This window comes from Bradyrhizobium sp. Pa8 (assembly GCF_052588265.1).
Window position 1 is genome coordinate 3,095,275 of the sequence record NZ_CP176767.1, and the last position, 57,671, is coordinate 3,152,945.

The 57,671-nt window shown below is 63.4% G+C and carries 33 protein-coding genes (1 of these 33 running past the window's edge); 16 read left to right on the forward strand and 17 right to left on the reverse strand.

Going from position 1 to position 57,671, the window contains the following annotated elements; translation table 11 throughout:
• From ACKWRH_RS14000 to gspD, 7 genes are all read right to left on the reverse strand, one after another.
• A protein-coding gene (locus ACKWRH_RS14000) for an HlyD family type I secretion periplasmic adaptor subunit (protein ID WP_445221016.1) crosses the window boundary here: on the reverse strand, positions 1–166 show its beginning. It extends 1,256 nt beyond the left edge of the window; 166 of the gene's 1,422 nt are visible here — the first part of the coding sequence; it begins with the start codon at positions 164–166; its stop codon lies off the left edge, out of view.
• Entirely contained in the window at positions 153–2,237 is a 2,085-nt protein-coding gene (locus ACKWRH_RS14005) for a type I secretion system permease/ATPase (RefSeq protein ID WP_445222396.1), read from the reverse strand. Before ACKWRH_RS14005 ends, ACKWRH_RS14000 begins: the two co-directional genes overlap by 14 nt.
• 348 nt (positions 2,238–2,585) lie before the next feature.
• Complete coding sequence (locus tag ACKWRH_RS14010; protein WP_445221017.1) at positions 2,586–5,747, reverse strand: AIDA repeat-containing protein; 3,162 nt, start codon at positions 5,745–5,747, stop codon at positions 2,586–2,588.
• A gap of 453 nt (positions 5,748–6,200) precedes the next feature.
• Positions 6,201–7,586, reverse strand: coding sequence for a hypothetical protein (locus ACKWRH_RS14015; RefSeq protein ID WP_445221018.1), 1,386 nt, complete (start codon positions 7,584–7,586; stop codon positions 6,201–6,203).
• A gap of 247 nt (positions 7,587–7,833) precedes the next feature.
• Entirely contained in the window at positions 7,834–8,481 is a 648-nt protein-coding gene (locus ACKWRH_RS14020) for a transglutaminase-like cysteine peptidase (protein ID WP_445221019.1), read from the reverse strand.
• A 203-nt stretch (positions 8,482–8,684) separates the two neighbouring features.
• Positions 8,685–9,182 (reverse strand): tetratricopeptide repeat protein, encoded by a 498-nt coding sequence (locus ACKWRH_RS14025; protein ID WP_445221020.1) that lies wholly within the window; start codon positions 9,180–9,182, stop codon positions 8,685–8,687.
• A 31-nt stretch (positions 9,183–9,213) separates the two neighbouring features.
• Positions 9,214–11,565, reverse strand: a complete 2,352-nt coding sequence (gspD, locus tag ACKWRH_RS14030) for a type II secretion system secretin GspD (protein WP_445221021.1) — start codon at positions 11,563–11,565, stop codon at positions 9,214–9,216.
• Between the two features lie 320 nt (positions 11,566–11,885).
• On the opposite strand from gspD, the gene ACKWRH_RS14035 reads away from it, so the two are divergent.
• Genes ACKWRH_RS14035 through gspM form a run of 9 tightly spaced genes read left to right on the forward strand, consistent with a single transcriptional unit; the run spans position 11,886 to position 19,364 of the window.
• Positions 11,886–13,574, forward strand: coding sequence for a GspE/PulE family protein (locus ACKWRH_RS14035; RefSeq protein WP_445221022.1), 1,689 nt, complete (start codon positions 11,886–11,888; stop codon positions 13,572–13,574).
• Between the two features lie 4 nt (positions 13,575–13,578).
• On the forward strand, positions 13,579–14,796 hold the full coding sequence (locus ACKWRH_RS14040) for a type II secretion system F family protein (RefSeq protein ID WP_445221023.1): 1,218 nt from the start codon (positions 13,579–13,581) through the stop codon (positions 14,794–14,796).
• A gap of 16 nt (positions 14,797–14,812) precedes the next feature.
• Entirely contained in the window at positions 14,813–15,283 is a 471-nt protein-coding gene (gene gspG, locus ACKWRH_RS14045) for a type II secretion system major pseudopilin GspG (RefSeq protein WP_166351418.1), read from the forward strand.
• A 31-nt stretch (positions 15,284–15,314) separates the two neighbouring features.
• Positions 15,315–15,734: a pilus assembly FimT family protein gene (locus tag ACKWRH_RS14050; RefSeq protein ID WP_445221024.1), complete on the forward strand. Its 420-nt coding sequence runs from the start codon at positions 15,315–15,317 to the stop codon at positions 15,732–15,734.
• Positions 15,712–16,116 carry a PulJ/GspJ family protein gene (locus tag ACKWRH_RS14055; RefSeq protein WP_445221025.1) on the forward strand — a complete coding sequence of 135 codons (405 nt, stop codon included), beginning with the start codon at positions 15,712–15,714 and terminating at the stop codon, positions 16,114–16,116. The genes ACKWRH_RS14050 and ACKWRH_RS14055 overlap by 23 nt, the downstream gene beginning before the upstream one ends.
• Positions 16,116–16,799, forward strand: a complete 684-nt coding sequence (locus ACKWRH_RS14060; RefSeq protein WP_445221026.1) for a PulJ/GspJ family protein — start codon at positions 16,116–16,118, stop codon at positions 16,797–16,799. The genes ACKWRH_RS14055 and ACKWRH_RS14060 overlap by 1 nt, the downstream gene beginning before the upstream one ends.
• On the forward strand, positions 16,796–17,743 hold the full coding sequence (locus ACKWRH_RS14065; protein ID WP_445221027.1) for a general secretion pathway protein GspK: 948 nt from the start codon (positions 16,796–16,798) through the stop codon (positions 17,741–17,743). The genes ACKWRH_RS14060 and ACKWRH_RS14065 overlap by 4 nt, the downstream gene beginning before the upstream one ends.
• Positions 17,740–18,810, forward strand: a complete 1,071-nt coding sequence (locus ACKWRH_RS14070) for a PilN domain-containing protein (protein ID WP_445221028.1) — start codon at positions 17,740–17,742, stop codon at positions 18,808–18,810. The genes ACKWRH_RS14065 and ACKWRH_RS14070 overlap by 4 nt, the downstream gene beginning before the upstream one ends.
• Positions 18,807–19,364 (forward strand): type II secretion system protein GspM, encoded by a 558-nt coding sequence (gene gspM, locus ACKWRH_RS14075; RefSeq protein ID WP_445221029.1) that lies wholly within the window; start codon positions 18,807–18,809, stop codon positions 19,362–19,364. Before ACKWRH_RS14070 ends, gspM begins: the two co-directional genes overlap by 4 nt.
• A gap of 56 nt (positions 19,365–19,420) precedes the next feature.
• On the opposite strand, the gene ACKWRH_RS14080 is transcribed toward gspM, so the two are convergent.
• Together ACKWRH_RS14080 and ACKWRH_RS14085 are read right to left on the reverse strand one after the other, a co-directional pair.
• Positions 19,421–20,683 (reverse strand): O-antigen ligase family protein, encoded by a 1,263-nt coding sequence (locus ACKWRH_RS14080; RefSeq protein ID WP_445221030.1) that lies wholly within the window; start codon positions 20,681–20,683, stop codon positions 19,421–19,423.
• Between the two features lie 30 nt (positions 20,684–20,713).
• Positions 20,714–23,212: a tetratricopeptide repeat protein gene (locus ACKWRH_RS14085; protein WP_445221031.1), complete on the reverse strand. Its 2,499-nt coding sequence runs from the start codon at positions 23,210–23,212 to the stop codon at positions 20,714–20,716.
• Between the two features lie 249 nt (positions 23,213–23,461).
• On the opposite strand from ACKWRH_RS14085, the gene ACKWRH_RS14090 reads away from it, so the two are divergent.
• On the forward strand, positions 23,462–24,808 hold the full coding sequence (locus ACKWRH_RS14090; RefSeq protein ID WP_445221032.1) for a hypothetical protein: 1,347 nt from the start codon (positions 23,462–23,464) through the stop codon (positions 24,806–24,808).
• A gap of 46 nt (positions 24,809–24,854) precedes the next feature.
• Here the strand turns inward: ACKWRH_RS14090 and ACKWRH_RS14095 are convergent, their stop codons facing one another.
• The 4 genes from ACKWRH_RS14095 to asnB all read right to left on the reverse strand — a co-directional run bounded on the left by ACKWRH_RS14095 (position 24,855) and on the right by asnB (position 31,000).
• A complete protein-coding gene (locus tag ACKWRH_RS14095) occupies positions 24,855–26,093 on the reverse strand; it encodes an acyltransferase family protein (protein WP_445221033.1) in 1,239 nt (412 codons plus the stop codon).
• Between the two features lie 25 nt (positions 26,094–26,118).
• Positions 26,119–27,504: a glycosyltransferase WbuB gene (locus ACKWRH_RS14100; protein WP_445221034.1), complete on the reverse strand. Its 1,386-nt coding sequence runs from the start codon at positions 27,502–27,504 to the stop codon at positions 26,119–26,121.
• 534 nt (positions 27,505–28,038) lie between these two features.
• On the reverse strand, positions 28,039–29,205 hold the full coding sequence (locus tag ACKWRH_RS14105; RefSeq protein ID WP_445221035.1) for a glycosyltransferase: 1,167 nt from the start codon (positions 29,203–29,205) through the stop codon (positions 28,039–28,041).
• A 10-nt stretch (positions 29,206–29,215) separates the two neighbouring features.
• On the reverse strand, positions 29,216–31,000 hold the full coding sequence (gene asnB / locus ACKWRH_RS14110; protein WP_445221036.1) for an asparagine synthase (glutamine-hydrolyzing): 1,785 nt from the start codon (positions 30,998–31,000) through the stop codon (positions 29,216–29,218).
• A gap of 443 nt (positions 31,001–31,443) precedes the next feature.
• Here asnB and ACKWRH_RS14115 point away from each other — a divergent pair, with 443 nt between their 5' ends.
• Both ACKWRH_RS14115 and ACKWRH_RS14120 read left to right on the forward strand, forming a co-directional pair.
• Entirely contained in the window at positions 31,444–32,421 is a 978-nt protein-coding gene (locus tag ACKWRH_RS14115; RefSeq protein ID WP_445221037.1) for a hypothetical protein, read from the forward strand.
• The gene (locus tag ACKWRH_RS14120; RefSeq protein ID WP_445221038.1) at positions 32,421–33,854 is read left to right on the forward strand and encodes an MBOAT family O-acyltransferase; all 1,434 of its coding nucleotides are present in this window, start codon (positions 32,421–32,423) and stop codon (positions 33,852–33,854) included. Before ACKWRH_RS14115 ends, ACKWRH_RS14120 begins: the two co-directional genes overlap by 1 nt.
• Before the next feature lie 100 nt (positions 33,855–33,954).
• Here the strand turns inward: ACKWRH_RS14120 and ACKWRH_RS14125 are convergent, their stop codons facing one another.
• The 4 genes from ACKWRH_RS14125 to ACKWRH_RS14140 all read right to left on the reverse strand — a co-directional run bounded on the left by ACKWRH_RS14125 (position 33,955) and on the right by ACKWRH_RS14140 (position 40,020).
• Entirely contained in the window at positions 33,955–35,724 is a 1,770-nt protein-coding gene (locus ACKWRH_RS14125; RefSeq protein ID WP_445221039.1) for a carbamoyltransferase family protein, read from the reverse strand.
• Positions 35,725–35,884: 160 nt separating this feature from the next.
• Positions 35,885–38,080 (reverse strand): glycosyl hydrolase family 28-related protein, encoded by a 2,196-nt coding sequence (locus ACKWRH_RS14130; protein ID WP_445221040.1) that lies wholly within the window; start codon positions 38,078–38,080, stop codon positions 35,885–35,887.
• 45 nt (positions 38,081–38,125) lie between these two features.
• Positions 38,126–39,040 (reverse strand): glycosyltransferase family 2 protein, encoded by a 915-nt coding sequence (locus ACKWRH_RS14135; RefSeq protein WP_304493463.1) that lies wholly within the window; start codon positions 39,038–39,040, stop codon positions 38,126–38,128.
• Positions 39,041–39,090: 50 nt separating this feature from the next.
• On the reverse strand, positions 39,091–40,020 hold the full coding sequence (locus ACKWRH_RS14140) for a peptidylprolyl isomerase (RefSeq protein WP_445221041.1): 930 nt from the start codon (positions 40,018–40,020) through the stop codon (positions 39,091–39,093).
• A 536-nt stretch (positions 40,021–40,556) separates the two neighbouring features.
• Here ACKWRH_RS14140 and ACKWRH_RS14145 point away from each other — a divergent pair.
• The 4 genes from ACKWRH_RS14145 (at position 40,557) to ACKWRH_RS14160 (ending at position 57,631) form a co-directional block, all read left to right on the forward strand.
• A complete protein-coding gene (locus ACKWRH_RS14145) occupies positions 40,557–42,059 on the forward strand; it encodes a substrate-binding domain-containing protein (protein WP_445221042.1) in 1,503 nt (500 codons plus the stop codon).
• A 360-nt stretch (positions 42,060–42,419) separates the two neighbouring features.
• Complete coding sequence (locus ACKWRH_RS14150; RefSeq protein WP_445221043.1) at positions 42,420–43,127, forward strand: hypothetical protein; 708 nt, start codon at positions 42,420–42,422, stop codon at positions 43,125–43,127.
• A 333-nt stretch (positions 43,128–43,460) separates the two neighbouring features.
• On the forward strand, positions 43,461–57,131 hold the full coding sequence (locus tag ACKWRH_RS14155) for a filamentous haemagglutinin family protein (RefSeq protein WP_445221044.1): 13,671 nt from the start codon (positions 43,461–43,463) through the stop codon (positions 57,129–57,131).
• 287 nt (positions 57,132–57,418) lie between these two features.
• Positions 57,419–57,631, forward strand: a complete 213-nt coding sequence (locus tag ACKWRH_RS14160) for a hypothetical protein (protein ID WP_445221045.1) — start codon at positions 57,419–57,421, stop codon at positions 57,629–57,631.
• Positions 57,632–57,671: the final 40 nt, after the last annotated feature.

Genomic DNA, 57,671 nt, shown 5'->3' on the forward strand with positions numbered 1-57,671 from the left:
ACACCAGCGCGATCAGAAACACCACCGAGATCGACGCGGAGATGGCGCGGCCGATCGGCGAAGGCGGGGTCTCGACGATCTCGAGCGCCGCGGGGAGGAACGCCAGCTCGTCGCGCGTGCGCGTCGGGCTGCGCAGCGACGCCACCATTGCCTTAGCCGACTTCATGGATGCCTGCCTGGACACGGTGCAGCGTCGCGTAGCGGCCGCCGCTGCGGATCAGCTGGTCGTGCGAACCGTCCTCGACGATACGGCCACGCTCCACGGTGATGATGCGGTCCGCGGTGCGCACGGTCGACAGACGGTGGGCGATGATCAGCACGGTACGACCCGCCGTGATCTCGCGCATGTTGTGCTGAATGATGCGCTCGCTTTCATAGTCGAGCGCGCTCGTTGCTTCGTCGAAGATGAGAACGCGCGGATTGGTCGTCAGCGCGCGTGCGATCGCGATGCGCTGGCGCTGGCCGCCGGACAGCGTGCTGCCGCGCTCGCCGATGACGGTGTCGTAACCGTCCTGGAGTTCGAGGATGAAATCGTGTGCGCCGGCGAGCTTTGCCGCGGCGACGACGCGCTCCATCGGCAACGCAGGATCGGCCAGCGCAATGTTGTCGCGCACCGAGCGGTTGAACAGCATGTTCTCCTGGAGCACGACGCCGACCTGCCGGCGCAGCCAGGTCGGGTCGACCGCCGCAAGGTCATTGCCGTCGACCAGCACGCGGCCGCTCTCGGGGAGATAAAGCCGCTGGATCAGTTTTCCGAGTGTGCTCTTGCCGGAGCCGGAGGTGCCGACGATGCCGACGATCTGGCCGGCCGGAATCTTCAGGGTGATGTCGTTCAGAATCTGCGGTCCGTCGACGCGGTAGCGGAAGCCGACATGCTCGAAGGTGATGTCGCCACGGATGGCAGGCAACGCCGCGCGACCCGGGCGATGGGTCGGCTCGGGCACGGTGTTGAGGATGTCGCCGAGCCGCTCGACCGACAGCCGCGCCTGGTGGAAATCCTGCCAGAGCTGGGCGAGCCGCAGCACCGGTGCGGTGACCCGTCCCGACAGCATGTTGAAGGCGACGAGCTCGCCGACCGTAAGGTTACCGTCGATGACCAGCTTGGCGCCGAAATAGAGCAGGATCGCCATGTTGATCTTGCTGACGAACTGAACGGCCTGGCTTGCAACATTGCCGAGATTGACCACGCGAAAGCTCGAGGCGACGTAGCCGGCAAGCTGCTCTTCCCAGCGCTTCTGCATCTGCGGCTCGACCGCCATCGCCTTCAAGGTCTCGACGCCGGTGACGCTCTCGACAAGGAACGACTGGTTCTCCGCGCCGCGCTTGAACTTCTCGTCGAGACGATAGCGGAACAGCGGCGTGGCGCCGGCCGAGATCACGATGTAGAGCGGGAACGACGCCAGCACGATCGCGGTCAGCAGTGGCGAGTAGAACGCCATCAGGCCGAGGAAGACGAAGGTGAAGAACAGGTCGATCACCAGGGTCAGCGCCGAGCCGGTGATGAAGTTGCGCAGGTTCTCCAGCTCGCGCACCCGCGCGACCGTGTCGCCGACCCGCCGCGCCTGGAAATAGGACAGCGGCAGCGCCAGCAGGTGGTGGAACAGCCGCGCGCCGAGCTCGACGTCAATGCGGTTGGTCGTGTGCGAGAACAGATAGGTGCGCAGCGCGCCGAGCACGACCTCGAAGATCGAAATCGCGACGATACCGGCGACCAGCACATCGAGCGTGCCGAGGCTGCGATGCACCAGCACCTTGTCGATCACCACCTGGAAGAACAGCGGCGATACCAGCGCGAAGATCTGGAGGAAGAACGAGGCGAGCAGCACTTCGCCGAGCAGGCCGCGATAGCGATTGACCGCGCCCATGAACCAGGTGATGTCGAAGCGCCGTGACAGATCGGCGAGGCCGGCGCGCTTGGTCATCAGCACGATGCGGCCGTCCCAGAGCACCTCGAACTGCGCCTTGGTCAGCATCTGCGGCCGCGGCGAGCCCGGATATTGCACGATGGCCTTGCCGTCGCCGGCCTTGCCCAGGATCAGGAAGCCGCCGTCGCGCAAGGGGACGATGGCCGGCAGCGGCGTCTTGTCGAGCCGGTCCCAGCTCGTCTTCACCACGCGCGCCTTGATGTTGAACTGCCTGGTACAGCGCAGCATCTCGGTGGTGCCGATCACGGTGACGCCGAGCTGATGGCGGAGCTGCTCCGGCTCGGCAGGCACCCCGAGGAATTGGAGCATCATGACGAGCGCTGTCAGGCCAGGGTCGGCCGGCGGCTTCGGCACGGCCTGCACCGGCGGCTCCTTTGCGGCCGGATCGCGTGAAATGGTCTCGTTCGGGCTCATTGGAAGCAAATATCCGCGGTCATCGGGTCCGGACGATTTCACGGACGGGTGTCCCGCCGGTCGGCAGGGCGGCCGATAGCTAACGCGGCTATGTTACGGTTTGATAACTATGTCAGACCGCTCACATAACAGTGGAATTTGGCGTTCTGCGGCTGGATGCGGGACGGCGGGAGGCAAGTTCGCCTCCCGCCGCGATCGCATGACGCACGGGGCGAGGACCCCGGTGCGCAGATCGTGTTGGCCGGATCAGCTGTGGCTGGCCAGCGTGGGCTGCTGCTGCGTCGTGTCTGAAGACACGAGGCTGCTCTCGCCGGCGTCCGGAACGATGCTCGCCGACTGCTGCACCAGCAGCGACAGCGAGATCGCCGATCCGCCGTGGCCGTCGTCGGTGACGTTGAGCTCCGTGCCGGACTGAACGCCCGCGAACTGGTAGGCGTAGCTGCCCGAGTTCGTCGCGAGCGTCAGTGTCGTACCGTCGAAGGTGAACGACGAGACCGACGTGTTGAGCAGGTCGATCGTGTCGCCGAGTTCGAAGTTCGACACCGTGCCGGTCAGGCCGGAAGCGTTTTCGAGCGTCAACGTTGCAGCCGAGCCGGCGAAGTCGACGCCGTTCTGGACGCCTCCGGCGAAGACATGCTCGACCCCGCCCGCAAGGTGGGTGTTGTCGGCGGTGCCTGCGACGTCGAATTCGCCGCTGTTGAGCGTCGTGTTGGACGCCGTTCCGATCACGAACCCGACTCCGCCGTTGATCGTCGTGGACACGGCCGAGCCGCCGGCGTCGACATAGAGCAGACCGCCGCCGTTGACTGTCGTCGCCGTCACCGATCCGCCCGCGCCGATATACGAATTGCCGCCGTTCTCGATCACGGTGTTCACGGCGATGCCGCCATCCAGCACCTGCTGATTGCCGCTGAGGTTCGTGCCGGAGACGGTGGCGTGGTAGACGTCCTGGAAGCCGGCAGCCGCAACGACCGTGCCGGTCGCGCTGCCGCCGTGATAGACGTGCTGCGCGCCGCCGTTCTTGACCGTCACACCGGTCGCGACGCCGCCGCCCAGCGAACTGCCGCCACCGACCGAGCCGCCGGTTGCCGTGCCGTCGACATACTGGAAGCCGCCGTCGATCACGGTGTCGCTGGCCGACCCGCCGGCATCGATGTATTGGAAGCCGCCGGTTTTGACCAGCGTGCCGGCGCTGGTGCCGCCATCGCCGACATATTGGTAGCCGCCGCTATAGACCGTGGTGTCGATGGCCGTTCCGCCCGCCAGCACCTGCTGGTTGCCGCTGAGGCTGACGTTGGTGACGGTCGAGTTCGAGTAGACGTCCTGGTAGCCGCCGGCCTCGACGGTCGAATCGTTGGCGCTGCCGCCGAAGTAGACGTGCTGCTGGCCGCCCGCGTGAACGGTGGTGTCGTTCGCGGTGCCGTAGTCGTACTGCACGCCGCCGCTGAGGATGTCGGTATGCTCAGTGGTCGCGCCGTTGAGGACGTCGACGACGCCGCCACTGCCGATCGTGATCTGGCCGGAGACGTTGCCGCCGGTGACGACATCGAGATTGCCGTCGCCGAGCACGACATAGCCCTGCGAGGTCGTCGATGCGCCCGTGACCGAAACCGCGCCGGTCGAGACCAGCGTCGGCGCCGCGAAGACGGTCGAGGTGCCGGCGTTGCCGGCTGCATCGGTGGTCTTGGCGGTCAGGTTGTTGGCGCCTTCCACCAGCGTCACGCCGGCGAGGCTCCAGGAGCCGTCGGCGCCAGCCGTGGCGGTGCCGACCAGGGTCGCACCGTCATAGACCGAGACCAGAAGGCCGGCTTCGGTGGTGCCGCTCACCGTGAAGGTGGGCAGGTTGGCAGTGTCGAGCGTCACGCCGGTGACGCCGACGGCCGGGGCAACCGTGTCGACGGTCACGTTGATCGCGGAGGCGGCATCGCTCACGGCGCCGGTCGTATCGGTGACCTTCGCAGTGACGGCATGGGCCGCGTTGCCGAGCACGCCGGTCTGGATGTCGATGTAGCCGCGCGCGATGTCGGCGAGCGAGAGCGTGACTGCCGAGCCGATCGCGGTCTGACCGTCGAACAGCTGCACGACGTCGCCGGCGAAGTTGCTGCCGGTTGCGATGCGGACCGTCAGGTTGGTGTCGTTCGTGCTGGCGCCGTTGGCGAGCGCGCCGCTGTTGGGCGAGACGTCATCGGTGACCGACACGATGGTCGGCGCGGTCGGGGCGTTCGACAGGTTGAAGACCTGTGCGGTGATGCCGTAGGAGGAATTGTCACCAAGCGTCTGGCTGAAGTCCTGCCAGCTGATGACGAAGCCGCCATTGGCGAGCGCCGAGACGGTCGGATAGTACTGATAGCTGTTGGTCTGCGAGTTGACGATGTACTCGCCGCCGATCTTGTTGCCGGCCGTATCATAGACCTGCGCCTTGATGCCGGAGCCGCTGCCGTCCGCCGTTCCTTCGTCCGACCAGGTCACGACGAAGCCGCCGCCGGTCAGTGCGGTGATGCTCGAAAAGCCCTGGTTGCCGCCGGTCTGGGTGTTGACCTGGAATTCCGAGCCGACCTTGCTGCCGCCAGCCGTGAAGACCTGCGCGCGAATTTCGCCGCTGGTGTCCTCGAAGCTGATCACGAAATTGCCGTTGGCAAGACCGGTCACGCCGGCAACCATGCGGCTGTTGTAGTAGGCGGTGTCGACGGTGAATTCGGAGCCGACCTTGGTCGCGCCGCTCGCACCCGGGTGGAACACCTGGCCGCGGACTTCCCAATTGCCGGTGCGGAAATCGTTCCAGGTGACGACGAAGTCGCCGTTGCCGAGCGTTGCGATCGAGGCGCGCTCCTGATCGAAGTTGGCGCTGGCGGAGTTGACGAGGAATTCGGAGCCGACCTTGGCGCCGCTCGCATCATAGACCTGGGCCTTGATGTCGGGCGCGACGCTGCCCTGGTTGGTCCATGCGACGACGAAGCCGCCATTGGGCAGGCCGGTGATGGCCGGGGTATTCTGGTTGTTGGCGGTGACGGAGTTGATCAGGAATTCGCCGCCGACCGGGGCGCCGTTCGCGCCGTAGATCTGGGCCTTGATGTCGCCGCTCGTGGAGTTCTGGTCCTGCCAGGAAACGACGAAGCCGCCGTTGCTGAGGCCGGTTACGACCGGGGAGGCCTGCGAGCCGTTGGTCTGGGTGTTGACCAGGAATTCGCCGCCGACCTTGCTGCCGTCGGCCGCATAGAGCTGGGCATGGACGGCGGAGCCACTGGTGTCGCCGAGCGTGCTGCTGCCGCTGGTGGAGCCGGCGAGGCCGTCCTGCCAGGTGACGACGAAGCCGCCATTGGTGAGGCCGGTAATGGAGGGATACCACTGGCTGCCAGCCGTCTGGCTATTGACCTGAAATTCGGTACCTATTTTTACGACGGTGGTCATAACATACCTCAAGTGATGCTAAAGGAGCGCTGAAGGGCTGAATTCCGCGCTGCTGCCGCCTGTTGCGGAGGCCCGCGCCGAACCTGCACGGGCTCTAAACGATCTATTTATGATATTTTATGATACATTTTTGTGCGGTATGCGGCATTTTGTCCGTAATAACGTTATATCAATGATATGAAGTGGTTCCGCAGGCGCAGCCGAGGCGAGTGCTCCAAATGATATGCAATCTGGCGCCGGGTATGCCTCCCGCATAGGCCCGTGCGATCGGAGCCGCCGTCGCACGGATGAATGTGCTCACGCGCTGCCCCTCGATGGCACGCGACCTGCTGCGTCCGAGACTTGATGAGCGAAGAGTGGCGAGGCTTGCGCCGATGGCCTTGGCCGGAGCAGGGCTCGACAGCCGAGGAAGCTGTACCGGGACTTGTCCCGGTACAGCAATGTCGTCTCAGGTCAGCTCTGGGCGTGAACGAGCGAGGTGCTCTCGGGATCGGAGCTTTGCTGCGTGATCGCGCCTTCGCCAGCATCCGGCACCAGGCTCGCCGAGAACTGCGAGAGCAGCGACAACGACACGGACGTGCCGCCATGGCCGTCGGAGGCGACGTTCAACGCGGTGCCGGCCTCGACGCCTGCGAACTGATAGGCGAGGGAGCCGTTGCCGGTGATCAGCGTGAGCGTCGCGCCATCGAATTCGTACGAGGTCACGGCAAGGTTGCGGAAGTCGATGACGTCGCCGACCTCGAAATTCGAGATCGTGCCGGTCAGGCCGGAGGCGTCCTCGAGATAGAGCGTCGAAGCCGTGCCTGCGAAATCGACGCCGTTCTGGACGCCGCCGGCGTAGACATATTCAGCGCCGCCGGCGAGATGCGTGTTGCTGGCGCTGCCGACCACATCGAACTCGCCGCTGTTGACGGTCGCGCCCGAGGCCGTTCCCGCCACGAACACGAGGCCGCCGTTGACCGTCGTGGAGGCCGCCGAACCGCCAACGTCCACATATTGCAGGCCGCCGGCGTTGACGGTCGTTCCCGTCGCCGAAGCGCCGGAGCCGACATATTCGCTGCCGCCGGACAGAACCACCGTGTCGGTCGAACTGCCGGTGCCGAGAACCTGAAGGCCGCCGCTGACCTGGCTGCCCTGCACGCTGCCGCTGTTGACCTGCTGGAAGCCGCCAGCCTGCACGGTCGTCGTGATCGCGGTGCCGTCCAGCACGACGTGCTGAATGCCGCCGCTGTTGACGGTAGTGTTGTTGGTCGTTCCGGCGACTTCCTGGACGCCGCCGCCGAACACGACGGTGTCGTTGCCGGTGCCGAGCACGAATTGATAGCCGCCGTTGTTGATCACGGTGCCGTTGGCGGTGCCGTCCTCGCCGACATATTGCAGGCCGCCCGACGAGACGATCGTGCCGTTGGTGGTGCCGCCGGCTGCCACGAACTCGTTGCCGCCGTTGACGATGACGGTCGCATAGGTCGCGCCGCCGACATGCACCTGCTGGAAGCCGGCCAGCGTCGTTCCCATGACGGTGGCGTTCATGACGTCCTGGTAGCTGCCGGCGCTGACCATGACGTTGCTGGCAATGCCGCCATAGACGTGCTGGGTGCCGCCGTTGGAGATGACGACGCCGTTGGCAAAGCCGTAAACGTACTGCGTCCCGCCAGCGATAGTCGAGTTGGTGGCGATACCACCGGCCTCGATCATGATGACGGTGCCGGGACCGACCGCGGTCGCGCCGGACACGACGCCGCCGCTGGCGACGTCGAGCGTGCCCGAGACGACGATGTAGGTCGTGGTGGTGGGGGCGGAAATCGTTGTCGTGCCGCCAAATACAACTTGAGTGGTCATTGATGCCTCAAATGAGCGCTAATGGGGATGGTCGCGATGATGATACAACTCGGAATGAGAATCATTCCGTCGATAATGATATATTTTGTATCATAACGCGCGGATAATGTTATAGTGATGTTCAGGACAAGAAGGTGCGGCGAAACGCCGGACGGCTTGCGAAGTCATGCGGACTGTCGCGCATGACCGGCGACCGCGCGGCGCGCCGTGGCCGAGAGGCCGGTCTTCAGGATCGCTCTACGGGGAATTAACGCTCGACGGTCAGGGCCGGCGGCCTGGGCTGCTCGGCGCCAAAGGCCACCCAGACATTCGGGTCGACGGCGCTTTGCCGCGACAGATAGCGATATTTGGTCTCGTACCAGAACAGGATTTCCGGAGTCTGGTTGTCGAGGATCATCTCGCCGCGGTCGGAGCGAACGGTGAGTACGGCGTGACGCCCCTTGGCCGGACCGGGCTCCTCGACCGTGGTGATCAGGAGCGATCCCTGCGGCCAGCCCAGCCTGGCGAGCATCTTGCGCTTGAGCAGGACGATGTCCTCGCAATCGCCGCGATCGAGCGGAAGCGTCCAGCGTTCGGCCTTGCCGTAAAGCGCGTCATCGCTGGTCCAGGCGACGCGATCATTGACGTATTTGTTGGTCTCGTAGAGCTGCTGAAGCAGTTCGGGCGTGAGCACGACGTCCCGGGCCTGGTCGGCGCCGGGCCGGCACTCCTCGGCATTCTCGGCGCAGAACTGTTGCCAGCCGGATGGGGCCTTGGTCGCGGCGCCGATCGCAGCAAACAGGGTGGGGCGGGCCAGGAAAGCGTGGGCCGGCAGCGCCATCGACAGATAGGTCGCGGCGAGGCCGGCGGCCGCCAGCGTCGTCAGTCTCTGCCTTGCGTTGCGACTTCCCGCCATGTCGTCCCCCGACGCTCCCTGTGCAGGGGACGTTGGCAGAGACAGCTCGCGATCGGGCTAAGCTATTGCTTCAAATTGTACCAATCTGCGCGATCTCGGCGGGGACGTCGGCGGTGATGGTGTGATTTTCGTTAAGGCTGGCGTTACGCAGTCACATCATCGACATGAGGGCATTCCCCTGCAGCTTCCGGCCCTCGCCTCAATCAGAACGGCGACTCCTCAGGCCAGCGCAGCGCGTGCCATTGGCCGGCCGCGATCTGGCCGCGGCTCATCTTCGAGGCGACCGCATTGCGCAGCTTTGCAAAATTCTCGCGCGTTTTCCTCGGTGCGTGCGCAGCCGCGAGGTTAAGCCATTTGTAGGCGGCGACGTCGTCCTGCGGCACGCCCTGGCCCTTGTCGTAGGCGAGGCCCAGCAGATATTGCGATGTGGTGTCGCCTTGCTCGGCCGCCAGCCTGTACCAGTAGCCGGCGGCGTCATAGGCCTGCGGCAGGCCTTGGCCCGTCGCGTACATGAAGCCGACCATCCCTTGCGCGCGGGCATTGCCGCGCTCGGCCTCCGGCAACAGCAGACGGGCAGCGGTATTGTAGTTGCCGCGGTTGAAGGCGCCGGTTCCGGCGCCGAGGGAATCTGCGTGGGCAACGCTTGTCGAGGCAAGTCCCAGCACGATGGCGGCAATCAAGAGTCTGCTGGACCTGATCATGTGAACCACTCCTCGGGCAATTTGTACTGGCTCAGCGGTAGGTCGTCGGCGCGGGCTTCGGCCCGATCGCGTTGATCGTGCCGCGCAGCTTGGTGCGCAGCTCCTCGGCGACGAAATGAGCATCGGCGCCGTCGCGGATGATCTGCGGCCGGATGAAGATGATCAGCTCGGTGCGCTTGACCTGCTTGTCCGTCTGCCCGAACACGGCTTCGCCGAGGCCGGGAATCTGGTCGAGGCCCGGAATGCCCGCGCGGGTCTTGGTCTGGGTGTCGCTGATCAGGCCCGCCAGCAGGACCGTCTGTCCGCTGGCGACCGCGACCGAGCTGCGCACCTTGCGGGTCGACACCGTCGGCGTCAGCGAGTTGGTCGACGTCGAGGACGAACCCGACGACGAGTTGCTGACGGGATTGGAGATCTCCTGCTCGACGTCGAGCCTGACATTGCCGTTGGCATTGATCCGCGGCACCACGCGCAGGATGATGCCGGTGCTGCGATAGTCGGTCGTGTTGGCGACGGTGTTGTTGCCGGTCAGCACGGTTGCGCTTCCGGTCTGGATCGGGATCTCGTCGCCGACCTGGAGGGTCGCCACCTGGTTGTCGATCACGACCACGGACGGGTTCGACAGCACCTTGACGTCGGTGACCGCATGCAGCGCGTTGAGCACGGCGCGCGGCGTCTGCGCCGAGCCGACCAGGAAGTTGAAGCCGGGGATGGCGCGCTGGAGCACGACATCGGCTGCCGCCGCGGCGACCGACGTTGCGCCGTTAAAGCCCACCGAGCCGGTGTTGGGCTTCAGGCCGACATCGCGGCTCATGATGTAGGACTGGATGCCGTACTGGAGATCGTCGGTCAGCGTCACCTCGGCGATGGTGGCGTCGATGGCGACCTGGAGCTGCGGCTGGTCGATCTCCCTGATGGTCTGCTCGATGATCCGGTACTGTTCCTGGCTCGCATAGATCAATAGCGTGTTGTTGACACTGTCGGCAGTGATGCGGACACCGTCGAGAACGTTGCCGGGACCTGCGCCGCCGCGGCCTGAATTCTGTCCTGTGGCGGAGTTGTCGAACAGGCTGCCGCCGCCTTGCGAAGCGGATGATGAACCGTAGGCGGCCTGATTGCCGGTGGACGCGTCGGCAACGCCCGAGCTTGCCGCGCGTCCGCCTGAATTCGAGCCAAAGCCGCTGCTCGACTGATTGGGCGAGGCCGACAGGCGGCTGAGCGCAGAGCCGCCGCTCGAGCTCGAGGCGAGGCCGGATCCTGGCGCGACCTGTCCGCCCGGGCTGTCGAGCGGAGAGGCGGACGAGCCGGATGAACTGCTCGAACCGAAGACGTCGTTGAGCACCCGCGCGATCTGCCGGGCGTCGCCGAACTTCACGCGGTAGACGTGGACCGCGGAGCGGCCTGTATTGGTGGTGTCGAGGCGGCGGATCCAGGTCTCGACACGGTTCAAGAGCTCCGGCTTCCGCGTCACCGCGAGCACCGCGTTCATCCGGGCGATCGACTGGAATTTGATCACGTTCTGCGTCATGCCGCCTTCGCCGGAATCGACGATTTTTTCGAGCTCGGCGATGATCGGTCCCGGATTGCTGTTCTGCACCGGGAAGATGCCGACCGACTGTCCCTTCAAAAAGTCCGCATCGAAGCTCAGCACGAGATCGACCGCGTTGCGGCGCTCGCTGCCGGAGCCCTGGATCAGGATCAGGTTGCGGGTGGTGTCGGCGCGGATCATGCCCTGCTTGGTGGCAAAACTGTCGACCAGCTTGATGACGGTCTGCGCCGAGACATATTGCAGCGGCACGATCGTTATGCCGTAGCCCGGTGTCATCCGATCGGAGGCGTCCGCACCGCCGACGCCGACCGCGTCGCCCTGCGGCATCAGCCGGTAGCCGGTATCGTCGCGCACCAGCGCGACGCCGCCGATCCGCAGCGCGTTTTCGAGCGCGAAGACGACGTCGGATTTGGGGATCGGGCGCCCCGAGGAGAGGCTGATATTGCCCTGGACGCGCGGATCGATGACGTAGCCGACGCCGAGGATGTCGCCGAGCACGATCTTGGCGACGGATGCGACCGGCGAATTGTCGAAATTGAGCTCGAACCGGTCGGTGCTGACCGCCGCTTGCTGCGAGGAGGTGGCGGTTGGCGCATCGTCGTTGGCAACAGCAGCGTAGATCGCGGTCTTGGCGCGGGGGCCGGTCGAGAGTTCGCGCTGCGGCAACTGGTTCGGATAGCGCGGCAACAGGTCAACCGAGCGGACCTTGTCGAAGACATCCGGATCCTTGGTGTCGGCATCGGCGATGCCGCTCACCGTGTTGCACGACCCGAGCAATACGCAGATGGCAGCGCATTGGACAACCAAGCCGATCCGGAATGCTGCTCGGCTCACTGGACTGCCTCACTCACGCGCCGCCCGCTGTTGTTCCCGTCGAGGCGGGGCGGGCCGAATGCGGCTTGCTTAACCCTCTCGTATGACAGTCGTGTGTTACGAACTCTGTTAGCCTTGCGCCCGTCGTGCGCGAGTTTGTTGTGAGAATGTGATGCGACGGGAAATTGCGCAGAGACATCAAGGACGTTCTGTTCGGTCATGTTGTCACTGGCCGGGGACGATCTTGCGGTCGATCATGCCGTCACATTTCCAATCGGAGAACTAAGGTAAACGGCCCGCTCGCCGCTCTGCGGCCGTCAGAGTGACTACGGTAGACGTCCATGGCCTCCCCGAATGCGCACGAGTTCGTAGCTCGTTTCAGCCAGAAGGTTGGCCTGAAGCCGGACGCGGACAAGCTCGGCAGGCCGAATGGGGCGGCCCGCCCTGCCGAAGGTGGTCTGCGTAAGCTGTGGGAAATGAGTGAATTGTCGGCGAGCGAATTCGCCGACGAGGTGTCGCTGTTCTTCGAGCTTCCGCGAGTCACGCTTCAGGAGATGATGGCGACGGAATCCCGCGCGCAGCAGTTTTCGCGCCGGTTCCTGCGCGAAATGGCGGTGTTCCCGTGTCAGCCCGCTGGCGGATCGCCGGTGCTTGTGCTGGCCGACCCCACGGACCGGGCCTCCATACAGGCGGCAGCAATCGTGCTTGGCACGGCGCCGACCATCAAGGTTGCCTCGTTCGAGGACATCGCCACCGTGCTCGACCAGCGTCTCGGCGAGGAGGAGAGCGCGAGCGCCGAGACCGCCGTCAATGCCACGGCGCAGGATGACGACATCGACAATCTGCGCGACCTTGCCAGCGGCGCGCCGGTCGTTCGCGCCGTCAACGACATGTTCGAGACCGCCGTCGAACTGCGCGCCAGCGATATCCATATCGAGCCCGGCCGCACCTCGCTGGTGATACGAATGCGCGTCGACGGGTTGTTACGCAATGTCGCGACACCGAACGGCGTGCCCCCGGCTGCGGTGATCTCGCGCATCAAGATCCTGGCGGGACTGAACATCGCCGAGCGCCGGTTGCCGCAGGACGGCGGCGCGCGGGTGCGGGCGGCGCGCTCGGAGATCGACGTGCGCGTCGCGATCATGCCGACGCAGCATGGCGAGTCCGCCGTCATCCGCCTGCTGCCGCGGGACCGCGCTCTGCTGTCGATCGACAAGCTCGGCTTCCTGCCCGGCGACCAGGGCAAATTGCGGCGCATGCTGGCACTGCCGCACGGCATGATCATCGTCACCGGCCCTACCGGCAGCGGCAAGACCACGACGCTCGCGACGGTGCTGTCGCTGCTCAACGAGCCGACCCGAAAAATACTGACCATCGAGGATCCCGTCGAATACGAGATCCCCGGCATCTCCCAGTCGCAGGCCAAACCCTCGATCGGCCTGACCTTCGCCACCGCGCTGCGCTCCTTCGTGCGCCAGGACCCCGACGTCATCATGGTCGGCGAAGTCCGCGACTCCGAGACTGCTCATGTCGCGATCCACGCTGCGCTCACCGGCCATCTCGTGCTGACCACGCTGCACACCGAGACGGCGGCGGCCGCCGTGCCGCGCCTGCTCGATCTCGGCGTCGAGGCGTTCCTGCTGCGCTCGACCTTGCGCGCGGTGATCGCGCAGCGCCTGGTCCGGCAGCTCTGTGACCGCTGCAAGAGCAGCCGGCCGCTGACCCACGCCGACGTCGAGGCCGATCCGCGCTACACGGCGGTCGGTCTCTCCGTCGGCGATGTCATCTTCGAACCCGTCGGCTGCGAGCGCTGCGGCAATGTCGGCTATCGCGGCCGTATCGGCGTGTTCGAGGTGCTCGAGATGAACGAGGAAGTCCGCGCGCTGGTCGAGGAGCAGTCAGACTGGGAATCCATCGACAAGGTCGCCATCCGCAACGGCATGACGACCATGATCGAGGATGGCCTCGCCAAATGCCTGTCGGGCATGACCTCGGCGGCGGAGATCCTGCGCGTGACCACCGTGCGGTGACGAGATGCCGAACTTTCGCTATCGCGCGCTGACGCAGAAGGGAGAGGTGGTCTCCGGCTCGATCACGGCGGCCAACCTCGCCGAAGTGTCCCAGCGCATCGAATATCTGGGCCTGGTCGCGATCGATGCCGGGCCCGAGGAGGAAGCCAAGGGCTGGTCGCTCTCACTGGCGTCGTTGACGCTGTCGAAGCCGGGGCCCGCGGATGTCACGATCTTCACGCGCGACCTTGCTCTGCTCCTGAAGGCCGGTGCCCGGCTGAATGATGCGCTCGAACTGCTCGCAGGCGACATGGACGTCAGCCGGCTTCGTCCGGTCGTCAATACCATCAAGACCGCGATCCTGTCCGGCGAGAGCTTTGCCGAAGCGCTTGCGCGCGAGCCGACGCTGTTTCCGCCCATGTATGTCGCCCTGGTCAGGGTCGGCGAGATGTCGGGCACGCTGGACCACATTCTGGAGACGATCGGGACCGAGCGCACGCGCGCGGAGGCTCTGCGCCGCAAGGTGACCGGCGCCCTGCAATATCCTGCCTTCGTGCTGCTCGCGGCCGGTGGCGTATTGATCTTCTTCGTCACCTTCGTGCTGCCGCAGTTTTCGGCGGTGTTGCGCGACTTCAACGCCAAGACCGATCCCGTCATCGAGGTGTGCCTGACGCTGTCGGACATCCTGCGCGGTCACGGCTTCGAGGTCGGCGCCGTGGTTGCGATCGCCGTCATCGGCGGCTGGCTGGCGTGGCGCAGGCCATCGGTCCGCGCCAGCATCGTGACGCAGATCGCGCGGCTGCCTGTGATCTCGACGGTGGTCGAATTCCATCGCGCCGCGCTGTTCTCGCGCAATCTCGGCATCTTGCTCGGCAGCGGCGTGACGCTGACGGCGACGCTTCGCATCCTGATCGACATCATGACTGCGACCGGCAACGTGCAGGCCTGGGCGGCGATGGCCGACCGCGTGCGCCATGGCGGCAGGCTCGCCGAGGCGCTGGCTGCTTCGGCCGTGCTGCCGCCCGTCGCGGTGCGGATGCTTCGGCTCGGCGAAGAGACCGGACAGTTGCCGACGCTGTCGGGCCGGGTCGCGGAGTTCTACGAGGAAAAGCTGCAGCGGCAGCTCGATCGCGTCGTGGCCATCATCGGGCCTGCCGCGATCATCCTCATCAGCGTCGTGGTCGGGGGCCTGATCGTGTCGGTCATGACGGCGCTGCTGTCAGTGACGCAAGTTGTCGGTTGAGAAGGGGAGGGTTCGCATGATCCGCGTTTCCAAGAAGGGGCTGTTTCCTCCGCCGAGGCGCCGCCGCCGGCGTCGCGGTGAGGAAGGCTTTACGTTGGTGGAGATGCTGGTCGTCATCACCATCATAGGCATGATCATGGCGTTGGTCGGCCCGCGGGTGCTGAACTATCTCAGCGAGTCCCGCGTCAAGGCGGCCAAGATCCAGATCCAGAGTTTCAGCAGCGCGCTCGACCTGTTCTACCTCGACGCCGGCCGCTTCCCGACCAGCTCGGAAGGACTGGGCGCGCTCGCGCATGCCGTGAGCGGCGTGGCGTCCTGGAATGGTCCTTATTTGAAGGGCGGCAACGTTCCCAACGACCCATGGGGCAATCCTTATGTCTACAAGCAGCCGGCGGAACGCGCGCCCTACGAAATTCGCTCGCTCGGCTCCGACGGGCAGGAGGGCGGAACGGGAACCTCGACCGATCTCGTCTCCGGAGCGAACTGATACGGGCGAGGCCGGCTTCACGCTGCTCGAAATGGTCTGCGTACTGGCCATCGTCGCGATGCTCGCGGCCGTGCTGCTGCCGCGCTTTCCGTCGCAGACCTCGCGGCCGCGGCTTGAGGCTTATGCGATCGAGGTTGCGGCCCTGCTCAAGGCCGACCGCAACGCCGCGCTGTCGCGCTACGGCGCCGTCAGCGCCGTTGTGGACGCGCGGGCACGTACCGTGAGGTCGGGGTCGGGCCCCTGGATCATCCAGGTGCCGCAGGACGTGGTGTTCGACGCGCTGCTGCCGCAACGATGCAACGGCCGGCCGGCGTTCTCGACCATCAGCTTCTTTGCCAGCGGCATGTCATGCGGCGGCGCGATCCGCCTGACACGCCTCGGCAATGCCGTCGAGGTGCGTGTGAACTGGCTGACGGGAGGCGTGGACATTGTCGCGCAAGACGTCCTCTAGTCGCCGGCGCGAAGCCGGCTTCACCATGATCGAGGCCGTCGTGGCGCTCGCGCTGGTGACGATCGTGCTCGCTGCGATCGGAACGCTGGTCGCGACCAATTCGCGCGGCGCCTGGAAGCTCGAGCAGCATGCCGCCCTCGTCAATGCGGCGCGTGTGGTGGTGTCCACCTTGCCGCGCGCCGGAGCACCGATGCTTGATGATCTGCGCGGACGGGTCGCCGGCCACCGCTGGCAGATGCGCATGACGCCATTCCTCGACGATGTGCCCGTCGTGCCGGAGTCGCGGTTCGTTCCGCAGCGCGTCGAATTGCGCGTGCAGGCGCCCGCCGGGGCGATGGTGTCGTTCGAAACGATCCGCTTGCAGAGCAGGGGCGGGAGCTGATGACCGACGCCCGGCAATGGCGCGCCGAAGACGGCTTCACGCTGTTCGAAGCCCTGGTTGCGCTGGCACTGATGGGTCTGATCATGGGCGCGCTGGCCTCGGTCACCGGGCAATGGCTGCCGAGCTGGAATCGCGGGATCATCCGCGCCCAGCGCAACGAGCAGGTCGCGGTCGCTCTCGACCGGCTCACGGCCGATCTGGCGGCGGCCGACTACGTGACGCGGTCGGACAATCTGTCGTTGTTTCGCGGCGGGGAGCAGGCCGTGATGTTCGTCCGCTCCGTGCTCGGCCCGAATGGTCGGCCGGGGCTGGAGATCGTGCGGATCTCCGAGATCAACGACAGAAACGGTCCGGCACTGGTGCGCATGCGCGCGCCCTTCGTGCTGCTGAAGGCGGGAGATCCCAGGGCAGACCAGATTCCGTTCGTCGATCCCGTCGTGCTGCTGCGGCTGCCATATCGCATCAGCTTCGCCTATGCCGGCCTTGACGGCAAATGGGGCAGCCGCTGGCTCAACTCCGGCGAACTGCCGATGTCGGTCCGCTTCGACATCAGAGATGTCGAGCGCGGAACCGTGATTTCGAGCGCCGCGCGGATCCATGTCGAGACCGGCGCGCCGCGGCCGGATCCGTCGACCGAGCAGGAGGCGACGCAGACGCAACCCAGTAACGGGCCGACGCAATGACCAGTTCGGCCGCTCGACTGAGACGCAAGCTTGCAGCGCAGGACGGGTTCATCGTCGTCGCCACCTTGTGGCTGCTCGCGGGACTGGCCGCGCTTGCGACCGTCGCTTCGGTCTACATCGCACAATCGGCCAATGCGCTCTCGGCGCTGGACGCGGCGACCCAATGGGAGATGCTGGGTTCGGCGGGTGTCGAGCTCGCCGCCTACCAATTGTCGGCGCCTGCGACGATGCGGCGTCCGACCCATGGCGGCTTCGGCTTTCGCCTGTCCGATGCCTCCGTACGCGTCGAGTACATGTCGGAATCTGCACGGATCAATCTCAACATGGCGCCGCGTGCGATGATAGCGGGACTGTTCAGGGCGCTCGGCGCACCGGCAGAAGCAGCCGACGAATATGCCGCGCGTGTCGTCGCCTGGCGGCGCGCGCCGAGACCGGACGGGCGGGATACGGAGCCGGCGGCCTATGCTGCGGCGGACCTCGCTTACGTGCCGCGGCAAGCGCCGTTCAGCAGCGCCGATGAGCTGTGGCTGGTGCTCGGCCTGCCGGTCGCGCTGGTCGAGCATGCGATGCCTTTCGTCACGGTCTATAGCGGCATGGCTGAAATCAACGTGCTCGATGCCGCGCCGGAAGTGATCGCCGCATTGCCGGACATGACGACGGCAAGGCTCGACGCCTTCCTCAATCAGCGCGCGGACCTGCCGCCCGACAATCCAGAGTTCGTTATCGGCGCGCTCGGCGGGCGGCAGCCGGGCGCCACGATATCGGCGAGCGACGCCTATCGGGTGCGCATACGGATCACGCTACGGGACGGCCGGCAACGAACGCCCGAGGCGGTGATCCGGATTCCGGGACCGGGCGAGAAGGAGGCCTTCCGCGTGCTGGCATGGACCGACGAGGTTGATCCGGATCGAGGAGGGCGGCCAAGGCCGCGGGAGAGCAGATGAGTATTCCCAGTCAAATCGCAGTCGCGCTGTCGCTGTGGATCGACAGCATTGCGTGCACGGTGAGCGCGCGGCTCGAACGAACGCGCGGTGCGCGGCAGATCACGATCAGCGAGGACGAGGAGGGCGCTCTGACGCTGCGCCTCGCCTCGACGACGCGCAAGGATGCAGATCTACCGCCCGGTCGCATCGACATCGTCGACGGCGTGATCAGCGAACCGCTGTCGGACGAATGGTCCGCGGCAATGAAGGGTGCGATGGTCGACCTTGCACTTCAGCCATCGCGCTTCGTATTCCGTCCGCTGGAGTTGCCGGGACGTGCAGTCGAGTTTCTCGACGGAATCATTCGTGCCCAGATCGATCGGCTGACACCCTGGAGCCCGGCGGAAGCGGTGTTTCACTGGACGCCGCCGCAGGCGATCGCCGATGACCATGTCGAGTTGACGGTGGTGGCGACGGCGCGCGCGGCGGTGACGTCGTTGTCGCAAGCTCTCCTCGATGCAGGGGCTGCCGCTGTCGAGATATCGACGGCGGCGCCCGGGATGGAGCGGGTCGCTGTCCACAATCAGCGCCTCGGCGGGCAAACCGGCTCGAGCCGCCTCCGCTTTGCGCTGATCGCAGTCCTCGCGACGACCGGCGTGCTCGCGATGCTGTCGGTCGGGCTCGGTGGGATCGCCACTGATTCCTACGATGCCGAGCTGCAGCAGACCCAGCGTAGGATCGCCGAGCGCCGCGCGCTCGCGCGCGGCGGGCAGGGCGGTCCGGGCAGCTCGCCCCTCGAAATTCTGGCGCGCCGCAAGCAGACGATGCCGTCGGCCGTGATGGTGCTGGAAGAGCTGTCCGGCCTCTTGCCCGACCACACCTACGCGACCGAGCTGAGGATAGAGGGCGACAAGCTCCAGATCACGGGTCTCACCAGCGATGCCCCGTCGCTGATCCAGATCCTGGAGCAGTCGCCGCATTTCGCCAGCGCAGGATTCTTCGCACCGACGACGCGCGCCGCCAACGAGCCCGGCGAGCGCTTCCACATCGAGACCAGGATCAAGCCGCAATTCGGGTCGGGCACATGATCAGCATGCAGAAATTCGAAGGATATTTCACGCGCTTCCCGGTCGCCGCGGTCGCGGCCTATGTGGCGCTGGTGGTGTTGTTCGCGTTCACGACGGTGCAGACCGTGATCGAGATCCTGGGTAGCCGCGACGCTGCGGCGTCGGCCGCGGAGATCCTTCAGACGCTCGAGGCCCGGCGTGCTACGCCGCCGCCCGCCGTCCGGGCCGACATCAGCGTTCCCACGGGCTCGGCGTTCCTCGAAGGACAGACGGCCTCGGTCGCAAGCGCCGTGCTGCTCCAGCGGGTGCTCGCGGCGACCAAGCGGGTGAACGGCAACACACTGTCGTCGCAGGTGGATGTCCAGGGACCGCTCGCCAAATCCGGCTTCGTCTCGGCGACGTTCAACATCGAGCTCGCTTCCGCATCTCTTCAGCCGCTCCTCTATGACCTGGAGGCCGGCATGCCCTTTCTGTTCGTCGATGGTCTGGTCGTGCAGACCGGCTCGGGCAGCGCCGACAACAGCAAGTTGCGCCTGGTCCTCGGTATCTCGGCGCAGCGACAGAACGCGAAGTGAACGAAGCGACTTCGGGTGGAGGCGAAATCAGCTCTCGATCGTTGCGCGGTGGGCGCTCACGCGGTTGCTGCGCGACCGGATGCCGGCTTCATTTCAGGTTTGAACAGCAGCAACAGGAGCGAAACACCGAACGCGTCGCCGAGACTGAACAATTGCGGTTGGAAGAAGGCCCCAAACGCCAGCGCGACCAGTCCGCCCAAGCGGGCACAGGCAAAGCGGCGTTGCTGCCGATCCATCCCCGTTGATCGTACCGCCTCGGCGCCTGCAGCGGCAATGACGCAACCGACAAAGAGGATTATCAGTCCGCCCCCGACGATTCCGAATTCCACCAGCGTCTTCAAGTAGCCGTTGTGTCCGGCCTCGAAGGCTGACGCGCGCTTGAATCCGATGCCGAGCGGATGATCCATGATCGTCGCCAGGGCCGCGGACCAGTATTCATCCCTTCCTGTGAATCCTGAAGACAGATCTCGACTGGAATCATCGAGCGCGAGAAAGGTGGCAATCTGCGGCCAAAGGAATATGCACAACAGCAACGCAACGATCGCTGCGGCAACCTTCCACGGGCGCAGGGAATTGAAGGTCAAGTCATGCACGACAAGCGCGGAAATGCAGCCGATCATGGCGTACCGCGAGCTGACGAGGGCGGCCATCGAGAAACACAGGATCCTGATGACGATGCCCGTTCTCCCCGCGTGAAACTGCGACAGAATGAAGCCTGCGAGCAACGGTGCGGCAAAAAGATTTGGCTGGATACCCCCGACGTTGCGGCCTTGCGGTAATCCTAGGACGGCGAGCGCGGAGATGCCGAACAGACAAAATATGATGGATGCCACGTTCATGCAGGTTTCGACATCGTCCGGAGGCAGAGTCCATACGACAGACAGCATCAAAGCGGTCAGCATGAGCAGAATGGTGTAGAAAACGCCAACGAACGTCGCCGCCTCGTCATCGTGCAACTGCAGGGCAGCAGACAGGTAGATGATGCCAATGATCGCGATCTGGGCGAGGCTCAAGCGACCCAGGCTGGCGAGCGCCCGCGAAGCGTGCATCAAGCACACCGTCGTGATGAACAACGCGATTCCGGTAATCTGGCCGATCAGAACCGTGCCGCCCAAGGCAAACGAGGTCGGAGCGTCCGCGAAGTCCGGGTTCAGGTCAATCATGGGGAAGCAAAGCAGGCCGCACCACACCCAGAAAGAGCCGATGACTGCAATCGTCGGAGCGCTGCGAGCGGGGAAAATTGCGGCAGCACCAGCGGTCGATCGATGCTGGCCCGGGTTGGTCGTCGATCGATCGACGAAAGATCCTGATCGGTTCAAGGAAATCGTCCCTCTTGCGGGGTGCTCTTGTCAGACGGTGGTTCCCGGCACCCGGATGTGGTCCGGTGGCAATCCCGCCATGTGCCGCTCCATCATGGCGGCGTATGCCGTCTCCAGATCACGCGTGTACTGCTTCGTGTCGCACAGAGGTGTCGTCAGTCGATCGCGCGCCAGCTTCGCTCTCAGCGCCGCGAGCCTGGCAGGATCGTTCGCCAGTTCGATCGCCAATTGTTCGTAGGCCGCTGGCGTGGTCGTGATCAGTTCGGGCAGCCGGATTGCGTTCAGCAAGCTCGCCCCGACCCGCGCCGCGAATGAATCGCCGAGGCAGGTCACGACCGGAAGTCCGGTCCAGAGTGCATCGCTGGCGGTCGTATGAGCGCCGTACGGAAGTGTATCGAGGAAAAGGTCCGCGCAACGATGCCGCGCCAGGTGTGCGGAAGTGGGGAGCCGTTGGGCGAACACCAGACGACGCGGCGCGACGCCTCGTGCCTGCGCTTCTCGGCGCAAATTGTCTGCAGCCGTCGGATTGTCCTCGAACAGCCACAACACGCTGTTCTCCACCGCGGCGAGAATCCTCATCCAGGATGAGAACACGTCGGGCGTGATCTTGTAATTGTCGTTGAAGCAGCAGAACACGAAGGCGTCATCCGGAAGGCCGTGCTCGACGCGGACAGGCATCAGATCCGCAATTGCACGGTCGCGATCGTTTGCCTGATAGCTTTCGGGAAGCCAGGCGATTTTCTCGGCGTAGCAATCGAAATCGTGCTCGGGAATGACGTTTCGGTCTGCGACGATGTAGTCGATGAAGCCGGCACCGATGGTGCCGGGAAAGCCGAGATAGTTGACCTGGATTGGGGCGGGACGCATGGCGAAGATGCCGGTGCGCGCGTCCTGGGTATATCCTTTCAAATCGACGAGGATGTCGACTTCCAATGTCCTGACAAGCTCAGCGATTTGAGCGTCGCTTTGCGGTTTGGCGTCGACAAAGCGCTCGAACGCGGCTTCGATCCGCCGGCGCATGTCCGAGCCGTCGTTTGGGCCAACCGAGATCGCGGTGATTTCAAAGCGCGTCCTGTCGTGATGTTCGAAGACGCCCGCCATCAGCTGCGAGGTCGCGTGCTGATGAAAATCGGCCGAGAGATAGCCGATGCGGATGCGGTCGTGATTGTAGCGCTCGCCGCTCCAGACCGGCGAACTCTGGAGACGAAAGTTGTTCTCGGCCCACATGCGCGCGCATTGAAGGTGCTCGGCCGATGTGGCCGGAATCGCGACGAACATGAACGGTGAGACGAGCTTCCCGCTCCGCACCGATGACCTGACCGAGGCACAACCACGCTCGAAATCCGTCCAATCGCATTGATGCAACTTGACGCGCAGACAGGCGGCGGCCACGGCGGACTGATCCGGATTGAGGTCGAGAGCCCTGTTCCAGGCGACCAAGGCGTCGTTATAACGTTTCTCGAGGTAGGCGACCTGGCCCTTCGCCAGCCAGGCGCTCACCAGGCCGGGATTCAGGACGGTGGCGCGGTCGAGAGCCGCCGCCGCATCTTGGTGACGGCCAAGGGACAGCAACACAGTGCCGCGCCCGAGCCAGGCCTCGGCGAAAGCGCCATCCGCAGCGATGGCGCGATCGAACGCGACCTCCGCATCGCGCTGACGGCCTGATCGAAGGAGAATATTGCCGTGTCCGGACCAGGCCGACGCGAGGTGCGGCCCGATGGCGAGCGCACGGTCGTAGGCTGCCGCAGCGTCCCCGAGGCGACCGAGATCGAGGAGCGCGTTGCCCCGGCCAACCCATGCTTCGGGGAGGTCGGGTTGCAGCTCCAATGTGTGGTCCGCGGCGGCCAGAGCTTCGTCGTGCCGGCCCAGCTGGATCAGCGTGTAGCAGCGGCCGAGTGCCGCTGCCGCTTGATCGGGCCGCAGCGTGAGGGCGTTGTCATAGGCCGCGAGCGCGTCGTCGTAACGGGAGGTCGCGAAGTGGATCGTGCCCTTGTCGAGATGCGCCTCCGCGAGCCGCGGGTTCAACTGCAATGCCTGGTCATACGAAGCGAGTGCCCGTTCATATTGGCGCGACTTCGCCAGCGCCGAACCCAGCATGAAGTGGGCCGGAAAATGCCGGGGGTGATGTGCCAACAGGCGTGTCAGTTGCTCGATGGCTTCGGGATGGCGGCTCAGTGCCAACAGCCCAGCCGCGCTTCCATGCAGAAGTCCCAGGCTGGTCGGCGCGAATTGGAGCCCGTGCTGGCACAGCCGGACCAACTCGTCATGCTCGCCGGCCCGGTGGAGCACGGCCGCGTAATTCTCAATGAACTCCACGTTGACCGGCTTCGACTGCAACGACCGTGTCATCAGCAGTTTTGCGCGATCAATATTTCCCGCCGCTGCCTCGGCCACGCCCAGGAAGTGCACGGCATGAAGATTATTGGGATTGGCATCGATGATGCGTCGATACAGTTTGGCGGCGGCCGCGATGTCCCCCTTGTCATGCAAGGACAGCGCCCGATCCAATATCCGTCGCTCGTCACGCATCGCTCGAACCGTACACTGCCGAAAAGGCCCGAATGGCCGGGACGAACTCCCGCTCTGCTTGACCCGACCCCACTCCTTACGTTCCGAATTGCACAAGACTGTGACATCGGTAGCTGTAGCGGCGAGCTATGTGATAATTCGCGAGCTGTCGTCGGGCCGGTTATGCGAGGTATCAATTCGTATAACATTGGTCTACATCGGCGCTGTCAGCCGTAGGTTCAGGTCACGACGCCCGCCCCGGAAAACATCATGCTTGAAACAAGTGTCGCGAGCTCCAACGCCTCGGATGGAACGCGGAGCCCTGCGGAGTCTCGATACCGGCTTGCACAAATGCGTGCCGCCGGTTGGGTGAGAGCCGTCCACGGCCAATGGAGGCAGATTGCCAACATCGGGTTGCTGGTCGCCGGGTTCGGCCTCGGTCAAGGGGCGATATTCATCGTCCAGACCGTGCTCGTGACCGCAGGTGAGTACGAGCTTCTGGCAGCATTCGGCACGCATTATTCTTTTGCCATTCTGGGCATCGTCCTCGTTGATGCCGGTGCGAGTACGACACTCGCCCGGGCAGTCGCTCGCTTGCCGAGCGGTCGGGAGGCGCGCGGCGAGGTATGGCGGGTATTCTGCGAAACGAGCGCAATAAGGATCGCGGTAGCCTTGATCGTCGGTGCCGCTGCAGCCGTGTATGTCTTGCGGCTCTCGTCGGACGAGTTTTCGCGATGGTACGTCGCCCTTGCGCTCCCCGGATTGCTGCTGTGGGCCGTCAACGGGGTAGGCCTGCTCGACGGCCTGAGACTTAGTGGCATCAGCGGAATCACAGGATCGGCGGCTTACCTGGTCACCGCGGTCGGTCTCGCCTTGGCAGCCCACAGGTCGGCTGCGGCAGCAGGCGCGATCCTGGGTGGCGCCTTTTCCATAGGCTATCTCGCGACGTTGATTGCGCAATGGACGACGCTGGCGCGCAAGGACTGGTACCCGCGGTTTCACAGGGTGACGCGTGCGGGTTTAACGAAGGCACTGACAGACGGCTGTGCCCTGTCGTTCCAGATCTTGCCGGGGCAGGTTAACATGCGCGTTCAGTTGGTGTTGAGCACGGTCTATCTCGGCGCCGAGACGACCGCCCTTTTCGTGTACGCCAAGCAGATCGTGACGGCATCGACCCAGATCGTAGGGTTCGTGCTGAGGGTGGAATTCCCAAGTCTCGTCGAGAAACTGTCGGCTGCGGGAAAGCAGAGCCTCGGCAGTATGTTCGGGGCACAGAGAATGGCGCTCTATTGCGCGACGATGTTTGCAGTCGGCGTTACCGTCGTCGCCGGCATCGCTGCGCAGGTGCCGGATTTCGGCTTGCACCGGGCTGCGATTATCATCGCTGGCTTCGCACCGACGATATTCACGATGTCGCTGTTGCTAATGATGATGCAAGCCCTGGCTGCGACGGGCGCGTATGGCCTCGCCGCCGGGGCTCTGGCGATCGGCTCGGCGGCGGGAATGCTGGCCAGCTACCTGCTGGTTTCGATGCTTGGTGTCTATGCTTTCGTGGCGGGAGAGCTCGTGTTGAATCTCGTTGGGCTCTATGTCGGATATCGCTATCTGCGCCACTGAGGGCCGAGCCGGGACGGCCGAGCCCCGATCTTGTCGTCCTGTGATATCAGCTCAAGTCGGCCGGTTTCGGCACCATCGCGATGGGCGGAGCGGGGACCGGTTTGGCTGCAGGCCCCCATGGTAACCGGAATGACAAAGGCCTCAGGAAGTTTTCGGCAGCCTGCACGATGATCCTCTTCTTGGCCAGGACCTTCGATTCGACGAGATGCCAGGACAGCGCCGCGAACACCAAGCTGAGGACATAAGCCATGGCAAAGCTGAGCAGCCAGTTCCTGTTCTCCGGAAAGAGGTAGACAAGGAGCTGCTGCACCGGCAGCCCATACAGGTACACTCCATAGGAGTAGTCGCCCGTCCGATTGACGACCGTCTCCCGGAAGTTGGAAAGCCCGACGAAGACCGTGGCGTAGGCGATCGGGATCATCGCCAGATATTGCAACGCTCCGCCCCAGAGCAGGGCGTAGGAAAGCACGACCGACAGAGCGAACAGGTCAGCTCGCAGCGGAACCTTGTCCTTGAGCTCGAACAAGGACACGCCGATCATGAACGCGAGGACGAGAGTCTCGATCTGCACTCTCCCGTCACCCGCGGACCAGTCCGCCGGCGCATGAATTCCCAGCGCCTGCATTCCCAGCAGGCAGATGAACGTCGCCGCGGTGACGAGGGGAACGGTCATGCGCAGGTGCGCCAGCTGCAGGACGAGCACGGTCGCGAGGATTACGTAGCAGTACATCTCCGCTGGGATGGTCCAGAGCTGCAGATTCACGACCCGCGGCACAGGGTTGTTGAGAAAGACACCGGGCAAATAATATTGGATATCACCGATGATATTGAGAGGATATGCGTGAAACAGAGGATCGCTGAAATACGCGGCCAAGGTGAAGCTAGTCACGAGCGGACCCAGGACGAGCATGGCGAGGAGCGACTCGACGCAAAGCGCCGGGAAAATGCGCAGCGCTCTCAGCAACAGAAAGCCGATTGTCGTCTTTGAACGGTGCAGGCTTCCTGAAACAAGGAATCCACTAAGGGCGAAGAAAGCCGGCACCACCGCCCAGATAATCGGTTGGTAGATGGGAGGCTGCGCCACGGAAAACATGCCGACGCGGACCGTCGAGTCGACCAGCGACTTGAAGGTCTGGACATCGGCGCCCAGCGTAAACGTCTTGCTATGGATGAAGAGGACGGCCGTAGAGAGAAGTATCCTGAGATAGTCGAAGCCTGTTGAATGGCCCTCAACGGACTCCATCCGAGCGGAGATGCATTCTCCTTTGGGCAGCGCCGAAGTCATCAGTACAGATCCCCGTCCAGTCTTGCTAGTGTTCAGAGCCGACGCCCCTGGCTCGCGGACGCAAGGGCTCTCTCGAGGGCGGCCACACTGACGTCTCTGGCCGGCGGCGGCTGCCCGTCGTGACATGTTCGATCGAACGAACCGGCGTCGCCAACGGCGCGGTGCGCGGAGCAGGTGTGGCGGCCCGCTGCGGAAGGGACATGAATTCGTGCTCGAGCGAACGGATGATCGAGATGCGATCCCATTTCTGTTCGGCGCGTGCGCGCGCGACGGCGCCGAGGCGATTCCGCAGCGCTTCGTCTTCGGCCAGCATCGTGACAGCCGCCGCAAGCGCGCCAGCGTCGCCCGGCGCGATGACGAGGCCGGCACCTTCCACCTCGGACGCGATGCCCGTACCAGGCTCGGTCATCGCGATGAGCGGTCGGCCGGATGCGAGCATGCCGGCCAGCTTGGACGGCAGAACCAGGTCGGATATCTCGGCCTTTTGCGGCAAGAGCTGAATGTCGGCGGTGCTGAGCAGCTCCGAGACCCGATCAAGCGGCTGGAGATCGAGGAAGCGGACGTTGTGCAGACCGGCAGCCATTTGCACCAATGCTGGTTTGACCGGGCCATTTCCGCAGAGAACGAATTTTACCGGGGACTGGCTGTCCTTCAATGCTGCGGCGGCTTCGATGATCAGTTCAAGCCCCTGCTTGTTCGACATGGCTCCCGAGTAGAGCGCCACGATATCGGTCGGCGCCAGCTGCAGCTCCGAGCGGAGCTGCGTTTGATTGCTTCCCGGCACGACGATGCTGGTATCGATCCAGTTCCGGAACTCACGCAATCTGGCAGGCACGATGCCCTTGTGTTCGAGGCGGCGTACCATCTGTATCGAGATGGTCGAAACACGGTCGAACGAACGCAGTATCCACCGTTCGACCGTACGCATCAGCCTGCGCGTGACGCCGCTGCGGAGCAGCCCGACCTCGAAGGCTGCGTCGACTTCGAGGTCCTGAACATGAACCCAGGAGGATGCGCCGGTCATCCTGGCGGCCAATGCCGCCATGGGCGCGGAAAGCAGGGATGGCGCCACCACGAATACGATATCGGGACGCCACCAGAGCGCGCTCGACAGAACGGGGACGGCTGCCGAAAGCATGAAGGAGGCGTGGTGAAGCAGCCGCTTGAGACCCGAAGGCCGGCTTGGCACGTAGATCGGCGCCCGAATGACGTCCACATCGTTCAGACGTTGATGGCGATACCATCTCGAACGATACCCCGGTGGGATGCTCCAGTCAGGGTAATAGGGCGGAGCGGTGACGACGCGAACCTCGTGACCCCAACTGGCGAGACTCTCGCAGAATTCGGTGTTGTATTTCGCCACGCCGATCAGATCGGGAGCATAATTTATCCCTATCACCAACACCCGCATAACTGTCCTCATTTTCGGTCGAAGCGAAAGGCTTCGACCGGCCGCGACAAATCCCAGCCCGCCGAGCCGGTTACGGGTTCGGTCGTGGCGCCTGCAGGCCGGAGCGTGTCTTGGGGGTGAAGCCGAGTCCGAGATGATCCTGGATAGGATCGATCTCAGCGAGCATCCTCCTGCGTATTGTTATGTCTGATATCATTTCTTGTGTGACGTTATCGTAATAACGATACGACAAGTAACAAGAGGCGGCGTGGCGCGGCGATCCCGGGAATTGGATCGATCGGTGCAACACACGGCGATCGGAAGCCTGGCTCCGCGCGGGCGGCAATTCGAGATCGGGCCGGGGCACGGATCGCGGCGGCGAAGCCGGGCGTCGCAAGTGTTGCGAGGCAGCACCGTCACTGTCGGCTACGGCGTTTCGGCAATCTGGATCACGCGTTTCAGATAGCGAAAGATCGCGACATGCCAGGGCAGGTCATCGGCAACTTCAGACGCCGATCCGGTCGCCTGAACCGTGCTAAATACCGGGTTCTCGGGTCACGAGCGCGGAGAGGCTTGCACCGCGCGCACGACATCGATCAATGCCGTCGCCATCCGGTCAACACTGAACCGATCCGCGAACAGGTCGTGGGTTCGTCGGCCCATGGCTGCCCGGTCTTCCGGAGACATGGCCAGCCATGCGCGCAGGTTCTTGAGTGTGCCCGCGAGCGAATCTTCGGCGACAAGACCCGCGCCGGCCGCTTGAACCTCGCGCCATATGTTGACCTTGTCAGAAATCAGCACGGACAGGCCGCAACCCAGGGCCTCGGCGACCGAGATGCCGAAGTTCTCTTGATGGGAGGGCAGCACGAAGGCCTCGCTGCTGTGGAACGCGCCCCATTTGGCGTCGCCCTGCAACATGCCGGGCCATGAGATCCGATCGGCCACGCCCAAGGCGCGGGTCCGGGCCTTGAGCTGACCGACCCAGCCGGTCTGGTCCGGCCCGGCCATCAGCAGATGCAGGCGAGGCTCCTCGGCCGCCACGCGGGCGAATGCCTCGACAAGCAGATCGCAGCCCTTCTTGGCGTGCAGCCGCCCGAGAAAGAGCAGCACCCGCTTGCCGCGCAACTCGGGATGGGCGGCAAGGAAAGCCTCTCGTAGCGGGGGCGCGTCCTGCGGCGGCAATCGCGTGCCGTAGGACACCACGACCTCCTGCGCCCGGTAGGGCCAGAACGAGCGGCGCGCAAGCAACCGCTCATCCTCGCTCGTGAACAGCACAGCCGCAGCGTCGCGCAGAACCCGGTATTCGGCCCAGGGCCAGTAGAGGCACTTCTTCAGATGCTTGAGCGGATAGTTCCGCTTGAACCACGGATCAAGCATGCCGTGCGTGAACACGACGTAGGGCTGCCTCAGCTCGCGCATGACCTGCCAAACGGCGAAGCTGTGGTACTGCCAGATACCGTTCACAATGACCGCGTCATAACCGCCGGCGTGGGCGCGCAGCCATGGCTGGAGCGTCGTCGAGAAATGATAGCCGCCACGCGGCGGCCCGAGTGCATGCACGGGTAACGGAAAGGATTCCAGATGAGGCGCTCCGGGATCATCCAGGCACACTACTTCGACCTGATGGCCCATCTCCAGCAGCCGCAAGCCACGCTGGCGCACGCCCTCGATGGGCCCGCCATTGCTGGGATTGGCGGAGGAAATGACGTGGAGCAGCCTCACTGGTGTCTCCTCAGGCTGCGGCAAAATGTCGATACAGCGTCATCGCCCAGTCGCGATGCCGCGTGACGCCGCTGCTTGCGCCGGGATTGAGCCACTGATGAATCGGCACCGCAAAGCCGGTCTTGGGCCGGTTCAGCACGCCTTCCGGCAATTCGGGCGCGACGCGCCTGACGATGGTGCGCTTTTCGCTGTTCGCGTCGAAATCCGGAAGCTCCACGAAGTGTTGCAGCAGTTGCAGATCGACCAGGGGCACGCGGATCTCGAGCGAATGCGCCATACCCGCCCAGTCGGCATCGCGCAGCAACTGGTTACGCATGTACCACTGCATCTCGAGAGCGGAGACCGCCAGCCGGTCGCTCTCCAGACCCTCGGTACTGGCATCGAGGCGGTTCATGGTCGCAAGCTCCTCCAGGCCATCTCTTGCCATGGCCGGGTCCATCAGCTGCGCGAGCTCCCACGGCATGTGGAGTGCTCGCCGCAACAGATACGCCCCCGACAGGCTGTGGCCGTATTCGGCGAGTCCCGCATATTTGGGCGACGGCAGTGCCGAGGCGAAAGGTTGCGCCAGATGCCGCAACATCAGCCCGGTTCGTTCGCCGACCGGTGCGCGCCGCATCAGGCTCACCAGGCGCGGTACCTGCCGGAAGCTCGGGTAAGATCCGAACAGCTCGTCGCCGCCGAGCCCCGAGATCGCAACCTTCAGGCCTTGCGCAGCCGCGGCCTTGGAGACGAACCAGACGTTGATGCCGTCGATCGAGGGCTGATCCATCGCGTCGATCAGGTGCTGCCGATCGCACTCGAAGTCGCGGGCTGAAATCCGATGCAGCGCATGCTTTGCGTGGAGCAGGCCAGCGACTTCGTCGGCCAGTCCGGCCTCGTCGTTGGGGCCGTCGGCATACTCGTTGAAGCCCAGGGTCAGCGTGCGCAACTCGCCGGCGGTCGCCGCACAGGCCGCGAGCATGGTTGAATCCAATCCCGCCGAAAGGAAGACGCCAACAGGCACGTCCGCCACCATGTGCGCGGCGACGCTGTCCCTGACCGCTGCAGCGATCTGATCGAGCGCGTCGTCGGTGCGGGCACCGGTGGCCGTGGGCAGGCGACCCAACGCATCCACGATGCTGGCAAACCGGACCGGCCGTCCGGCGCTCGCGGCGCTGAAGCGCTGCCAGTGCCCGGGCGGCAGCGCACGGATGCCGCGGTACAGGGTGTATGGCTCGGGTACTGAGCCCCACAGCAGGAAGCCGGCGTGGCCGGCCGGTTCGGGCCTTCGGTCCACCGGAGCTTGCAGCAACGGCTTGACCTGGGACGCGAAGCGAACGGTGGCGCCGTCGTCCGCCACGTACAGAGGCTTGATGCCGAACGGGTCCCGGGCCAGCAGCAACTCGCGCCGACTCGCGTCCCAGAGTGCGAAGGCATACATGCCGCGAAGGTCGGAGAACATCTCTTCGCCGCGCTGGGCGTAGAGCTTGAGCAACACTTCGGTGTCAGATTGAGTTCGCGTCGCGACGCCGTCGCGGTTCAACCGGGCGCGCAACTGCTGGTGATTGTAGATCTCGCCGTTGAAGCAGATCCAGTTGCCGGTTTCGGGGTCCAGCATGGGCTGCGCGCCGCCTTCGCTCAGGTCGATGATGGCCAGGCGGCGATGTCCGAAGCCGACGCGCCCGTCGGCGGCCATCCACAGGCCGGCGGCATCCGGACCGCGCGCGACCATCGCGTCACGCACGCGCAGAAGCTCGACTTTGTCGATGGGGGGCGCCTCGGCACGGTATGCGAAGGCGCCGGCAATTCCACACATGGTTCAGCTTTCAGTCGTCGAGGGACATGACGCGCCGCCAATGTCCTGACTGTGAAACCAGCGGCCGGGTTATCTACTCAATGTTATTATCTTCCGCAATGTACCGCGGGGTATTGATTGCTGCGTCACTGATATCGTCAAACTGTAATGTTTGCTTGATAGATGTCGCCCGAATTATAGCAGAACGATAACAGGGCTGCATGTTCTCCGCTCCCGATCGCGCCACGCCGGCGCATGCGCGCTTGCAGTTCGGGCACGGCGAACGGCCCGTCACCGCCGCCGGCACCCGATCGTCCCAATGCTCTGTCCCGTGAGTTCCGTCGGATATGTACAAGCCTCGCCGGCGCCAACTCTCTGACCGGATTTCACTGGGCTCAGAGATATCGGAACGAGCTACAGCCACGGTCCGCTCGCCTCTGCCATCTCCGGAGGCCGCATCGGCCGTGAATGCAGAAGAGCCGGCCGCGATCGCCGCTCCGTGGTTCAAATCTGTCGTCGTCTTCGGGCTGTTGTTCGGCGCGGTCTGGCTCTCGCTGTACACCGCCTACGCCATGCTGCCTTTTATCAGGCCGGGCTCGGTCGTCATTGCGTACGCAAAATTGGATACTCTTGTGAAGGGCCGGATGTTCGCTCCGCAAGACCGCAATCGGGTGATGGTCTTCGGCAACAGCAAGCTTCTCTCGGCGTTGCGTCCATCCGACCTGGATGCGGCCGTCGGATCCGGCTTCCGATCGTATAACCTTGGGCTGCCCGGCGAAGTTCACTTTCTACCGATTCTGGAAGCCGCGCTGGAAGCCGGCAACGTTCCCACGCACGTGCTGTTGACGATTCCTTGGGACGGCAAGGGCGTATCCGATAATTTTGCTGATATCCTGCGCAACGATAATTTGTTGGCAAGCACGCTGTTTCCTTTTCGAAATTTGCCCCGTGAAGCAGCGCTGTTCGCTTTTCAGAATCTGGATCGATTGTCCGACGCGCGCCGCGATGTGGAGATCCAGCGCGCTGCAATGCTCCGCGACCGGGGCTGGTACTTCATCAAGTCGCAGAGCCATTACCCGGGCGATCGCCTTCCGGATGACTACGCCCTGCCGACCGATCATCCCACACGTATTGAGCTACGGATGGTCCCTGAAAAGTCTCACTCTCGTAGTCACCTCGAACGGCTGGCGAGCCAGTATGGCTTCCAGATCATGATTGTTCCGGGCTTCTTCCGCACTGGCGAGGCTGCTCCGCTGCCAGCCGCTGACTATGCCAGGTCGATGATGATCTCGGATCGGCCGCTCATTCGGGTGTTGGGGCCGGACTACTTCATGTATCCGCCAGCGTTCTTTGCCGATCCGCAGCACATGAATCCGGCCGGCGCGCGCGCCTACACGGCCGATCTGGCCAAATTGCTGAAGGCCACCGGAGCATTCGACTGATGCTCTTCAACTCTTTCGAATTTCTGGCGTTCTTCGTAACGTTCCTGGTGGTGTTCTTCTCGTTGCCGGGGCGAACCCAGCCGCTGGTGCTGCTGATCGCCAGCTATGTATTCTACATGAGCTGGCGTCCTTCTTTCGGACTCCTGCTTGGATTGACGACGATCGTGGACTACACGACCGCACTCATGATGGCGCGGGCTCGGACCGATGGCGGACGCAAGGCGGCGCTGATCATCGCGCTGTCGATCAACCTGGGCGTGCTCGGAACGGTCAAATATCTGGACTTCCTGATTTCGAACGTGCTCGGCGTGGTCGGGCTATTCGGGTACGTGGTGCCGGACTATGCCCTTGGTCTGGTGCTCCCGTTGGGCATTTCGTTCTACACGTTTCAGTCGGTCGGCTATACGCTCGACGTGTACAATCGCCGGGTTGCCGCCGAGCGCGACTTTATCACCTACGCCCAATATGTGAGCTTCTTTCCGCAACTGATTGCCGGTCCGATCGAGCGTGCGGCACACATGCTGCCGCAGTTCCGGATCACGCATCGGCTTTCCTACCAAAATGTCACTGCCGGCCTGTTGCTCGTCGGCTATGGCCTGTTCAAGAAGATGTGCATCGCCGACGTGGTCGCGTCGGTGGTGAACGGGATCTACGCCAATCCGGCGCAGTATTCCGGCAGTTATCAACTGCTCGCGGCGGTGCTCTTCGCCCTCCAGATCTACTGCGATTTTTCGGGGTACTCGGACATTGCGCGTGGCGTGGCACGCATCATGGGTTTCGATCTCATGATCAATTTCGGGCAACCCTATTTCGCCACCAGCCTGAACGAGTTCTGGCGCCGTTGGCATATCTCCTTGTCGACCTGGTTTCGCGATTACCTGTTCATTCCACTCGGGGGAAGCCGCGGCAGCGAAGGCTCCACGGCGCGCAATCTCATCATCGTATTCGCGGTCAGTGGTATCTGGCACGGTGCAGCTTGGAATTTCGTCGCTTGGGGCACGCTGCATGGGGTCTGCCTGGTTGTCGAACGAGCCTTTATCAGGCTTGCGAAACCGGAAGCATGGCTCGGCGAGCCGGCTCGTCTGCTGCTCGGTTGGGTCTGGATGCTAGCCGTCGTGCTCGTGGGATGGGTTTTCTTCCGGTCGACGAGCGTCGCCAATGCGGTCGTCGCCCTGCGGAGCCTGGGCGACTTTGGTCCCATCTCCTACTTCACCCTGAAGATGCTGGATCTGGCGAGCGGCGAACTGGTGATGCTCGCCGTCTCGCTCGCACTGCTGTTCGTGATCGACTTCCACTTGTCGTTTCGGCCGCAGCGTCTTCGTGAACTGTGGGAGGTGCGCTGGCTGCCAACGGCTGCCGGTGTCGCGCTGGCTTATTACATCGTGCTGTTCGGCATTTTTGGGCATGCCGAATTCATCTACTTCCAGTTCTGACCGCGGCCGACTTACGGACGCGAAGGTTGGGCGTGAGTATCCTGACCCGAAGGGCGAAAAGGGCGGCGTCGCAACCGCCCCAATTCACGGCGTCAGCGGCTTACGCGTCCGACAACAGCTTGGCATGCTCGCCTTTCACCACCAGGTACCTGCCAAGGCAGATGGCGTCGAGTCCAGTGCGAAGGAAGCAGCTCATGGCCTGTTCGGGTGTGTCGACGATCGGTTCGTTCTCATTGAAGCTGGTATTGAGCACGATCGGTATTCCGGACAGTTCGCCGAAGCTGTGGATCAAGTCGTAGTAGAGTGGATTGGTGTCCCGCGCGATGCTTTGCAGCCGCCCGGTGCCATCGACATGGGTGATGGCGGGAAGTCTTTCCCGCCATTCCGGGCGAAGCTTGACGACATGCATCATGAAGGGACTGAACACATCCTGTTCAAAATAGGTCGATACAGCCGGCTGCAAGATGGTCGGAGCAAAGGGGCGGAAGCCTTCCCTTCGCTTGATCTTGGCGTTGATCACGTCCTTCATGTTGGCGCGGGTCGGGTCGGCAAGAATGGAGCGATTGCCGAGGGCGCGCGGGCCCCATTCGGATCGCCCCTGGTACCAGCCAACCACCAGTCCGGCGTGCAACAGGGATGCCACCGCCTTCGGAACGTTGCCGGGCGATAATTCGCGCATGGGAGTTTTGGCCGATTCTGCTGCGCGCCGCATCGTCTCATCCGAGTGAGCCGGCCCCCAGTAGGAATGCGTCATATGGAATCGTTCTCGTCCGCCCGCGACATTGTGCCATGTCCACAGGCCCGCACCGAGACACAGACCGTCGTCCGATGAAGCGGGTTGCATATATGCCTGCTGGAAAGGCGTGTCACGCAGCAGGCGCGCATTCATGACGCCGTTGAGTGCGCAACCTCCAGCATAAACGACCTGCTTGCTCGGGACCAGATCGTGCAGCTTGTTGAAGCAATGCACCGCCACTTCCTCGAAGCGGACCTGACAGGAGCGGGCGATGTCCTTGTCCCGTTGCGTCAGCTCTTGGCCGCGCTGGCGCGGCGAACCGAATTTCTCGATCCATTTGTCGGTGAACAAGCGCAGCATTTCCACGTGATTTCGCTCGTCCATCTTTCCGCTTTCGCCGCCGCGGTGCATGCCAAAGAAGCCCTCGGCGAGCTTGAACCAGCCATCGGGCCGCGTTTGGACGAGCTCTCGCATCGTTTCCGCAAAGCTGTCGACGCCGTATGGCGCGAGACCCATGACCTTGTACTCTTCGCCATACTCGGCGAAGCCGATGAACTGACAGCATGCCGTGTAGAAGAAGCCCAGGCTGTTCGGCAGGTTGACGCGGTCGAGCACGTCGATCCGTGTCCCCTCGCAGCGCGCCGCCATCGCGCTGGTGAAATCGCCGCTGCCGTCATAGGAGAAACCGGCCGTCAGCCCGTCGAACGGCGAGCAGTAGTACGAGCTCGCTATGTGGGACAGATGATGCTCCACGTTGACGACTTTGGCCTTGACCATGTCCGGGGCCTGCCCGGACGCCTCGGCGACCTGCTCGCTGATGCTCTGCTCGTCCTTGGCCCGCCGGATATGCTCAAGCGCTGCTTTGCCGCCGGAAAGGGGATTGCGCAAGACATACGAGACCTGAGCCGCGCGATTCTGCGACGGATCGCGCGCGACCGCGATGAAATCCAGATCCTTCGACGATATGCCACCCATGGCAAGAACCGATTGGATCGCCTGCCGCGGGAAGGACGGGTCATGCTTGATGCGTTTGCCGAAGCGCTCCTCGGCCGAAGCTGCGACCACCTTGCCATCGATGATGAGCGCCGCGGAGGCATCGGGATGGTTGAGGTTGAGGCCGAGAATTGCGGTCATCGGTACAGTCTTTCAGGTTGTGAAGCGGCTGCCGGAGAGGAATTCCGTTCGGCCACAGCGGGAGATGGCAGCCAGAGCAGAGGTTTAACTAACAACGGAACTTATCATTACCGTGACTGATCGAGAGGGAGCGCGAGGCAGCGGCGGGCAGTTCGTAGCGCTATTTCTGGATACGCCGTTCTTCGACGTTCCTTCGACTGAGCCACCACGCGACGCCGCGATCAATCGTCAGACCGACCCGTGATGGTCCCATGGTGTTTCCTTCGACGACCACGTCGCGGACGCCGGGCGAGGTCGCGGCAAAGCCCTTGATTTCGATGTGGGCGTCCTGATCGAGGCGATTGCCGCGAACGATCACCGCCTGCACCATTGGCGGTCGACCTGGAGCCTTTGCGGTCTGGTTTGCCTGGACGAGAATTGAAGCCTCATTGGAGAAAATGCTCCGTTCGGGTCCGGCCCGGTAGACGTTTCCCTCGAGTATGTGATTGTCGAGGATCTGAATCCGCCAGCCGGGCTGGAAACTGTCGTAGGACAGTCCGAAGACGGCAAAGCCGCTGGTCCTGTTGGATCGATTGCCGGAGATGACATGCCCAAGCGCCGTCCCGTACGTCTGCGCGGCGACGCCCGTGTCCTCGAAGTCATTATCGATGATCAGATAGTTCTGCTGCGCCTGGGTAATCGTGATCTCCGAACTCGAGTCCAGCGCCACCTCGAGCGGTCGATCGAGCGCCACCGACAAGTCGGACGGCTTTTTCTCCAATGCTTTGACCCTGGCGTATTGGCCGGCACCGCGTCCGTTGACCACCATGACGGCAGCGCCGGTCCAGTCCGTGCCGGCCGGATACGGATTGGCTGCATCCAGCAGCGACAACCGATCCGGGCCGGCGCTGTTCGCGTGACCGAAATAGAATCCGCCTGGCCCGTCCGACGTCATGGCTTCCCGATCCCAGCCATAAATGGCCTTGAACGTGTTGCCGCCGACGAAGATGTTCTCGGATGCGCTGACCCATTTTGACAGCGTCGATATTCCTCCGCCGGTGCCCTGGAGGTCGGCAGCAGTGACGGTATTGCCTTCAAAGACGACCTGACGCGATCCCACGATTGAGTAGGAGCCATAGCGTCCGTTGGTCAGGACGTTACGGGCCACAATCGCGTTGGTTGCCTTGAAGAGGCGAAGCGAATGTCCGGATCCGAGAATGTCGCAATCGGATACTTCGATCCTGTTTCCGCTCAATCGAATGGTGTCGGGAGATCCATCGGGGTAGATCCGACGGAAGTCGTTCATTTGCTGCAGGGTGGCTTCAGCCTCCATGAGACCCCGGAAGGCCGAACCGCGGATGCGGACATGTCGGATGGCGATATCGGCCGCGTCAGGAATCGGGGCGTCGCCGAACTGAAAGCCCCCCGCGATGATGTGCGGGTGGTTCGATGCGTAGATTGTGAGGTCTTCGACCGAGAACTGCGACCTTCCCTGTATAAGTGCGGCCGGAAGTGTCGCCAGGCTAGGCCAGACCAGGTTGACCAGATCGATGCGTTCCCCCTGCAATTTGACGCGAGGTGGAATGACGATCATGTCCGAGATCAGATAGCGCCCGCGCGGGAAGTACACCGTCCCGCCTCCGGCCTGGCTCGCAGCTTCGATGGCGGCCTTGACGGCGCGCGTACAATCAAACCTGCCGTCGCCGTTAGCGCCATATGCCCGCACATCGAAGGATTGCACAGCGTTCGCCTCGGGAGCGCGCACGACGATGCTGCCCACATCGACCCATTCGGCGTCGCCGCCGTCTCCGTTGGAGAGGCGCAGCCGGTAGCGGCCGGGCGAAACCTGATCAGGGATGCGAAACGCACCGCGCCACAGGTTGCCTTTGGTCAGAACGGCTTTCGTCGGTGCATTCCCGGCGTCGGGCAGCATCAACAATTGTGAACGGCTTGTCTGGCGAACGATGTTGCGACCGAACACCTGGAGCCAGCCCGAAGGCGAGACCTCATCGCCGAGGTTTCCCTGCGTCCAATAGATTGTTGGCAGGTTGATGCGGCCGCTGAGAGTGCCGTGGGAATGGGTCAGGCTGAAGCGGTAGATCCCGGGCGTGAACTGCTCCGGGATCGTGAATTTAAGGGAGAGGGGGTTGGCCTGCAGAATCGGAACGGAGGTTTCCTGTCCGCTCTCGCGGGAGGGGCCGTCACCAATTCGGGCAACTGTCACGGATGTTATCTTGTCGAGCTCGGCGCCGGTGACGAGCACTGTTTCGTCCGGACCGGCGGGATCGTTGAACCAGAACATCGCGGACTGTGCGGTTGCCTCCGCCATCCAAAGCAACTGAAACAGGGCAACGATGGCCGCGACACTACGCGTCATGGACCGAGCCCATTGAAATCATTGTGGCGTTCGAGCGCATGTTGATCAGAGCTCGATGACGAGGCCGGTCAGGCGTCGCAGCTCTGCGCGCATTTCCGCCGGATCCTTCAGATGAGAGATGGCGGCTTCCAGCTCTTCCACCTTTGCGCCGACAAGGAAGCGATACCAGAGACCCTGCAATCCGTGATAGACAAGGCCTTCTTTGCCGTCGAGAAAACCGAGCTGGAAAATCAGGCGAAACAGGAAATAGGCCGGCGCGCTGATTTGATAAGGAATACGGTTGTACAGCCGTTCCTTGATCCAGCGCTTGATGGCGGCCTGGCGCGAGCCCTCTTCCGTTATCAGATCGACGTCGCGCCCGAACAGACGATGACGCTCGTTGATCACGTCGATTGCCTCGCGTGTGGCGTATTTGTTGTGCTTGTCGGTGAAGAACGTCAGATCGTTCAGATTGTGATCGGCGAACCCACCATCGAATGTAACGGTCTGGCCGCCCCACAGAATCATGTGCTCATCCATCCAGCGGTCTTCGATGCGGCCGTGGCCGCGGCGCCAGATCCGCAAGAGGAGGAGCGGGTAGCGGCCACCATGGCGAATCCAGCGGCCAAGGAAGATGTGCTTGCGCTTGAGGTTGATCCCGACGACCTCGTTGCTCAGGCGCGGCAGCTCATCGCGAATTCTGGCGCCGAGATCGGCTTCGATGATCTCGTCGGCATCGAGCCGCATGATCCACGAGGCGGTGATCGGGGCATTCTCGAGCGCCCACTGAAACTGCTTCGCGTAATTGACGAACCGGTTCTGCAATACGGTCGCGCCTTGAGCGCGCGCCAATTCGACCGTTCGATCGCTCGAGAAACTGTCGACGACAAAAACCTCGGTTGCAATCTTGGCAACCGAGGCGAGAGCCCGCAAGATGTGGCGCTCTTCGTTGTGCGTCAGGATGATGACGGCAAGGCCCATAGCTTACTCACTGCCGGGATATCGCGGGATTGGCAGGCAGGGCAGGGGCGCTACCTGACTTTGGCGCCTTCCTTGTCTGCTTTGTGAATCTGGTCCAGGCGCTCGATCTTTGCCTCGGCGCGCACTTTATCCACGAGCTCGATCTGCGCTGCAGAGGCGACCATCGCGGCCAGGCGATCACGGATCTTGTCGTAGTCGGCCGGTTTACGTGGACGCGTATCCTCGAGCTTCAGGATATGCCAGCCAACTGCAGTCTTGAACGGCTGCGACACCTCGCCCTTTTTCAGCTTGATCGCCACGTCGGCGTATTCCTTGCCCATTTCGCCGCGCTGCCGCCAATCGTAGTCGCCGCCCCTCGCTTTGGTGACGGGGTCGTCGGACACGTCGGCGACGACCGCCGTGAAGTCTTCGCCCTTGTTGATCCTGTCCATCGCCGCTCTGGCTTTTTGTTCGGCCGCCTTGACCGCGGCATCGTCCGCCGGCGGGACGATCATGATGACGAGATGGCGCAGATGCAGTTCCGGCTCGGTTGTCACCCCATTGAGCACGACCTCCTGATACGCCTTGCGCATGGCTTCCTCGCTCACCGCCTGCTGACCTACGACGGTCAGAAGATGGTTGGTGAGGCCCTGATTGCGCGCGAAAGTGGCGCGGCGCTGAAGATCGGCTGGGTCTTCTATGTGTCGATCGGTCGCCACCTTCGCGAGCAGCACGGCGTCGGTCACCATCTTCAGAAGGGTTTCGCGCCTCTCGATGGGGTCCTGAACCAGCAGATTTCGGCCGATGACTTCGTCCGCCAGCTCCAGATCGCTCTCATGGATCGGGCTTCCGTTGACGAGGGCGACAACGGGATCGGCCGACGCCGATTGGCCAAATGCCGGTGCTCCGGCGCCGAGCATGACGGCCAGCCAGACGGTAGCTAAGCCGGCGCGTGCCGTCATTGCACGGAAAGGCATGCGGAAACCGGGCAGAGCGTTCATTTCGTAGATCCTTCTTGCTTGCTGATCTTGTCCGCGCAGCACTCACACGATGACGAACGATATCTTTGTGATACGAGACGTCATGTGCGACGCGGTCGGATTGCCGGGGTGCCTTTTAACGATGCGACATTAACGGTGATGTGATGTCGACAAGACAGGTCTGTGAAAGCGCGCCGGCGGCGTCACCGCCGGTATTTGCTCACAGCGCGTCGTCAAGAGATGATCGTCGGATGTTCGCGCTTCAAGCTTCAGGATGCGTGCAAGGCGTCCGATCCGACGGCGTCCACATATTTTACAATGCGATTTGATGCGTGGATAACATTTGGCGCGGGCGAGAATTCCATGCGTTTGCTCGTGAAATCCTGAGCTTGTTGTCAGGTGGGCAAGAAGATCGATCTCATTGTAAATGAGATGAGTATCATAATTCACAAAACAACAATCAAAGTCTCACATACCGCCGATAGCGTCCGCCTCGCTCCGGGGCCCGGCTGCTGATCGTAGCAGGCTTGGGGTATCCAAACAGGGAGACTGAGGTTATGCGAAACTTGAAGACTTTACTCTTGGGATCGGTTGCGTTCGCTGCGATGGGCGTTGCTTCCGAATCTGCTCAGGCGCAGTCGGTTGCGTTTGGTGCGGGCGCGACGTTCCCGCAGGTCGTCTATCGGCAGTTGATGGACTGCATCTACACCCAGGCCCAGGGCAGCTCCGGCAAGCCGGGCCCGATGGCCAAGGCTGCGAGCTGCGGCGGTTTCAACACCAGCGGCATCGGCGGCGCGATTCTCTATGCCGCGACCGGTTCGGGCAACGGCAAGACCGTGCTGCGCACCAACGACAAGACCCAGATCGGAACGCCTTCGTCTTCCGCTCCCGCCTACACCAGCAGCAACTTCGGCATCAACAACATCGCCGACTATGATGGCGTGCAGTTCATCGGCAGCGACGACGTCGTCAACGCCGCCGACATGACCGCCTGGAACGCCGGCGGCGCCACCAGCGCGCAGTCGAAGTTCGGCAATCTCATCCAGATTCCTGCGGTCATCGGCGCCGTTGCGTTTGGATTGAACGGCAAGGACGGCGCTGGCGCCACCCTGAACATTCTGCCGGCGACCCCGGCTGGCGGCAGCAGCGGCCTCAACCTGTCGCGTAACGCGTTCTGCGGCATCGCGTCGGGCCACATCACGAAGTGGAACAACGCGATCCTGACCACGCTCAACGGTGGCACGCTCGGCACCGGCAACATCACCTTCGTGCATCGTCAGGACGGCAGCGGCACCACCTTCCTGCTCTCCAACGCGCTGGTTGAGCAGTGCCGCTACGAGTTCGGACCGAACAGCGAAAGCGATGCGACCGTCGTGTCGTACGCTTTCCCCTGGACCGATCGTTCGCAGGCCTGCACCACTCCGCTTCTCGCGCGCGGTGCGAACCAGCTGAACTGGCCGGATCAGTTCCCGACCGACCAGTGCGGCAACGCTGTGACCAGCCCCGGCACCTTCGCCAACGCTTCGGGCAGCGGCGCCCTCGTCACCCTCGTCACCTCGACGAACGGTGCGATCGGCTACGCCTCCCAGGACTTCTGGCTGCCCGTCAAGGCCGGTGGCCTGAAGACTGCCAACCTCCAGTCGCAGTGGGACATCACCGGCGCGACCGGCAAGTTCCAGCCGCCGACCTTCCAGGGTGCCGGCAAGGCGATGGCGACCGCCATCCCGCAGTTCGACGGTACCAGCCGTCCGAACCCGCTGACCTGGAGCTTGCAGGGTGTCAATCCGAATCCGGTGGTTGCCGGTTCGTATCCGATCTCCGGCTTCTCCTGGTTCGAAGTCTATCAGTGCTACCAGACGCACTCCAACGGCAACAACGCGTTCATCTGGTTCAAGACCTTCCTCGACTACGTCTACGGCAGCGGGTCGGCTGCGATCATGAACGACAACGGCTTCGCTCAGGTTCCCGGCGTGTGGCAGGGCGAAATCTACACGCTCCTCAACGACCCGGTTAACGGTCTGAACGGCAGCGGCTGCACCGGCAAGGTCGGCGCTTACTGATCGCTGTCAGGTCTCAGCCTGATCGATGATCGACAAACTCTGTGCACCCGGCATTTTTGCCGGGTGCATTTCTTTGAATCGCGCCCGGCTTTGATCCGACATCGTGCCCCAGGAGATGTGATGGCGGCGAACGATAGGGCGCGCGCACTTTGATCTCCCCATGCCTTGCGATCTCTCGGACCGGCCTGGCGCATCGGTTCCCTGCTCGCAAATGTCACATGATTGATATTCATGACGGTTATCGCTCGGGTCCGATCAGGGACGGCCAGTGCCATGTCGATGCGCCTATTCATTGTTTTGCTCGCTGGCGTCCTTGCCGGGGGAAGCGTCCGGGCGTTTGCCGTCAGCGCGCCCGGTTCGATGGATTCTCCCTCCACCGAGTCACGCGATGATCTGTTTGCCACGAAGCCGGCCGGCCCGGCCCCAGCTCCCGCGGTCGTGCCGACGCCCGCGACTGTCGAACGGCCGCCGGCGCCTCCATCGGCACAACGCGCGCTCAGCGACAACCCGTTGTGGGCTATCCCGCTCGGGCGTTTGACGGCCAGCCGCGAGCGGCCGCTGTTTGCGCCGACGCGACGGCCGCCCGCGCCTGCACCGGTTGTCGTGTCGGCGCCCGTGCAGGCAGCTCCGCCGCCGCCGGCCGAACCCGAGAGGCCGCAGCTCTCTCTGCTCGGCACCATCGTCGGCAGTGAAAAGATCGGCTTGTTCATTGATTCCGCCAGCAAGTCCGTGGTCCGGCTGAAAGCGGGCGAAAACCACAAAGGATGGACCCTTCGGGCGGTCGAGCGGCGCCAGGTGGAGTTCGCGAGAGGCCTCGATATTACCGTGCTGGACATCCCGTCGCCCGACATGAAGGCCGGTGCTGTTGCGGGCGGCCCGGTGCTTGCAGGGCCGCCGCCCGTTCCGGTCGCCATGCCGGTCCCGCCGCCGCGAGGTGGGCCGACCCCGGCTTCCGACGTCCATCCTGGCGCTAGCAAGAACCTGACGATCAACAAGAGCGCGCAGCCGGCAAATTTCAAGCTGCCGCCGGGCCTGCTTAGCCCGTTTGCCAACCAGGGCCAGCGCTAGGGCAGCCCAATCTCATCATGCTTTAGGGCCATTTGAGCCGGGCCGCCGCAGCCCGCATCGACGTGATATCGCGTTAATAACAAATAATAACATAATTCGCCGCACGCCTTCTTGCTGAAATTAAAGCGATTTTGCCGCGCCTCGGTCGCGGAACGCGGTGTCGCAGATGTGCATAGTGCGGCCAATGCTACAAATCTGACATATGAATGTTAGTAAACGAAAAGTAAATGCGGGGTGCGAGTGCGCCTGCATCAGCGGCGTGCTCGACTGGAACTTGCAATCAGAAAGTGCCGCAGCGTGCCTCATCGCGATATCCTTGTTTCTCCCCCCGGGATGCGGCGTGCGTTTGAGCGGACGCTGCTTTGCGGCGTCAGCCTGCTGGCGCTGTCGGTTGCGGGCGGCTTCGGCCATGCGCGCAGCCTCACGCCCGGCGCCAACGCAGTGGCGCCGACGGCGGCCGCGCAACAGGCGGCGATCCAGGCCGCGCAGCAGGCTGCCGGTGCGGCGACCCAGGCCCAGGCCTCGCTTGCCCGCGCGGCAGCGGCGCTTGGTGCCGCGCGCAAGCTCCAGTCGGATGCCGCCGCAGCGGCCCAGGCCGCGGGATCGTCCGTCCCGAATGGATTGACCCCGGGCGGGTTGATGCCGTTCGGCGGCACCGCGAGCGATCCATTGGCGGGCATCAAGGCCGATGCTTCCAAATGGCTTGGCGCGAATGCACCGAAGCAGACGACGAGCACGAGCAGCTCGAAGGTCTCGGTCGACATCCAGCAGACCCAGAAGAAGAGCATCCTTTACTGGGATACGTTCAACGTCGGCGCCAACACCACGGTCAATTTCTGGCAGTCCGCGTCCGACTGGATCGCGCTGAACCGGGTGCAGGATCCCAGCGCTTCGCCGAGCCGCATCCTGGGCCAGATCAGTGCCATCGGCGGCGTCTACCTGATCAACCGCAACGGCATCATCTTCGGCGCCGGTTCGCAGGTCAACGTTCACACGCTGATCGCGTCCAGCCTCGATGTCGGCAAGCTCGGCAGCGACCTGGCGACGCGCGACAAGTTTTTCCTCGATCAGGGCATCGCCAACCTCAACTCGTTCTCGATCTACGACAAGGACGGCGGCGCGGCGACCAAGCTGATTGCAGGGGACATCAGGGTCGAGCGCGGCGCGTCCATCACCGCCAATATCCTGTCCGACCAGGTCTCGCTGGGCTCGCCCGGCTCGGTCTATTTGTTCGGCGCCAATGTCTACAATTCGGGGTCCATCACGGTCCACGGCGGCGAGGTCGCGATGGTGGCGGCGCGAATGATCGACGTCGTTCCGAACGGCTATTCGGCGCTGCCGGATAGTGTGCTGGGCAAGGATGATAAGGGAAATACCGTCAAGTTCCCCGGTACCGAATTCAGGCTGTCGCAGTTTGCGTCGTCGTACAACCCGGACGACCCGCAAGCACCTTTCGGCTATCCACATAGCAATACCTATTTGCCAGGCACCGGCGCCGTCGTTCACGACGGCCTGATCGACGCCTCGCGCGGCATCGTGGTGATGAATGGCGATACCGTAGCGATCGGAAATCCCAAGGATGCATCAGGTCACGATCTGACCGACAGCGCCGGAAAACTGATCCAGGGCGTGATCTCGGTCGATACCAGCATCGACCGCAACAGCTTCGTGCTGTTGCGCGCAGCGACCAGCGTCACCATGAACGGTGTGATATCGAGCCTGCCGGTCGATGATGGTGCGAAGGGACTGACAAGCGCGCAGAGCTTCACGCCGGCCTATATCGAGGCGTCGGCGCAAACCAACGTCACGGTCGGATCGAGCGGGCTGATCTCGGCGCCATCGGCGCAGGTATCGCTCAACGCGAAGGTCTTTCCGACTGGCGACGTACCAAACCTCTTTCAGCAGGGTAGGGTCGGCACGAGCGGAGGCAACGAAGCCGGCGTCCTCCCCAACTCGAACGCCGCGCAGTCCATCCTGCTCGCGCCGGGTGCAACGATCGACGTCGCCGGGCTTCAGAACGTCGAGCTACCGGCGAGCTACAATATCATCGCGTTCACGCCGCTCGCGCAATTCGCCGATATGCCGCTGCAGCGGCCGCCGTATGCTGCCGTGGGCGCTGACGGAAAGGGCGCGGTGTACGGCCAGACGCTATACATCGATATTCGCAATTCCGGCACACGAAGTGACGGCACAAGCTGGGTGGGAACGCCGCTCGCCGACGCCAGCGGCGATGTGGCCAAGGTCCCGCGCAGCATCCAGCAGTTGATGACCGTCGGCGGTAGCATCAGCCTCAAGACGGACCTGACAACCACCAATGGTGCCCCGAGCGTCAAGACCGACGGCTCGATCATGAATGTCGCGGGCGGCAGCGTGAAGTTCCTGCCCGGCATGGTGAACACGACGCGCCTGATCGGCAGCGACGGCCGTATCTACAGCATGACCAACGCCGACCCGAACATGACTTATCTCGGGATCGCCGGCCAGTTCATCGTCAAGCATGCGCGATGGGGCGTCACGGAAACCTGGTCCACGCCGACCCAGATCTATTCGGCAGGCTTCACCGAGGGGCACGACGCCGGACGCGTAAGCGTCGTGACCGTCAATCCGGCGCTGCTCGGGACGATGTATTTCGGCTCGACCGCAGGCGAGCGCCAGATCAGCGGCGGACAATTGCCGTTGCAGGGCTCGCTCGAGCTGACGACGCCGTCGAGCGTGCAGATCGGCGCGACGGCATCGGCCAATTTCACGACGCAAAGCACCTATACGACGAATTTGTCGGCCGACATCCTGTCGGGTTACGGGCTCAGCTCGCTGAAGGTAACGGCGAACGATTTCGTGCTGTCGAGCGGCAGCGCGCTCAATCTAGCGGCCGGCGGCAGTCTTTCCGTCACTGCGGGTGGTGCGATTGACATTGCCGGATCGGTGTCGGCGGCTGGAGGTAATGTTAGCCTCGTTACCGACCGGGATTCTGTCAGCGGCAATTTCACCGCGTCGCTTTTCAAGGCGCCCAAGGACTCTTCGGGCAAGTCGATTGCCGCGAATGTCTTCGTCGAGGGCACAATCGACGTCAGCGGCCGGTTTGTTAATGACACCGGGCGCACGGCTGGCGTCGATGCGGCTGGCCCCGCCTTTATCAACGGCGGTAGCATCTCAATTGCCACCGGCAAAAGCAGCGACGGCGCAACGGGCAGCATCCGAGATACGACAGGAAGCATATTGCTGGCCGCGGGCAGCATTCTTGATGTCTCGAGCGGGGGTTATGTCTCTTCACAGGGCAAAGCTAAGACCGTCGCCACCGGCTTGATGGCGGGCAAGGGCGGCAATATTTCGCTTGCGATCTACCAAGGCGCGAGGTGGGCTGATCCAAATAGCCCCGGCCCGCAGAAGCCCACCCCGGGCCCCGGCAATTCGATCGCCGTACTCCAGCTCGATGGCGCGTTGCGCGGCTACGGCTTCGAGAGCAACGGCAACTTGAGGATCGCCGGAGCGGACACCATCCGGATCGGCGGTAAGCTTCAGGATGGTGAGACATCGTCGATCCGCATCAACGGGAACGCGACCACGCTGCCGGAGTCGTTGCTGACAGGCGGTGGATTCGGCTCCTACATCATCGAGTCGGTGAAGGACGATTGGTCGGTGAAGGACGATGGGTCGCCCGTGGCCGGCCAGATCATCGTCTCGGCCGAGACCAGCCTGACCTTTCAGCAACAGAACCTGGCAAGCCTGGCCGACTACTCCGCAATGCCGACCGGCACCAAGCTCGGGCAGCAGGCCGCGCCGCAACTGGTGCTTGTTCCGGACAATCAGCGCAAGGCCGTCGATCTCACGCTGAAGGCCGACAACATCACGCTCGATACGGGCTCGAAGATCATCACCGATCCCAAGGCGAAAATCACCATGGCTGCGGTCACCAGCGACCGTCGCGGGGCAACGACAGCCGATCCAAAGTTAAACCTTGCGACACCGAACACTCCGGATTGGAACGTGCCAGCTACGTCCGTCGAGCTGCGCGGCACGATCATCGACCATGGCGGCTCCGTCTTCATCAACTCGCTGGCAACACATCTTTCGTCAGACGCGAAGATCGACCTGTCCGGGACATTCGTCGCCAATTCCCTGTTCGGGACGGTGAACCGTCCAAGGACGAGCGGCAGCTACATCGCTGGCGGCACGTTTGCGGTGGAAGGTGGGGCGATTACCACGGTCTATACATACAAAGACCCGACAGGTGATTCCAGCAAGGATCAGTTCTATTTCACTTATGGCCCTCCTGGCTCCCCCGGCACTCCGCAGCAAAGCTACCTCGTCGCCGATGCGGGGGCGCTGGTCGACGTCTCCGGCGCGGCCGGCAACATCCAGGTGGCAGGCGCGCGCGGCGCGACGACGTCGCAATGGTCCTGGAGCGACGCCGGCACGGTGAGCGCCGACGTCAGCGGATTTTCCTGGGGCGGCAGCTTCGCCGCGGCCGGTGGCCGTTATGTCGCCAACGATGGCACCGTGCATGCCGACTCGCGCGCCAATGGCGGGACTATCCTGCTCGGAGGCGGCAACATATTCTTGCAGCAGGGCGCCGCCGGCGTCATCAGCGCGCCGACGACGCTCACCGTTTCGGCCGATCAGCTCGCGCCGTTCGACAACGTCTATCTCTACGCAGCCGGGGCTGTGGGCGGCGCCGCGCGCATCTTCACCGACCTGCCCGGCAACACCTACGCTGATCGCGATCCGCAATGGGGAAATCTCACGATTTCCAGTTCGCTGAACTGGACCGTGGCCAACCGTCTGCACATTGCGGCAGGTGTCATCGCCGCGCCGGGATCCGGCTCGATCGATGCACGCATTGCGGCGCCCTATGTCGTGCTCACCGGCTCCGGCAACGACCGCGTGGCCGGCACTAGCACGTTGACGGTGAACGCACAGACGATCGATCTGGAGAGTGGAAGACCGTCCAATTTCAAGCCGGGCGACGCCCTGCCGGGTCTCGACTTCTCGGGCTTCAGCCAGGTCAACCTGATCGCGAGCGGCGACCTTCGGCTGGGCACGCTCAAGGTTGTGAACGGTCTCAAGACTGATGCCGCGCAGACCGTCCCGACGGAGCAATCGAGTTTCACCGGCAAGCTGATCTCGACCGGAAATCTGCTGCTCTCAGCCCAGCGGATCTATCCGGTATCCGCCGTCAACTTCACGATCGAGACGCCGGGGAACGTCAAGTTCGCCGCGCCCGCCAACAGCTACACCAGGATTCCGCTGTCAGCCGGCGGCGGCATCACCGTCATCGCAAACACCATCGATCAAGCGGGCAATCTGTTCGCGCCGCTCGGCAAGATCGCGCTCGGCAATACCGACAGGGCGGTGTCCCAGATCATCACGCAGTCGGTCGTGCTGGAGTCCGGGAGCCTCACCTCGGTGTCGCTGGCGGACACGACCGTTCCCTACGGTGCGACGTCCGACGGCACCAACTGGTACTACAACGCCAACCTCAATCCGCTGGCGCAACCGCCGTCGAAGGGTTTGATCCTGGCCGGATCGAACGTGACGCGCGCCGACGGCTCGACGATCGACCTGCGTGGTGGCGGCGATATCCAGGCCATGGAGTGGATTGCGGGCAAGGGCGGATCGCGCGATAGCCTGACCACGACGCCGTCCGGCCAGACCGTGTACGCGCTGCTGCCGTCGCAGACCGATCCGATCGCTGCGTACGACATCCATTTTGCGACCGCGCGCAGTGCCGATGCGGGCAAGACCGTCACCGCCGGCGACGCGATCCCGCTGGCCGGCACCCAGATCACGATCGACGGCGGCAACGGCATCCCGGCGGGAACGTATACGCTTTATCCGGCGCACTACGCGACGCTGCCGGGCGCAATGCGTGTCGTGGTTTATTCCAGCGACAACACCGGCAAGAACATTGCCACGGGAACCAAACTGCCTGATGGCACCGTTCTGGTGACCGGCCATTACACGCAGTCGACCGCGCCTGGAAAGCAGTCGTCCGGCCAGACGGTGTTCGCGGTGCAGACAAGCTCGGTCTGGCAGCAATACAGCGAGTACAGCTTCAACGGCGCCAACGCCTATTATGCCCAACTGGCGGCCAAGAATAATGTCACGGCGCCGCGGCTGCCGATGGATGCGGGACGGCTTTCGGTCTCCGCGCTGCAGTCGATCGTGCTGAACGGCATGGTGCTGACGCAGCCGGGCCGGGACGGCAGCGGCAACACCGGCCGCGGCAGCGAGCTCGATATCAGCGCGCCCAAGCTCGCGGTGCTCGGCCATGCCGAATACGTCAACAACGACATTCCGGCCGGCTATGTCGGCGTCGACGTTGCCCAGCTCAACGGCTTCGAGAGCATTCTCATCGGCGGCAGCCGCAGCGATAGCCCCGCGGGCACGCTGATCACGCCGACGGCCAGCAATGTCGTCGTGGATACGCGCGGCGAGACGTTCAGCGCGCCGGAAATCCTGCTCGTGGCCCAGCAGGTCGGCCAATGGCAGGAAGTCACGCAAACGGTGACGGTCGGTTCGCAGTCCGTCCTGCTGGATCTTCCGGTCTATGTCCCGGAGGCCGGTAGTGGCACGGTGACCGTCAATTCCGGCAGCATCATCACAACCACGGGCGTCGTTCATGCCGGGCTCGGGCGCCATTACATCGTGGTATCGGACGGGCAGGCGCCCGTCACGGCCCAGAGCCTCGCCGCGGCCTTGGGCGGGACGCTCTCCGGAACGGAGATCGTGGGTGCCGATCTTGCAAAACTCCTTGACCCCACCAGTCCCGCTCGGCTGGCTCTCGGCTATTACGCCAACGGCGGTGCGCAACAGCCGGGGCGGGGCGCCTTGTTCGTGGCGAGCAACGACCCGACGCTGCAGGTGACGGGGCCGAGCGCGACCGGAGTTTCGGCGCCGGCGCTCACGATCAAATTCAAGGATGTCGCGACCGCATCGGCCACGCTGCCGGCCGGGCCGGTGACGGGAAGCCTGACACTGACGGGCGGTGACACCAGCAACAGCGGGAAGGTGGCGATCGCTGACGGCGTCAAGATCTCGACGAATACGCTGACACTGCAAGCCACTGCATCCAACAACGCGATCGCCCTCAATACGACGGACCTGCACGCCAATCTGGTCAACCTGATCGCGCCGAGCATCGGCATCGGAGCTGCCACCGCGGTTGCCGGCAAGAGCCTTCTGCTGCCGGCCAACAGCACCCAGTTCGCCGACGTGCAGACATTGGCCCTGCGCGCGCTGTCGGGTCCGGTTACGGTCTATGGCGATTTCAATTCCGGCGCGCGCAGCCTGTCGCTGGACGCCAGCGGCATCGCGCTCGGCAGCGAGGTGCTCAATTCCGGCGCCAGCCTGAATCTGCGCGCGGGAACGGTGCTGGCGTTTTCCTCCTCCGCGACGGTCCAGTTCAGCGTCGGCGTCACCGTCACGTCCGCCGCCGGCGTCGCCACGACCTACGCTGCCAACACCCAGATTGCGCTCGATCCCAACAGCAAGGTCAGCGTCGCATCCGCCGGGGCGATGACGGTTGCGGGTTCGGGTGGCGCCACTCTGACGCGGGACGGCCTGATCTCGGCGAGCAACAACATCACGCTCAAGAACACCGGGGCCAGCCCGTCCTTCAGCGCTCCGGCGGCAAACGGCAACAGTCTCGAACTGGCCGCAAAGGAGATCGACCTGGGCAGCGGCCGGGTCAATGGGAATGTCGTCAACGGCAACTTCACCATTGCCGGTTTCTCCAAGGTCAAATGGTCGGCCGACGACAGCGTGGTCGTCAAAGGCCCCGGCACGATGACGCTCGGCGCGAACGGCGACAAGACTGACCTCACCGTCAGCACGCCGCGCATTTTTGTCGCCGGCGCGACCGCGGGGACTCCTCAGGGTTTTGCCCTGACGGCGTCGGGCGACATCTCCATCGTCGATCCGGTGACGCGCGGCTCGGCCGCAGCTGCGCCTGCCGACAGCGACGAGACCGGCGGCATTCTCACGGTCACGGCGTCGAACATTGCCGTCGGCAGCACCATTCAGGCGCAGGCCGGCACGATTACGCTCGGTGCGATCGCAGGGAACGTCACCCTCAATTCCGGTGCGTATCTCTCGGCGCGCGGCTACAAGAAGACGCTGGTCGACGTCGACACGTATCTGTCGGGCGGCAAGGTCCTGCTTTATGCCGACATCGGGGCGAACGCCACGGGCGATGGCCAGGTCATCACCGACGCCAGCAGCACCATCGACGTCGCGACGACGAGCGGTGGTCGTGGTTATGGCGGGACGATCGAGGTGGACGCGCTCCGCGGTGGCGCGACGCTCGCCGGCCGGCTGCTCGGCACTGGCGGGCCCGGTCTCGGCGGCCGGTTCAAGCTCGACACCAAGGGTGCGGCCGACCTGACTGCATTGGCGGACAATCTGCTCGCCGGCGGCCTCACCGGCGCGATCGACATCCATACCCGCACCGGCAATCTCGAATTGACTGCCGGGCACACGCTGAAGGCCAACGCCATCACGCTGACCGCCGACGACACCGCTTGGGACAGCGGCGATGCAAGCAAGCAGTTCGGCCAGGTCAAGATTCGTGGTCGCATCGATGCCACCGGCTACAGTGGCAGCACGCTCGACGGCACCGGGCAGGCAGGCGGAAAGGTTGCGCTCTACGGCGCCAATTCGGTGTTCCTCGCGAGCAGTGGCGTGATCGACGCCTCGACCACGCACACCGACGAGCGCGGCGGCGACGTCACCATCGGCATTGGCTGGGACGCAAAATCGAAAATCTGGCTGCAACAGGGTACGCAGATCAACGTCTCCGGCGGCACCAAGGGCGGCCTGAGCGGCGGCACCGTGACGTTCCGCGCCCCTCTGGACGGCAACAACGACGTCAAGATTGCCGCGATCAGCAATGTCGCCAACCCGTCGGGCACGCACGGCACGAACTTCTACGCCGACGGCGACAAGACCTTCGACGCGCTTGCCGTGATCGATGCGACCAACAACATCAACGATGGCTCAAAGGTCAGCATCGTCGGCGCGCGCTCGGTCGCCGTGAACGGCTTCATCGCATTCGACACCACCGCCGGCCGCTACGGCATCGACGGGTCGAGCCTCGGCTGGTTCGGGACGATCGACCCGGCCGGCTGGTACAAGGGAGTGGACCCGAACGGAAATCTGATACCTGCCACGGACGGGACCTGGACCAACGTTACGGGATTTCAACTTGATAAGACGATCAGCGGTGGAACGGGGCTTCCCAGCGTGCCGACGTCCGTCGCGGTCAAAAACAGCGCAGGAATTCAAATTGCGACTATCAATGTGTCCGGCGGGATAGAGACTTTTCTGCCGAACACGACTACGCTGTCGCAATACTTCGGTCAGAGCGATATTCCCATCACATTCCCGCCACCAGCTACGCCTGGAGGCAGGACTGCCCAGGGCCGCGTGTCGTTCAGTACAAGCGGAGACGCTACGGTCACCATCACGGATGCTGGTACCGGTTACCTTACACGAGTTACGAGCGTTCAAATCGGCAATGTCACGGACGTGCCGGCTGCGACGGGATTGTTCGGTCGTGTGCTGTCAACCGTCAAGGTCGTTTCAGCATCCTTGTCGCTCGCGCCTGGTTCCACCGGTTATGACGGCACCTCGCTATCCGTTTCCCTCGGCGTCAGCGGTAACAACGGCCAAGCGACGGCGACATTCACAAAAGTATCGAACATGTCGGGCTCGACCACCTTGGTCAATGGCAGCCTGCAGTTCGTGCCAACCACAAACGACTACATTCCGCTGACGTCGAGCGGCGTTTACGCGGCGTTCGATCCGGCCAACCAGGGCAAGCCGGGCGTTGCGTCCTTTACCGGCGGCGCCGGCACGGGCAATGCCTTCTTCGGCGACACGGTCTCCCAGATCACCAAGGGGACGTGGAGCTTTAACGGGCAGAGCTACGGCTTCACCAACCTGTTCACGCGCCTTGCTCCGTTGGTCAACAGCCTCGGCGCGGACGTCGTGCACGTGCAGCCGGGCGTCGACCTGGTGAACTCCAAGGGCGACATCACCGTCAGCAGCAACTGGAATCTGGCGGCGGGCGTGGTCGATCGCGGCAAACCATCGCCGACCATCTTCAATCCCGCTTCGGACTATATAGATTTCACCTACCGTCTCGCAACGCCTTGGGGCGGTCTCGACGCTGGCGTGCTTTCGCTGCGCGCTGCCGGAAACATCAACGTCAACGCCTCGATTTCGGACGGCTTCTTCCAGTTCGGAAATTATCTCGACACGAACTATCAGTCCGCGGTTGGCCTGTATGCTGGTCCAAACGGCACAAGTCGCTGGATCGATAAGTATGGCAATAACTACACTGCTTATACGTATTATTTGATCGACGCCGCGAGCGGTGCTGCGCCACAAGCTCCGTACAATGCCGCTGGCAACAGCATCAGTCCGACCAGTCAGGATCTCGTCTCGGCTGACCTGTTTCCGCATACGCTGTTGGTCTGCACCGTCGATTGCAGCCAGGCGAACATCAAGACGGTTACAGCTCCGTCCTCCTGGTCCTACAATTTCACCGCCGGCGCCGACGTCTCGAGCGCCAACCCAAACACCAGGATACCCCTCGCGCGCGGCACGGGTGATGTCATCGTCGACAAGCACGGCAGCTATGACCAAGCGCTTTTGCGGGACAACCCAGCAAATGCGGGAAAGGCGTCTGCCTCGGTCGACATCCCGACCATGGTACGTACCGGGACCGGGAGCATCAACATCGCGGCAGCGCGGGATGTGATCTTGAGGGACACGGCTGCGCCCGGCGTGATCTATGCGGCCGGCGTAAACACCTCGACTTATGCCAATCCATATAGCGTCCAGACCGTCAATGGCGTCCCCAGCGTTGTCGTGACCAATCCAGATGGCTTCTTCGAGCCGAGGGTCCTGGCCTACGGCAACAACGCTGACGTTCGCGGCGCCGCTGATCTCTACTATGGCCCGCCGACCGCTGCGGCTTTCCCGGAAAAGGGAGGCGATGTTTTCATCGACGCACAGCGCGACATCATCGGCAACGTGACGACCGACAAGAAGGTTCTGCAATATTATCAACCTTGGCTGCTTTCCAATTCCGGTGTTACGCCCAGCGCCGGCGCTTCGATCCTCGGAGCCGGTGTCTTCGCGCCGGTTGGAACGCAGATCGCCTCGCAAACCGCGTGGTGGATCCAGTACGGCAGCTTCCAGCAGGGCTTCCTGAGCGCAGGCGGAAATGTGAGCGTTCTCGCCGGGCGCAATATGCTCGATGTGTCGGTGTCGGCTCCGACGAGTGGGCGCGTCACTGGCGGCCTGTCGGCGAACAGCACGCCCGTGACGCATCTCTACGGCAGCGGCAACATGGTCGTGCGCGCCGGCGGCGACATCCGAGGCGGCTCGTTCTACGAGGGATCCGGCCACGCCAGCATCGTCGCGGGCGGCGACATCGGCCAGAACGAGTATGTCTACAGGTACGCGAACAGCACGCTCAAGCTTCCGGACCTTCCGCTGCTTGCCGTCGATACCGGGCAGATCACGATGACGGCAAACGGCTCGATCGCGATGGCGGGGGTCGTCAACCCGGCTGCACTGCACGCCCAGCAACCGAGCAAAGCGAATTCTCTGGAGCCGAAGCCCGAGCCGGTGACACCACTGTATTTTGATGCCTACGGCCCAGATAGTAAGGTCCGGGTGGTGGCGCAGTCGGGAGACGTGACGATCGGCATCGCGCCCACCGCGATCGACTTGGGTGTCGTCCATGCAGTAGCGGCTGCCTATCCTGCGAGCTTCGAGGCTGTCGCTTTACAGGGCAGTTTGACAACGACCGGCATCGACAAACTCCTGAACGTCGCGACGGTTCCGACACCCGGCATCGTGCTCAGCCCGTCCGAGCACGGCACTTTCAACCTGTTGGCGCAGGGCAGCATCGACCTCACGTTCGGTTACCCGCAGACATCGACGCAGCAACTGATCTCACGTCCGCTGATTTCCGCCGGGCCGTCTCTGATCGACGCTGCGTTCGATCCATTCCGACCCAATAGCGGCAATGACGAGGCTTCGAGCCGTGCGATCCTTGCGCATGAGAACGATGTAGCCGACGGTCTCGACACGACCGCCCGTATTTACGCCGCGACCGGCGACATCAAGGCAACGGGAAGCTACGGTCAGAGGACCACCAGTTCGTCTGAAAATGTCTATCAGCGCATCGAGATCAATCGCCCGACCAGCATCTATGCGGGGCGCGACATCGTCGATCTCAACGTCATCGTGCAGAACATCCATACCAGCGACGTCAGCACGATCGTGGCCGGCCGCAACATCACTTACACTGGCTTCAACAATGGCGGCGGCTTGCAGGTGGCTGGCCCCGGCTTCCTCGTGGTCCAGGCCGGAGGCGATATCGGCCCGTTCCTCCCGGCGGCATTTGACAATGCGACCCAAGCTCCGGTTCAGGAGGGCATCGTGTCGGTGGGCAATTCCAGCCCGACGCCGGTCGGAAATACCTATATTTCGAACAGCACGGGAGGCGGTTCTGTCGGCATCTACAACCAGTCGCTGCTCGGCCCGGCGAATAATCCTCGGCGAAATGCGGCGCTGACGGACGCGGCCGGCACCAAGCAGGGTGCCGACATCATCACGATGTTCGGTGTCAAGTTCGGTGTCGATTACCAGGCGGTGACCGATGGCTATATCAATCCCGCGAACGCGGCTGCGGTGCCTCACAATTATGCGTTCAACACGGATGCTCTCCGCAGCTACCTGAAGGGCGACGTCGTCTACAATTACCTGAGTACCCCAGCTGGTCGAGACGCTCTCAGCCGGAACAACATCAATCTCAGTGCAGAGGGAAATCCGAAAGTCATCGATCGTAACAAGTTGGACCGGTACATAGACCAGTTGGCTACTCCCTGGAATTTCTTTGCCGGCGTTGTCCCGTCGGAGGTCCAACGTGGGTTTGTTGATCTTGGTTCTTTCCTGCTTCGCTTCGGAGCGCTTCCCCAGGATCAGGCGAGCGCTTGGGTGACGTTCCAGGCCTTGCCCACCGACCTCCAGCACGTCTTTATCGACCAGGTCTTCTCCGCCGAGCTCAAGGCCGTCGGCGTCGGCCAGCAGGGCGGCACGTCGTCGGACACCCAGCGCGGCTACCGCATGATCGAGACGATGTTCCCGGCGAGGCTGGGCTACACGGCAAACGTGCTCGGCAGCGGGAGCAACGGCGCCAGCCAGTTGGTCAAGACCGGCGACATGAACCTGCTGCATGCCACGGTTCAGACCCAGCTCGGCGGCGATATCTCGATGTTCGGCCCGGGCGGCAACATCATCGTCGGCTCGCTTGCGGCCGAACCCAACTCGGCCCTCAAGCTGCGGGATATCGGCATCCTCACCCTGGGTGGCGGCGCGATCAACACCTTCACAGACCAAAGCGTGCTGGTGAATTCGAGCCGCGTACTCACGACCCAGGGTGGCGACATCCTGATGTGGAGCTCCAACGGCAATCTCGACGCCGGCCGCGGCTCCAAGACGACCTTGTCGGCACCGGCGCTGCAGGTGCTGTATGATCAGGATGATTACCAGTCGATCGATCTTGGCGGCTTCGTGACCGGCGCGGGCATCGGCACGCTGCAGGCATCGTCGTCGGCAGCTGCGTCCCAGCTTTATCTTCTCGCACCACGCGGCACGATTGATTTCGGCACTGCCGGCGTGCGCGCCTCGGGCAGCGCAGTCTTCGTCGCACCCGTTATCGCCAACGCCAGCAATTTCCAGGTGCAGGGGAGCACGACCGGAATTCCGACCGTATCCGTTCCCAATATCGGCGCGCTCACCGCAGGCTCGAATACGGCCGGCGCGGCCGCCAAGTCGGCGGAAACGCCAACCGCAACCGGGGCCCGCAGACAGGGTTCGATCTTCATCGTCGAGGTGATCGGCTATGGCGGCGGCGACGGTCAGGATGACCAGGCGACCGACAAGAAGGAATCCGATACGACGCCGACGGGGAACGACAAGCAGTGATGGTCTGCGCGTTCAACTCGAGATTGATCGGCTTGCGGGATTGCGGTCGGCAGCTCCGTGTCGCCGTGATCCATCATGATTGAGCGAGATGCGGGACAAGCTGAGCACACCCGCCACTGAATGAACGCTTTTCGTCCAGAAATCTGACTTTTTGTTTAGGATTGGTCACAGCAACGATAAGAAACAGACCTACAAGGTCGGCAACAGGCTTCTGGGAGACGGGCAGTGGGCTGCTGTTCGTCCCATTTTGGAGACGGCCTGTTTGTAATTTTGTTTTGGGGGTTGAAATGCGCGCGACGAATCCGACCGAACCGGTCTGCTCCGAGTCCGCGCTGCCTAGGTTGAAGGCCAACGTCTACGATCTTGGTCTGAAACAGGACGAGGACGGCCGGCTTCGCCGCATCAGAGATCTCGAGCACCAGAATGCGTTGTTGATGCGTATGGTCTCCGAAACCCAGATCGAGCTCGCGCGCCTGCGCGAGCTGTTGTCCTCGAACTGATGTGATCTGGGGCCTTTTCGGCCGCCGGGCGCCGCGTCTT

Bases quoted from the DNA above. Each gene is read 5' to 3' on its own strand.
- ACKWRH_RS14135 (WP_304493463.1), bottom strand. From the start codon at position 39,040: ATGGGCCTTGCCGTCATCATCCTGACGCACAACGAAGAGCGCCACATC.
- ACKWRH_RS14160 (WP_445221045.1), top strand. From the start codon at position 57,419: ATGCGCGCGACGAATCCGACCGAACCGGTCTGCTCCGAGTCCGCGCTG.
- ACKWRH_RS14065 (WP_445221027.1), top strand. From the start codon at position 16,796: ATGACCAGTTCGGCCGCTCGACTGAGACGCAAGCTTGCAGCGCAGGAC.
- ACKWRH_RS14095 (WP_445221033.1), bottom strand. From the start codon at position 26,093: ATGACTTCGGCGCTGCCCAAAGGAGAATGCATCTCCGCTCGGATGGAG.
- ACKWRH_RS14090 (WP_445221032.1), top strand. From the start codon at position 23,462: ATGCTTGAAACAAGTGTCGCGAGCTCCAACGCCTCGGATGGAACGCGG.
- ACKWRH_RS14015 (WP_445221018.1), bottom strand. From the start codon at position 7,586: ATGACCACTCAAGTTGTATTTGGCGGCACGACAACGATTTCCGCCCCC.
- ACKWRH_RS14140 (WP_445221041.1), bottom strand. From the start codon at position 40,020: ATGAACGCTCTGCCCGGTTTCCGCATGCCTTTCCGTGCAATGACGGCA.
- ACKWRH_RS14085 (WP_445221031.1), bottom strand. From the start codon at position 23,212: ATGCGTGACGAGCGACGGATATTGGATCGGGCGCTGTCCTTGCATGAC.
- ACKWRH_RS14150 (WP_445221043.1), top strand. From the start codon at position 42,420: ATGGATTCTCCCTCCACCGAGTCACGCGATGATCTGTTTGCCACGAAG.
- asnB (WP_445221036.1), bottom strand. From the start codon at position 31,000: ATGTGTGGAATTGCCGGCGCCTTCGCATACCGTGCCGAGGCGCCCCCC.
- ACKWRH_RS14050 (WP_445221024.1), top strand. From the start codon at position 15,315: ATGGTCTGCGTACTGGCCATCGTCGCGATGCTCGCGGCCGTGCTGCTG.
- ACKWRH_RS14070 (WP_445221028.1), top strand. From the start codon at position 17,740: ATGAGTATTCCCAGTCAAATCGCAGTCGCGCTGTCGCTGTGGATCGAC.
- ACKWRH_RS14010 (WP_445221017.1), bottom strand. From the start codon at position 5,747: ATGACCACCGTCGTAAAAATAGGTACCGAATTTCAGGTCAATAGCCAG.
- ACKWRH_RS14125 (WP_445221039.1), bottom strand. From the start codon at position 35,724: ATGACCGCAATTCTCGGCCTCAACCTCAACCATCCCGATGCCTCCGCG.
- ACKWRH_RS14005 (WP_445222396.1), bottom strand. From the start codon at position 2,237: ATGATGCTCCAATTCCTCGGGGTGCCTGCCGAGCCGGAGCAGCTCCGC.
- gspM (WP_445221029.1), top strand. From the start codon at position 18,807: ATGATCAGCATGCAGAAATTCGAAGGATATTTCACGCGCTTCCCGGTC.
- ACKWRH_RS14020 (WP_445221019.1), bottom strand. From the start codon at position 8,481: ATGGCGGGAAGTCGCAACGCAAGGCAGAGACTGACGACGCTGGCGGCC.
- ACKWRH_RS14155 (WP_445221044.1), top strand. From the start codon at position 43,461: ATGCGGCGTGCGTTTGAGCGGACGCTGCTTTGCGGCGTCAGCCTGCTG.
- gspG (WP_166351418.1), top strand. From the start codon at position 14,813: ATGATCCGCGTTTCCAAGAAGGGGCTGTTTCCTCCGCCGAGGCGCCGC.
- ACKWRH_RS14120 (WP_445221038.1), top strand. From the start codon at position 32,421: ATGCTCTTCAACTCTTTCGAATTTCTGGCGTTCTTCGTAACGTTCCTG.
- ACKWRH_RS14100 (WP_445221034.1), bottom strand. From the start codon at position 27,504: ATGCGGGTGTTGGTGATAGGGATAAATTATGCTCCCGATCTGATCGGC.
- ACKWRH_RS14035 (WP_445221022.1), top strand. From the start codon at position 11,886: ATGGCCTCCCCGAATGCGCACGAGTTCGTAGCTCGTTTCAGCCAGAAG.
- ACKWRH_RS14060 (WP_445221026.1), top strand. From the start codon at position 16,116: ATGACCGACGCCCGGCAATGGCGCGCCGAAGACGGCTTCACGCTGTTC.
- ACKWRH_RS14025 (WP_445221020.1), bottom strand. From the start codon at position 9,182: ATGATCAGGTCCAGCAGACTCTTGATTGCCGCCATCGTGCTGGGACTT.
- ACKWRH_RS14040 (WP_445221023.1), top strand. From the start codon at position 13,579: ATGCCGAACTTTCGCTATCGCGCGCTGACGCAGAAGGGAGAGGTGGTC.
- ACKWRH_RS14130 (WP_445221040.1), bottom strand. From the start codon at position 38,080: ATGACGCGTAGTGTCGCGGCCATCGTTGCCCTGTTTCAGTTGCTTTGG.
- ACKWRH_RS14145 (WP_445221042.1), top strand. From the start codon at position 40,557: ATGCGAAACTTGAAGACTTTACTCTTGGGATCGGTTGCGTTCGCTGCG.